This is a genomic window from Sphaerisporangium sp. NPDC049002, from assembly GCF_040649355.1.
GTDB lineage: Bacteria > Actinomycetota > Actinomycetes > Streptosporangiales > Streptosporangiaceae > Sphaerisporangium.
Genome location: NZ_JBEZFH010000004.1, coordinates 56,251 through 99,133, shown reverse-complemented (window position 1 = coordinate 99,133; position 42,883 = coordinate 56,251). Strand labels below are relative to the sequence as shown.

Genomic DNA, 42,883 nt, shown 5'->3' with positions numbered 1-42,883 from the left:
GGATCTCGACACCGTCCGGACCTTCGTCGCCGCCGCTGACGCGGGGCAGTTCCAGGAGGCCGCCGCCGACCTGTCGATCACCCAGCAGGCCGTCTTCTTGACTTGCTTCTGGCTCTTCCCGCAGAACGAGCACTTCAGCAGGTCTCCGCCGTCGCCGATGCGTGCCACCCCAGATACTCCTTTGCGTGGGACCGCCTGCTCCGCGATCCGAATCTTGCGGACTCGGTCCGAAAAGTCATCCCGCTCAGGTTTCGACGTTACCGTCTTCTGGGCCCTCAGTGCGCCCCCTAGCGGTGAGTCGCACCGGAACGTGCCCAATTGGGCACCGTTCCGGTGCGATCCGCGTCCTCAGGAAGCCACGGCTTGGGCGCGTTTCTTCCGTGAGGGGATGATGTCGTCGATCAGGCCATAGTCCTTGGCCTCGTCGGCATTGAGGATCTTGTCGCGCTCGATGTCGCGACGGACCTCCTCCTGCGACTTGCCCGAATGACGGGCGACGATCTCCTCCAGCAGCGAGCGCATCCGCAGGATCTCGCGCGCCTGGATCTCGATGTCGCTTCCCTGGCCGCCGCCCTCGGTGGACGGCTGGTGGATCAGGACACGGGCGTTCGGCAGCGCGAAGCGCTTGCCCGGGGTGCCGCCGGCCAGCAGCACGGCCGCGGCGGAAGCCGCCTGGCCGAGGCAGACCGTCTGGATCTCCGGGCGGACGAACTGCATCGTGTCGTAGATCGCCGTCATGGCGGTGAACGAGCCGCCCGGCGAGTTGATGTAGATGCTGATGTCACGGTCGGGATCGAGTGACTCCAGGGTCAGCAACTGGGCCATCACATCGTTCGCCGACGCGTCGTCGATCTGCACCCCGAGGAAGATGATGCGGTCCTCGAAGAGCTTGTTGTAAGGGTTCATCTCCTTGACGCCGTACGTGGTGCGTTCGACGAACGAAGGGATGATGTAGCGGCCGTTGATGTCTCCCGGCCGGATCAGATCACTCACGAATTGCCCCTTCAGGAGACGGCGCCCTCAGAGGGCACCTGCCGCGCGCTGCGCACGACATTGTCGATGAAGCCGTAGTCCTTGGCCTCCTCGGCCGTGAACCAGCGGTCCCGATCGGAGTCTCTCTCGATCTGGTCGAGCGGCTGGCCCGTGTGGTAGGCGATGCGCTCCGCCAAGGTCTTCTTGACGTAGAGCATCTGCTCGGCCTGGATCGCGATGTCCGCGGCCGTGCCGCCGATGCCGCCGGAAGGCTGGTGCATCATGATGCGAGCGTGCGGCAGCGCGTAACGCTTGCCAGTGGCCCCCGCGCACAGCAGGAACTGCCCCATCGAGGCGGCGAGACCCATGGCGACCGTGCACACATCGTTCGGCACATACTCCATCATGTCGTAAATCGCCATGCCGGCAGTCACCGAACCGCCAGGAGAGTTGATGTAGAGCCAGATGTCACGGTCGGAGTCGTCGGCGGCCAGGAGCAGCAGCTCGGCGCAGATGCGGTTGGCGACCTCGTCGTCCACCTGGGTGCCGAGCACCACGATGCGCTCACGCAGCAGACGGTTGTATAGCTGGTCCTCTAGCCGGAACGAGCCGTTCTCACGGCCACGCGACTCCGGCCCGAAGCTGGTGGGCTGGAAAGAGGTCGGCGGGCTGGTCACAGCGTCACCTTCCGATGCGTCGTAATCGATGGGCTTTGCTTGTGACCTTAACGCGCGGCACCGACCGGTCAGACCTCGTCTTCACACTGTTCGCTGACGGCGCAGGTGCCTAGGGGCTCAGTGGGGCCCCGACGCGCGGCCGCGATCCTCTAGGTCAAGCTCGTGGATGAGATGGCGCTGCGTCCCGGCGCTGATGGTGCCCTTCGAGTAAAGCTCGTCCAGTTTCTCACGCTGGGCGTGGGCGAGTTGTTTGCGCAGCCACCGGGTCTCCGACTGGCCCGGCTCCCCGTCGTCGTCCCCGTCGTCGTCGAGGATCGCCCGTACGCGGTCGAGCCGCAGTTCGAACAGCTGGCGGAAGACGTCGGCCATGTGGTCGTCCACCCGGCCGTCCGAGCTGAGCCGGTCGAGGCGCGCCAGGGCGGCCTCCATCGTGGCCTCGCGGGCCGTGGCCTCCTCGATGACGGACTTCTTCGACTCGCCCAGGCCGAGGCGGCGCAGCAGCGGAGCCAGCGTGGTGGCCTGACCGAGAAGGGTGACGAGGACCACCACCGCGGCCAGGAAGATCATCAACGGCCGGTTCGGCACGGTCAGGGGGATCGACAGCGCGACCGCGAGCGTGATCGCGCCGCGCATTCCCGCCCAGCCCATGACGAGGCGTTCGGCCCTGGCGACGCGGTCGAAGGACAGGTGCCTGCCCGGCAGCCACTTGGCCAGCGGGAACACCACCATGGTCCACATCACGCGGAGCAGCACGATGACGGCGAGGACGATCAGGGCCGTCCCCGCCAGCGAGGCCGCCGAGTAGTCCGACACCCCGGCGATCACCTGGGGGATCTCCAGCCCGAGCAGGACGAACAGGCTGGACTCCAGCAGGAAGACCAGGACGTCCCAGAAGGCGTTGCCGGTGAGCCTGGAGGCGGGCTGGAGCAGGCCCTGGGCGCGCATGCCGAGGTAGAAGCCCGTGGTGATGGTGGCGAGCACCCCGGAGAGTCCGAAATGTTCCGCAGGGAGGTAGGCGAGGAACGGCGTGATCAGGGAGACCACGATCTGCGCGCCACCGTCCTTGATCCAGAGGCGGAGCCGGGCCACGAGCCATCCGACGACCAGGCCGTACAGCACGGCGCCCGCGACCACGCGGATCATCATCAAGGCCCCGCCGGCCAGCGTGACCGGCTCGGCGAGCGCCGTGAGGGCGAGGCCGAACAAGGTCAGGGCCACAGCGTCGTTGACGAGGCTCTCCCCCTCAAGGATCGTCACCAGGCGGCGCGGTGCTCCGACGCGCTTCATGATCGAGGTCGCGGCGACCGGGTCCGTGGGCGACACCGCCGCGCCGAGCGCGAGGGCGACAGGCCAGCCCACCTGCGGCACGGCCAGGTGCACCGCCACCATGACGGCGAGGGCGGTCACGCAGGTGAGGCCGAAGGCCATCACCGAGATCGGGACCGCGTCCTCCTTGGTCTCGCGAGGCGCGGTCAGGAACGCGGCACGGTAGACCAGCAGCGGCAAGTAGATGTTGAGGATGACGTCGGGCGCCACAGCGGCCTTGGACATCCCCGGCAGCAGGCTCGCGCCCACTCCGAGCAGGACGAGCGGGATCGCCTGCGGGATGCCGAAGTGCCGTGCCAGCCCGCGCCCGACCAGCATGATCACGGCGATGACCACGGCGACGATGAGGTAATCCTCGATCATCCGCTCCCCCGGTTGCCTGCGCCCACAGTCGGGAGTTGCCCGGCAATCGGCAATAATCACCCTAAGCGTGCATGCATCTATCTTCGGCGTGGAGTGAGAGACGACGACGCCCCCGCCGCGAGAGCGCGGCGGGGGCGTCGTGGAAGCCGGGTCGGCATCGCCTTCCAGGACGGCCCGATCGGAGGACCGAGCCGTCAAGAAGGACTCGTCAAAGCCTCAACCAGGCGTTGACGTCACGCGGGCCGGAGGGTCACTCGGCCGGCTGGGCGGCGGCCTCGGCGGCAGCGGCCTCGTCGGCCTCGTTGAGCTCGGTGTAGATGGCCTTGAGGTCGACCTCGTTGCCCGCCTCGTCGCTCACCTTGGCGGCATCGCCGATGACGGTCTTGGCCTTGTCACGGACGATTTCGACCATCGCCAGCGTGAGCTGGTCGTTGTCGGCGAGGTGCTGGGCGAGGGTGTTCGGGGCGACGCCCATCTGCATGGCGCGGCGCACCACGAAGTTGGTCAGCTCCTGCTCGTTGACCCCGAGTTCCTCCTGCTTGACGATCTTGTCGAGCAGGAAGCCGGTCTTGATCGCCTTGCGGGAGTTCTCGTCGAACTCGGCGAACCGCTCTTCCTCGGTGGTCTGGTAGAGCCGGAAGAACGCCTCGCGGCTGAGGCCGCTCTCGCCGATCTGGTGCTCAAGGTTGTGCTTGCGGGCGTCCAGCTCGGCCTTCAGCGCGCTCTCGGGCAGCGGGATGTCGAGCTGGTCGAGCAGGGTCGCCAGGGCGTTCTCACGAGCCTGCACGACCTGGTCGACGAGCTTGTTGCGGCGCGCCTGCTCGCGGATGCTGTCGCGCAGCTCCTGCAGGGTGTCGAACTCGCTGGCGAGGCCGGCGAACTCGTCGTCGAGCTCAGGAAGGACCTTCTCCTTGACGCTCTTGACGTTGATGGTGACGTCGGCTTCCTCGCCGGCGTTCTCACCGCCCACGAGGGTCGTGGTGAAGGTCTTCTCGTCGCCGGCGCCCATGCCCACCAGGGCGTCGTCGAGGCCTTCCAGCACCGAGCCGGCGCCCACCTCGTAGGAGACGTCCGAGGCCTGCTGCTCCTCGATGTTCTTGCCGTCGATCGTGGCGGAGAGGTCCATCACGACGTAGTCGCCGTTGCCGGCGGGGCGCTCGACCCCGGTCAGCGTGGCGAACCGCTGGCGCAGCGCGTCGATCTGGGCGTCGATGTCCTCATCGGAGACCTCGGCCGAGGGAACGGTCACCTCAAGGCCTTCGTAGGCCGGGATGTCGAAGGCCGGGCGGACGTCCACCTCGGCGGTGAACTCCACCTCCTTGCCATCGTCGATCTTGGTGACCTCGATCTCGGGCTGGCTCACAGGGAAGACGTCGCTCTCGTCCACGGCCTGGCCGTACAGCTTCGGCAGGGCGTCGTTGAGGGTCTCCTCCAGAACCACCGCGCGGCCGAAGCGCTGCTCGATGATGCGGGCGGGAACCTTGCCGGGGCGGAAGCCGGGCACGCGCACCTGCTGCGCGACCTTCTTGTACGCCGCCTGCATGCTCGTCTCGAGCTCCTCGAACGGCACCTCGACGGTGAGCTTGACCCGGGTCGGGCTGAGCTCCTCGACAGCGGTCTTCACGGGGTGGTCTCCTTGATCAAGCTTCTGGTGATCGCGGGCGCGTCATGCCGTACGGCTACCGCGACATGATCGCGCGCCGCGCCCACATGGGCGGCTCAGTGCACAGGCCAACGGGCACAACTATCTGGGCGTGCTCAACTGTGGCGGGTGTCCAGCGCCGCATGCCAGTCTAGGGCAGGCGGGCACCTTCGGCGTCATCGACAGGCGTCAGAATCTATCAGAAATGATCTTCTGAAGGATGTCGACCGTCCCGTCAGGAGTGGTGCTCACGGCGCACAGCCGCTCCATCACCTCGCTGTAACGGTCCACTTCCTCGCGTTTGTCCAGGTAGAGAGCGCTAGCCAATTGCTCGACGTATACCACGTCGGGAAGCTCGCTGTCCTCGAAACGCAGAATGCTGAACGCGCCACCCTCGGCACTGTGCCCGCCGAAACTGAACGGCATCACCTGAATCGTGATGTTGGGCAGGCGCATGAGCTCAAGGAGGTGCTGCAACTGGCCGCGCATCACGTCGGCGCCGCCTATCGGCCTGCGCAGCGCGGCCTCGTCGATCACGGCCCAGAAGACCGGCCCGTCGGCGCGGTCGAGGATGCGCTGGCGTTCCACCCGCAGGTCGACGCGGCGCGCGATCTCGGCGGGGCCGACTCCGGCCGCACCCGCGGTGATGACGGCGCGGGCGTACTCCTTGGTCTGCAGCAGGCCGGGGATGAACTGCACCTCGTAGGTGCGGATGCGCGATGTGGCCTCTTCGAGACCGACGTACGCCTGGAACCAGGAGGGCAGGAGGTCGTTGAAACGGTGCCACCAGCCTGGTTCGTTCGCTCTCTCCAGGAGCTCCATGACGGCCGACCGCGCCTCTCCGTCCGCGACTCCGTAAAAGGTGAGCAGGTCCGCCACATCGCGTTCCTTGAATCCGACCCGGCCCAGCTCCATCCTACTGATCTTGGATTCGGAGCCGCGGATCAGATGACCGGCCTCCTCGCGAGAAATGTTCTTTTGCTCGCGGAGGCGACGCAGCTGGGAGCCCAGGAGGATGCGGAGGGCCGTCGGACCGGATCCAGGCTGGAACAGCGTCATTCGGCCTCCTTCTCTACTCAGGCCAGCCAACACAGTGTCACCACTTCCGGCCCCCATGACAAGGTCTCGCCCCCGCGTCGCTTTCACCGGTCGCATCGGAAGGTCTCAGAGGTCCCACCCGTACGAGTTCATGCGTCTGCACGGAGCAACTGCACGTGCATTTGGGTCTTGCACCAAGCCGCAATACTGACCCATGATGGCCTAGTGCATATTGGGCTAAAGGTGCACTAACTCGTAAAGAGACGACTGGCTGCGGAGACTGACAATGACAGCGGGAGGTATCAGCAGGATGCTGGAGCCCGTATCCGCGGCCCACTGCCTGGACGTAACCCGTGAAGTGGGATTTCAAAGGCTGTTGCGGTCGGGTGATCGCGAGGACGCCACCACCTGCCCGTTACGCCCCCAGGCCGATTCCGTGAAAACGGCCCGAGACGTGACCCGGACCACCCTCAGGGGATGGGGACTTCCGGAACTCGGCGACGACGCGGCACTCGTGGTCTCCGAACTGGTCACCAACGCCGTGCGCTACGCGAGCTACTCCGCGCGGCACTTCGACGAGCACCCGATCACGCTGATGCTCCTGCGCCTTTCGCCCCACGTGCTGCTCGCGGTGTCGGACCCCAGCGACGAGGTCCCCACGCCCAAGGAGCCTGACTTCATCTCCGAGCACGGGCGCGGCCTCTACATCGTCGAGACCTACAGCAAGTGCTGGGGCTGGGACGCGCTGGACGAGGGCGGCAAGGCCGTCTGGGCCCTCTTCCGCGCCGACCGCTGACTGCCCCGACCGCTGACAACTCCCGCGCCCTTCGCCCCCGGCACCGGACAGTGAGTGCCGGACGCCGACTGTGCCGGACGCCGGTGAACGATCTGCGGACAACGAGCGCCGAGGACCGGACACGAACCCGCTGAAACCATGAAACTCCGCCGCCGGCTCCCCCGCGTCGGCGGAGCCGGAAATCGGCGCGTCGGGGTGACCGGATTTGAACCGATGATCTCCTGCACCCAAAGCAGGCGCGCTACCAAGCTGCGCTACACCCCGGAACGTCGGGTCGCTCGCGCACTCGCAATCTCCGGTACGCTTACGTCCTGACGACCGGATGAAGTCTAGACCAGACGGAGACCGGCTCGCGCGGACGTAGCTCAATGGTAGAGCCCCAGTCTTCCAAACTGGCTACGCGGGTTCGATTCCCGTCGTCCGCTCTCGCGATAAAGGCCCAGGTAGAGGACATGATCCTCAGCCCGGGCCTTAACTCTTTCACGACTTACTTTTGGTGTCGTGCCCGTCGCGTGCCTGTCCCCTTTCGGGCCTACGCGGGATATGGCCCGGATGCCTGCGTCGGAGACGTAGGCCGCGCGGACTCTGACGGGGTCGGGGTCGGTTGCCAGTCGGAAGTAGCCGATGCGGGCGCCGAGCATGTAGTCGGATGAGATCTGGTCGGTCAGAGCGCTCCGGTCGCGTGGGCCGTCGTCTAGAACCATGTCGACCTGTTCGGACTCATCGAGCCGGAGCGCGATCTTGTCGGGGAGCAGGTTGCGGATGTTCATGAGCCCCAGCGCCGCACCGCCGCCGACCAGACTCCCGCTTGAGCTGCTGAACGGCCTTGGCCAGATCCCCCGCGCACAAGTTCCGCGTTCCAATCGACCCGCTCCAGGGTGCTCGACACGACGTACTTCTTTGCCGCGCTGATCGTCTGGGCGAAGGGTTCCATCCAATCGGGTCTCGCTCCCGTCGGCGCCGGCGGCCGCCACGCTGCCTCCAGCATTTCGTAAGTCACGCGGCGGAAGAGGAGCGCATCCGCCTGGTTGCGGTTCCCGACGTGGTGACGATGCAAGTCTTCGTCCGCGGGGATCGCACGATGATCGCAGCACCCGTCCAATGTGACGTTGATGGAGTAGCGAAGGGGCCGCATTTCGCAAGAGTACTGCCGAAGGGGTAGACCGGCGGTGTGTCACTTAAAGCATGATCTCTTGTATTTCGGGGTGGGATGGTGGCTGCGGCTGGGGCCTTGGAGATAGCGGGTGAGCAGCGGGTTGAGCTGGAGCGGCTTGCTCGTTCGCACACCGCGCCGACTCGGGATGTGCGCCAGGTCAAGGCGACCTGGGCCTCGGTTTTCCCCCAGCCTCGTTTTCTGTTTCTTTCGCCGGCGCGTCCTTGTGAAGCGGGCGCGTGAGACCTCAGATGTGCTCCATGACGATCACCGCCGTGGTGCCCGGTTCGAGAGCCCTGTAGATGTGCGCCGTGTCGCCGGGGAAGACGACATAGTCTCCCGGGCCGAGCTCGACAGGCTCCTCGGCCGGGCCCGCCAGCGCGCGGCCGGTGGCGAGCACAACGTGTTCGATCGTGCCGGGCATGTGCGGATCGGAGACCCGGGGCTCGCCCGGCTGGGCCACGATCCGGTAGAGGTCCCGCCGGGCGTTCGGCGGGCAGGAGGCGAGCAGCGTGGCCGCGTAGTTGGCCTGCTCCGAGTGGATGACCGGCCCCTCCCCCGCACGGATCACCCGCACGTCGGGCTTCGGAGGGTCGACCAGCCGGCTGAACGGCACGCCGAGCGCGGCGCCGATCGCCCACAGGGTCTCGACGCTGGGGTTGCCGGCGCCCGATTCGAGCTGGGACAGCGTGGATTTGGCTATGCCCGCCCGCCTGGCCAGCTCGGTCAGGGAGACCCCGGCGCGGTCGCGCTCGCGGCGGATCGACGCCGCGATCAGAGAGATCAGGTCGTGGTTCCCGCCATCACCGGGTGAGCCCTTACCCAAGATGTTCGCTCCATAGGTCGTTTCGTTCGCTTTGACGAACAACTGGCTATAGTGTTCATTTTACTGGACGAATGTTCGCCAGCACGAACATGGAGGAACGGCCACCATGAAGCATCTCGGCATCCTGGCCCACAGCGCGGAAGGGGCCGCGCTCTGCTTCCGCACCTTCTGCCAGGAGGGATTCCGCCGGCTGGGTCCCCACGACCACCCCGACGTGACCGTCGACCTCATCGCCATGGCCCGCAGCATGCCCGCATGGGACGCGGGAGACCACGGCTCGATCAGGGCCACACTGTCGGTGAGCGTGGAGCGGCTCGACCGTGCGGGCGCGGACTTCTTCGTCTGCCCGGACAACACCGCCCACATGGCCCTCGAACTACAGGGAGAGGACCTCGCCCTGCCAGGCCTGCACATCGCCGAGGTGGTCGCCGCTCGCGCCGCGCGCGACGGCCGTACGCGCGTCGGCGTGCTGGGGACCGGATACCTGATGGACGGCCCGGTCTATCCCAGGGCGCTCGCCGGACGAGGGATCGCCGCCGAGGTTCCGGAAGCGGGCGATCGGCGCGTCGTCAACGAGATCATCTTCGAGGAGCTGGTGAACGGCGTGTTCACCGAGGCCGCGCGCCAGGCGTACGTCCGCGTCATCGAGAAGCTGGCAGCGCGCGGCTGCGACGCGGTGGCCCTGGCGTGTACGGAGATCCCGCTGCTGGTGACGCCCGAGTCCTCCCCGCTTCCCACGTTGGACTCGACCCGCCTTCTGGCTCGCGCCGCGTTCGACGTCGCCGCCGGCCGTCAGCCGATGCCGGTCTGGCGCGGCGGCCCGATCAGAGGCTGACGGCACCCCGCCCGGGACTTCAGAGGATCTTGGCGGCGTCCGTGTCGGCGCCATATCCCCTGGGCAGGGGGAGGCCATGGATGCGGAAATGGAAGAGTTCGACGTCATCGTCGTGGGTCTCGGGCCGGGCGGCGAGGACGTCGCCGAGCGCCTGGCGGAGGCGGGTCTGGCCGTCGCCGGGGTGGAGGCCAACCTCGTGGGCGGTGAGTGCCCCTACTGGGGATGCGTCCCGTCCAAAATGATGATCCGGGCGGCCGACCTGCTCGCCGAGGGCAGGCGGATCCCCGGAATGGCGGGCGAGGCGGCCGTCTCGCCCGACTGGGCCCCCGTGGCCCGTCGCATCCGTGAGGAGGCGACCGACGGCTGGAACGACAAGGTGGCCGCCGATCGGTTCACCGGCAAGGGCGGCACCCTGGTACGGGGCCGTGGCCGGATCACCGGGCCGAAGGAGGTCACGGTCGACGGCACGCGCGTGCTGCGCGCCCGCCGCGGCACAGTGATCTCCACGGGATCCCAGGCCTCCATCCCGCCCATCGCGGGCCTCGCGGGCACGCCGTACTGGACCAACCACGAGGCGATCGAGGCCGAGCAGGTGCCCGAGTCGCTCATCGTGCTGGGCGGCGGTGCGATCGGGGCCGAACTGGCGCAGGTGTTCGCCCGTTTCGGGGCCGAGGTCACCGTGATCGAGGCCGCCGAGCGGATCCTCGGCCCGGAGGAGCCTGAGGCGTGCGAGCTGGTCGCGAGGGTCTTCGCCGGCGAGGGCGTGACGGTCCGTACGGGCACCAAGGTCACGCGGGTGGACCACCACGGGTCCGCCTTCACGGTGATGACCGAGGACGGCAGCCACCGGGCCGAGAAGCTGCTGGTCGCCACCGGGCGCCGGTCCGACCTCGCCGCGCTCGGCGTCGGCGCGATCGGCCTCGACGAGTCCGCGCACGCGATCGAGGTCGACGAGCACATGCGCGCCGCCGAAGGCGTCTGGGCGCTCGGCGACGTGACGGGCAAGGGCGCCTTCACCCACATGGCGACGTACCAGGCGAAGATCGCGCTGGCCGACATCCTGGGTGAGCCGGGTCCGGCGGCCTCCTATCACGCCGTCCCGAGGGTGACCTTCACCGATCCCGAGGTGGCGGCGGTGGGGATGACCGAGCACCAGGCGCGCGAGAAGGGCATCTCCGTACGAACGGCGTCCACGCGGCTCTCCTCGTCCGCCCGAGGCTGGATCCACGGGGCCGAGGGCTTCGTCAAGCTGGTGGCGGACGAGCGGGTGCTGGTCGGCGCGACGAGCGCGGGGCCGTACGCGGGCGAGATGCTGAGCATGCTGACGCTGGCCGTGCACGCGCGGATGCCGATCGAGCGGCTCAAGACCATGATCTACGCCTATCCGACGTTCCACCGGGCGATCGAGGACACCCTCCGGCAGCTCGACTGACCCTTCGTGTCCTCACCGGCGCGGTGCCGCGAACCCGCCCTTTCCTCCCCCTGACGGGATCTTCCGGGCGGGTTAACGTCGGGACGACGACGCGGGAGGGGCATGATGACGATGGACATACGGGAGGCCTACCGGCGGGCCCTCGACTCTGCCGGCTCGCAGGTACACCAGGTGACGGCGGGCCAGTGGCGGCTCCCCACCGCGTGCGGAGGCTGGGACGTGCACACCCTGGTCGACCACCTGGTGGGCGAGACCCTCTGGGCACCTGAGCTGCTGGCGGGCAGAACCGTCGCGGAGGTGGGCGACCTTTTCGAGGGCGACCTGCTCGGCGACGACCCGGTGAAGGCGTTCGACGTCGCGGCCACCGCCGTGGTGCGGGCGATGGAGCCGGACGACCTGCTGGCGCGGACGGTTCATCTGTCGTTCGGCGACGTCCCCGCCGGGGAGTACATCACCGAACTGTTCGCGGACACGCTGATCCACACCTGGGACATGGCCACGGCGATCGGCGGGGACGACCGCCTGGATCCCGAGCTGGTCGAGGTGTGCGCGGAGTGGTTCGCCGGGGCGGAAGAGGCCTACCGGCTGGCCGGGGTGATAGAAGAACGCCCGCCGTCACCCGAGGACGCCGACCCGCAGACACGCCTGCTCGCCGCGTGGGGGCGCGGCGGCTGAGACGGCGCACCCTCGTCCTGATCTCACCACCCCTCGACTCCGGACGACAGGAACGGTCAGCGGGAGACCGGCCGCTTGCCGTGGTTGGCCTTCTTCTTCCTGCGGGCCTTGCCCTTGCGCGCGCGTCTTCCCATCTCGCGGTCCCCTTTCCGTGCGGCTCGTCCACCCACACTGCTCCCGGTCGCGGAGCCGTACAAGGCCCAAACATCAAAGACGCGCACCGCGTCACGTCATACCCGCGGCGTCCCGGTTGTGAGCTCTCCGCCATCAATTCTCAACATTGGACCGTTAGTAACGTGCGATAATTTGTTGGAATCTGTTGAAGAGGAGAGCACGATGCTGGCCCAGCAACGGCAGCAGGCGATCCTCGAGCGCGTTCGCAGGAACGGCGCGGCACGGGTCGCCGACCTGGTCCGCGAGCTCGGGGTGTCCGATATGACCATCCGCCGCGACCTGGAGGTCCTGGCCGAGCGCGGGCTGATCGAGAAGGTGCACGGCGGCGCCACGGCCACGGGCGCCGGGTCCACCGAGGAGCCGGGGTTCGCGGCCAAGTCCGTGCGCCAGCAGGCCGAGAAGGAGGCCATCGCGCGCCGGGCCGCCGAGCTCGTACGCCCCGGCACCGCCGTGGCGCTGTCGGCGGGCACGACCACGTGGACGCTCGCCCACCATCTGGCCGACATCCCCGAGCTGACCGTCATCACCAACTCGGTGCAGGTCGCCGACGTCTTCCACCGGTCGGGTCGTCCCGACCAGACCGTGGTGCTCACCGGAGGAGTGCGCACTCCGTCGGACGCGCTGGTGGGCCCGGTCGCCGTGGCCGCCATCCGCCGGCTGAACGTCGACACGCTCATGCTCGGCGTGCACGGCATGAATTCCCGGGCGGGGTTCACGACTCCCAACCTGCTGGAGGCCGAGACGAACCGCGAGCTGGTCGCCGCCGCGCAGCAGCTCGTCGTGCTCGCCGACCACACCAAGTGGGGCACGGTGGGCATCAGCACGATCGCCAAGCTCGACGAGGCCCACGTCGTGATCAGCGACACCGGCCTGCCCGAGGAGGCCAGGTCGACGCTGTCCGACCAGGTCGGCACCCTGATCCTGACCGGCCCCGCCGGTGCCCCGCAGGTGGTGGCCCAGTGAAGCGCACGGCCACCCGCCTCGCCGACGGCCGCGAGCTGATCTACTTCGACCGCCGCGACGACGCCGACCGCGGCGCGCCCGACACCCGTGAGCTGCCCCCGCGCCCTCCGGCGTCCGAGCTGCGCCACGACCCGGTCATGGACGAGTGGGTCGCGGTCGCCGGTCACCGGCAGAGCCGTACGTTCCTGCCTCCCGCCGCCGAGTGCCCCCTGTGCCCCTCGGCGCCGGGCCGGCCGACCGAGATCCCGTCCGCCGAGTACGACGTCGCCGTCTTCGAGAACCGGTTCCCGTCCTTCAGCTTCCACGCGGGCGACTACGAGCAGGTGGGCGGACTGAGCGAGGTACGGCCCGGCCTCGGCCGCTGCGAGGTGGTGTGCTTCACCTCCGAGCACGGGTCGTCGTTCGCGACGCTCTCCCCCGACCAGGTCGACCTGGTCCTCACGGCCTGGGCCGACCGTACCGCCGAGCTCTCGGCGCTGCCCGGCGTGGAGCAGGTGTTCTGCTTCGAGAACCGGGGCGCCGAGATCGGCATCACGCTGTCCCACCCGCACGGGCAGATCTACGCCTATCCCTACGTGACTCCCCGCACCCGGCAGATGCTGGCCTCCGCCGAGCGCTACCGGGACCGCACGGGCGGCAACCTGTTCGCCGACGTGCTGGAGGCCGAGCGCAAGGACGAGACGCGCCTGGTGGCGTCGAACGACTACTGGACGGCGTTCGTCCCGGCCGCGGCCCGGTGGCCGTTCGAGGTGAACGTCTACCTGAACCGCAAGGTCCCCGACCTGTGCTCGCTGGACGCCGAGGAGCGCGCGGCGTTCGGCCCTCTCTACACCGAGGTGCTCAGGCGGCTCGACGGCCTGTTCGGCGTGCCGATGCCCTACGTCGCGGCCTGGCACCAGGCCCCGGTCCGCACAGGGCGCGACCTGGCCTACCTGCACCTCCAGCTGTTCACCATCCGGAGGGCCAAGGAGAAGCTGAAGTACCTGGCCGGTTCGGAGTCCGCGATGGGCGCCTTCGTGAACGACGTCCTCCCCGAGGAGGCGGCCCGGCTGCTCCGGTCCCAGGATGACCTCGGGTGATTTCCACCTCAAAGTCGCCATAATCAGGTCTTTACCACTACCATCCATCGCACACCGGCCGCATCGGCCGGTGCGCCTAATCCCAGGTGTCCCGCCTGGGAACCGGGGACCCAATGGTTCTTGGGGTGAATCCACTTCGTGGTAGGGCGACTCCGGCCCGAACCCGTCAGCTAACCCGGTCGGCAGATGGAGAGGAGTGGGCTCTGCCCCCGACTTCGGGCCGCTACGTCTACGTGGCCGCCAGCGTTCTGACCGCGGCCGGGCTCTTGCTCGGCCAGACGACGGCGGGAAACGCCGCCCCGAAACCCTCAGAGAAACAGCTCAAGTCGCAGCTTGCCGACCTCGGCAAGAAGGTCGACAAACTGATCGGCGAGTACAACGCCAAGCGCGTCGCCGTCGCCAAGGCCAAGGCGGCCGAGAAGTCGGCACGCGAGCGCCTGCGGAACGCCGAGACCGACCTCAAGGCGGCGCAGGAACAGGTCGGCGACATCGCCCAGCTCCGCTACCAGGCGGGCGGCCTCGGCATGGTGGGCGAGCTCATGTCACCGGGCTACGGTGACGCCGCCATGCTCCAGCAGCTCCAGGCCGAGCAGTCGGCCAAGCTGGTGGGCTTCACCTCGGCCAGGGACGCCCGCAAGAAGGCCGCCGACGACGCGGCCGATCTGACCAAGCAGCTCCGCGACGACGTCGTGGAGGTGACCGCCCAGCGCAAGGACGCCGAGAAGCTGATCGGGCAGATCAAGGACAAGCTCGACCAGCTCGTCCCGACCGCGCCGGGCAAGCGGGCGAACGGGTCATGGGCTCCCGAGCTCCCCACCGGCGGCGACAACATCACCCCGAGGACGCGGCTGATGCGCGCCGAGGTGAAGGACCACTTCTCCCTGAGCTTCCCGGTCGGCTGCTACCGCGCGGAGAACGACGGCGGTGAGCACCCGCTGGGCCGGGCGTGCGACTTCATGCTGAGCTCCGGCGGCGCGATGCCCTCGGCCGCGGAGGCCGCGCTGGGCGACCAGGTCGCCGCCTGGGTCATCAAGAACGGCCGCAAGCTGGGTGTGAAGTACGTGATCTACAAGCAGCGGATCTACAACCTGGGATTCCCCGGCTGGCGGGCCATGTCGAACCGCGGCGGCGTCACCGCGAACCACTTCGACCACGTGCACGTCTCGATGTACTAGCCACTCCCGGCCCGGCCCGGCCCGGCTCGGCTGAAGGCCGGCCGGGGCGGGGCGGGGCGGCCGGTCAGCCCGCCAGGCGGATCGGGTTGACGATGTCGGCGTAGATGAGCAGGGTGCCCATCACGAGGAGCACGGCCGCCATGGCGTAGGTCAGGGGCAGGGCCTTGGCGATGTCCACGTACCCGGGAGCCGGACGCCGGCGGACCCGGGCGTACCCCCGCTTGAGGCCCTCCCAGAGCGCGCCCGCGATCTGGCCGCCGTCAAGGGGCATCAGCGGGATGAGGTTGAACAGGCCCACTGCGAGGTTCACTCCGGCGAGAAGCTGGAGCAGCCCGGAGATCTTGTTCTCGACCGGGACGGGGGCCGCGGCGATCTCGCCGCCGATGCGGCCCGCGCCGACGACGCTCATCGGGCTGTTGAGATCGCGCTCACCCCCGCCGAAGGCGGCGTGCCAGACCCCGACGAGCTTCTCGGGGAACCTTCCGAGAGCCTGGGCACTGCGTTTGGTCACGTCCCACATGACGCCGGCGACGTAACCGGGGCCCTGCTTCTCAAGGACGACGGTGGCGCTGACGCCCAGGTAGCCGACGGCCTTGTCGATCTTCGCCGGGTCGTCGATCGACGGGCGGTCCTGCGCGATCAGGTTCGCGTTGAGCGTCATGGGCTTGCCGCCGCGCTCGATGCCGATGGCGATGGGCCCGGCGCCGTGCATCCGGATGATCTTCGTCGCCTCCTCCCACGAGGCCACCTGCTTCCCGCCGACAGCGACGATCTTGTCGTTCACCCGCAGCCCGGCGGCCGCGGCGGGGCTCCGCGGGTGCGAGGGAGTGCACTTCTGGCCCTTCGCCTGCTCGGCCTGGGTCATGACGCACTCGGGGATCCCGGCCACGATCGGCTTGGTGACCTGGACGCCGAACCCCATGATCACCACGGCGAACAGGGCGAAGGCCAGCACGAAGTTCATGGCGGGCCCGCCCGACATGATGATGGCCTTCTGCCACCAGGGCTTGCGGTAGAAGACCCGCTCGCCGTCACCTGGCCCGACCTCCTCCAGGGACGCCTGGCGGGTGGTCTCGATGAGCCCCTGCCACGGCCCCGTGGACATGCCGCGCAGCTTGGTGGGATCGGCGTCGGGCTTCGGAGGCAGCATGCCGATCATGCGGATGTAGCCGCCGAGCGGAATCCACTTCATGCCATATTCGGTCTCGCCGCGGCGCCGCGACCACATGGTGGGCCCGAAACCCACCATGTACTGCGTGACCTTGACCCCGAAGATCTTGGCCGGGACGAGGTGCCCCAGCTCGTGCAGGCCGATGGACAGGGCCATCCCCAGGAAGAAGATGAGAAACCCGGCCACGATGAGCCAGCTCATAGGTGCTACCCCCACCTGCGGAGAAGATGCCTTCTGTTTACATTGCCCCGTCTGAGAGTAACCGAACTCGGCGGCGACTCCGGCCGGGCCGTGAAATCACCTGTCAACGACCAACCGTAGGAGTGACTTGCGCGAGGTGGACCGAATCGGGAGACTGCATTGACGGTAAGCAATCATGTAGACACCGTGGGATATGAAAGGGCGAAGCGCGATTTGCCCGATCTGTTCCAAGGCCACCCAAGGGAGCACCTTGATACGCATCCTGGTTGCCGAGCATCTCCCGCTGGTTCGCCGAGGGCTGGTGGCATCACTGAACGGAGAGAAGGATCTCATGGTGATCGCCGACGTCGCCTCAGGCGAATACATCGTGCCGGCAGCTCTGGAGCTCAGCCCGGATGCGGCGGTGATCGACGTGGACCTTCCCGACGTCGACGGCCTCACCGCGGCGGCCCGCCTGCACGAGAAGGCCCCTGGCTGCAAGGTGCTCCTGTTGTCCGCGCAGCCCAATCCCGGGCAGGTGCGGCGGGCCTTCGCCGCGCACGCGCTCGGCTTCCTCAGCATCGACGTGGCGCCGGAGCATCTCGCGGACGGCATCAGGCGGGTCGCCGCCGGGCGCAAGGCCGTGGACTCCGACCTCGCCATCGCGGCGTTGACCTCGGCGGACAACCCTCTGACCCCTCGCGAGCTGGACGTGCTCCGCATCGCGGCGCAGGGTGCGGCCTCCAAGGAGATCGCCGCGAAGCTCTATCTGTCGGTGGGAACGGTCCGAAACCACCTGTCGCGCGTCATCTGCAAGACCGGTGCGCGCAACCGGGCCGACGCCGTGCGCATCGCGGCCGAGGCGGGCTGGTTGTGACGGCGGAGCCCTACGGGCGCCAGATGAGGATCAGGGCGCAGTCGTCGTTGTGCCCGGCCGACATGGAGTTGACCAGGGGCCGTGCGCCGTCGTAGAAGCCCGAGGGCACGAGCCTCTCGGCCTCGCCGAGGAGCCGGTCGAGCCCCGAGTCGATGTCGCGGCCGGGCTGCTCGATCAGGCCGTCGGTGTAGAGCATGAGCGCGTCGCCCTTGTGGAGCACTCCGCTGTCGGGCTCGCAGTGCAGGTCGGGGACGACGCCCAGCACCACGCCCTTGGCCGCCGACACCTGCCAGGTGCCGGTGCCCGCGTCGAACTTGACCACGGGCGGGTGACCGGCCGAGGTGATGTCGTAGGCCCCGGTGGACAGGTCGAGGCGCAGGTGGACGGCCGTGACGAAGCCCTCCCCCTCGGGCTGGCGGTGGAGATAGGCGTTGCAGGCCGGCAGGAACGAGTCGACCGATCCGAGCAGCCCTCCGAAGGTGCCGGAGAGCATGAGCGCGCGGGTGCCGGCATCCACCCCCTTGCCCGAGACGTCGACCAGCGCGATCTCCAGGATGTCGCCGTGACGCATGGAGACCAGGAAGTCGCCGCCGAACGAGGAGCCGCCCGCCTGCTTGAGCACGACGCGCGAGCCCCAGTCTTTGGTGGGCAGCCGCGGCAGCTCTCCCTGCCTCTTCAGCCGGTCTCTGAGCTCCAGGAGCATGACGTCGCCGCGCAGGCCCTGCACGCCGAGCTTCCCGCGGGTGCGGGCCATCAGGACCGCCAGGACCGTGGTGAACCCGATGGTCACGAGGAACCCCGCGCCCACGGACCCGACGCCGAGCACGACGGCGATGTAGCCGAGGGCGACGCCGACGGCGCCGGCGAGGACGACCAGGCTGCGCAGCCTGAGCTGAAGGCCGCCCACCAGGATGACGAGGATGAACAGGCTCGGGGAGAACCACTCGGTCGACACCCTCGCGGCGAGGCCGCCGAGCAGGAGGGTGAGCACACTCAGGGTGATGAGGAGATTCCGGTCACGCGCCAGCGGTCCCCTGCGGAGGAATCGCACGATCCGCACCAGGAACGGGATGCGTACCAGGATCGCGCGGAGCCGTGGGGGGATCAGCGGCGCCGGACGGGAAGTCATGATGCACCCGACTCTATCTGCCCGTCTGCACTTTAGGCAGCCGACTTGACCAAGACCTTGATCATTAAACGGGGATATTAGGTGGCCGATCCGGTTTGCCCGGCCATAACGTTAATCGGGTGAACACGGAACCAAGCCCGCAGCTCAACCCGGTCATCCGCCCGATCAAGAACTCAGAGTGGGACCAATGGATCGTGATCGACGAGGAGGCGTTCGCGATGGACGCCACGGAGCCCCGCGCCGGGCAGTTCAGGGCCCTCGTCGAGTGGGACAGGTCTCTCGGCGCCTACGACGGCGACCTGCTCGTCGGCAGCACCATGGGGCTGAGCTTCACCATGACCGTCCCGGGCGGCCGGCGGCCGGTGTGCGGCGTGACGGGCGTCGCGGTGCTGGCCTCCCACCGCCGCCGGGGCGTCCTGTCCTCGCTGATGCGGCGCCAGCTGGCCGATCTCCACGAGAGCGGCGAGGCGGTCGCGGTGCTGTACGCCTCCGAGGGCGCGATCTACGGCCGGTACGGCTACGGCAGGGCCTCCGACAACCTGGTCCTCCGCATCCCCAAGCGGGGTTCCGAGTTCGTGCCGTACGCGCCGGCCGACCCCTCGCTCAGGTTGCGCGTCGTACGGCCCGCCGCGGCGCGGGCCGACATCGAGAAGGTGTTCGACAGCGTCGTGACCACGCGCCCCGGCCTGTACGCCCGTTCCCCGGAGCGGTGGGACGCGATGCTGGACGACGACGAGAGCAGCCGCTACGGAGCCACCACGCTGCGCTGCGTGATCGCGGAGGACGACGCGGGACCAAGGGGATACGCCCTCTTCCGGCTCAAGGCCGACTACACCGACCACGACGTGGCCGACGGCGAGGTTCGGCTGAGAGACCTGTTCGGCCTCGACCCCGCGGCCTACGCCCTGCTGTGGAGGCACGTGCTCGACCGCGACCTGTGCTCCCGGGTGTACGCGTCCAACCGTCCGGCCGACGATCCGATCATGCACCTGCTCGCCGAGCCCCGCATGCTGAACGCGGCCTTTGTCGACGAGATGTGGGTGCGCGTGGTGGACGCCGGCAGGGCGCTGCCCGACCGGGCCTACTCCGCTCCCGTGGACGTGGTCCTCGACGTCGCGGACACCGTGTGCCCCTGGAACGCGGGACGATGGCGGCTGTCGGCCGACGCCACCGGGGCGACCTGCGCCCGTACGAACGACCCGCCGGACGTCGAACTCCCGGTCAGCGTGCTGGGCGCGGCCTACCTCGGCGGGCGGACACTCGGGGCCTACGAGGCGGCCGGCGTCATCCGCGAGACCCGTCCGGGCGCGGTACGGGCCCTTTCGGCGGCGATGTCGTGGGAGACCAAGCCGTGGGGCGGTCTCATCTTCTGATCGGATACTAGGATCCGGGCATGGCACTGCAGAGCTTGCAGATCACGGCGATCACGGCGATGCGGGCGCGAGACGTCTCGCGCCCGGCTCCCGACCACCAGGACGCCGCCGACAGGCGGCCCCTGCGTGACGAGGCCCCCCGCAAGGCGGATCCCGCACGCAGGCCCGAGCCCCAGCGAAAGCCCGAACCCCAGCGCAAGGCGGACCCCCGCCGAAGGAACGGCTAGGCCCTACACCAGGGCCTTCGCCGGCACACCTTGGCTCAAACCGGCAGGGGCGGGAGCGCGCCGGTGGTCTCGTACGCGAAGATCTGGGCGATGCGGCGCCTGTGCCTCTCGTCGCCCGAGAACTCGGTGCCGAGGAAGACCTCGACGAGGCGTGTGGCCTCCTCCAAGGAGTGCATGCGCGCGCCGAGGCTGATGACGTTGGCGTCGTTGTGCATGCGCGCGAGCGAGGCGGTCTCCTCGCTCCAGGCCAGGGCCGCGCGGATGCCGCGCACCTTGTTGGCGGCGATCTGCTCGCCGTTCCCCGAGCCGCCGATCACGACGCCGAAGCTGCCCGGGTCGTTGGAGACGGCCTCGGCGGCGCGGAGGACGAAGGTGGGGTAGTCGTCCTCGGCGTCGTAGACGAAGGCTCCGTCGTCGACGGCCTCGTGGCCGTGGTCCTTGAGCCAGGAGACCAGGTGGTTCTTGAGTTCGTAGCCGGCGTGATCGGCGGCGATGTAGACGCGCACGGGCTCATTGTCGCAGCCGCGCGCACCACTGGTCCATCGGGCCTCGCCGCACGCCGTTGATCTTCGGAGTCGGCGGTGTCACCGGCGCGTATTCCGTTACAGTAATGGGCGGCTAGCCAGATGACCCCTTACAGGAGAGCTTCATGCGTGAGATCCGCGTGATCGGTGACCCGGTCCTGCGCACCCCCACCGAGCCGGTCACGGAATTCGACCGGGATCTGCGCCGCCTGATCGACGAGATGATGGACGCGATGTACGCGGCCGACGGTGTCGGGCTGGCGGCTCCCCAGATCGGGGTGTCCAAGAAGCTCTTCGTGTACGACGCCAGCGGGCGCAAGGGCCACGTCGTCAACCCCGAGCTGATCGTGGACGACGCCGAGGAGGTCCTCGACGAGGAGGGCTGCCTGTCGGTTCCCGGCCGCGACACCGGCAAGCCGCTGTACGCCAGGACGCCCCGGGCGGCGGGCGTCACCGTGCGCGGGTTCGACCGGCTCGGGCGCCCGGTGAAGGTGAAGGCACGGGGGCTGCTGGCCCGCTGCTTCCAGCACGAGTACGACCACCTCGACGGCGTCCTCTACGTCGACCGCCTGGCGAAGGACGCCGCACGGAAGATCCTGCTGCAGGCTCCCTGAGCCCGCCTCACACCGCGATCGGCCCGTTGTGCGTGAATAACCCTCGCCAGACCGCGTTCGGGCGACCAGCAGGGGTTTCAGCCCCTCTGGCGTCTAGCTCACGCCTCCGGCGGTCGGTTCGAGGCCGCCCGCGGGGCGCGGCGGGGCCTGCGGCCTCACCGGCCCCCGGCGGCGCGACCGCAGCAGGGGCCGCAGCGCGAGGCCGAGGCCGACGAGCAGCAGGGCGGCGACGACGACCCACTCGTTGGACCCGCCGGGGCCGTACACGTGGCCGAGCCTGCCGGTGTCGAACGACGGGGACGTCGCCCCCGGCGTGAACGTGCCCCGCTCGCTCCCGTAGAACGCGATGCCCTCACGGACGGCCCTGCCGTCGCCTGACCGGAACGTGCCGACCCAGTTGCACTGCTCGTGACCGGGATGCTCGATGCAGTCGAGCCGCTGCGCGGTGAAGGTGCCCCGGACCCCGTCGCCGGTGAGGGCCGCGAGGGCGGGCCCGGCGTTCTGCACGGCGAGCAGGATGAGAAGCAGCCCGCCGAGCGCCAGCGCGATGTCGAACGCGCTGACCCGGCGAACCGGCGTACCAGACGGCTTCATGGGGGGCACCCGCCCTTCGGATCACATCTGCAGGGACTTGACCTCGAGATACTCCTCCAGCCCGAACTCTCCGAGCTCGCGCCCGTTCCCGGACTGCTTGTAGCCGCCGAACGGGGCCGAGGGGTTGAACCGGCCGCCGTTGATCGCGACCTGGCCGGTGCGCAGCCTGCGCGCCACGGCCACCGCGCCCTCCTCGGTGGCCGCCCACACCGCGCCCGCCAGACCGTACGGCGTGCCGTTGGCGATCTCCACGGCCTCGTCGACCGAGGTGTAGTGGATGATCGACAGGACGGGACCGAAGATCTCCTCCTGCTCGATCACCATGCCGGGGGCGACCCCGGCGAAGACGGTGGGCTCGACGTAGTAGCCGCGTTCGAGCGGCCGGTCGGCGCCGCCCGCCACCAGGCGCGCGCCCTCCTCCTGGCCGCGGTTGATGTAGTGGACCACCCGGTCGCGCTGGGCGGCCGAGACCAGGGGGCCGAGGCGCGTGGCCGCGTCGAAGGGGTCGCCGACGGTGTAGGCGGACGCTGCGGCCACCGCCTGCCTGACGGCGTCGTCGTACTGGTCACGGTGGACGAGCATGCGGGTCCAGGCCGAGCACGTCTGGCCGGAGTTGACGAAGGCGTTGGCCACGCCGGACTTCACGGCCGCGCCCAGGTCGGCGTCCGGGAGGATGACGTTGGCGGACTTGCCGCCGAGCTCCAGCGCGACGCGCTTCACCGTGCGGGCGGCGAGCTCCGAGACCCGCCGGCCGGCCCGGGTCGACCCGGTGAAGGACACCATGTCGACGTCAGGGTGGGCGGCGATCGCCTCGCCGACGACGGGCCCGTGCCCGCTGACCATGTTGAACACGCCGGCCGGCAGGCCCGCCTCGTGCAGGATCTCGGCCAGCGCGTAGGCCGCGAGCGGGGCGACCTCGCTCGGCTTGAGCACAACCGTGCAGCCGGCGGCGAGCGCGGGGGCGACCTTGCACACGACCTGGTGCAGCGGGTAGTTCCACGGGGTGACGGCGCCCACGACGCCGACCGGCTCCCGCAGGATCAGGGAGTTTCCGACGCGCCTTTCCGACCCGCCGTGCTCCTCGGCCAGCCGCGCGAAGTCGGCGAGCACCCCGGCGGGCATCAGCGTCTGCACCTTCAGGGCCAGGGGGTACGGCGCGCCCATGTCGACGGCGATGATCCGCGCGACCTCCTCTGCGCGGGCCCTCAGCAGGTCGGCGGCCGACCGGAGGATCTTGGCGCGCTCGGCGGGCGACGTGCGAGACCACTCGGGGAACGCCTCGCGCGCCGCGGAGACGGCCCTGCCGACGTCCTCCACCGAGCCGGCGGGCACCCGGTCGACGACCTCCTCCGTCGCGGGATTGACCACGTCGATGCCCTCACCCGACGACGAGGGCACCCAGGCTCCTTGCACGTATAGGTGACGCATACCCCTCAATCCCTGCGCGCGCGGTGCCCGGCGGCGGTTCGCGCCGCCGGGCGGTGTCCGTCCACCGCCCGGCGGGTGCGCGTCCAGCGGATGGGGTGCCGCGCGGTCGCCAACATCCTGTCGCCTTCCCCACCGACGGTACGGTCAAGCTAGAAGTACGGCTTGAGTTGACCATGGGTGTCCACAAGGTCGCAACCCTCTGGAAGACGGCCGGATCGCGGCTCGGCCGATCAGTCGAAGACGGGTTCGCGGGTGCGCGAGCGCTTCAGCTCGAAGAAGCCGTCGGTGCCCGCGACCAGGAGCACGCCGTCCCAGAGCTTGCCGGCGTCCTCGCCCTTGGGGGCGGGGGAGATCACCGGGCCGAAGAAGGCCACGCCGTCGACGGCGATGACCGGAGTGCCGACCTCCTGGCCGACCAGCTCGATGCCCTTGTTGTGCGACCGGCGCACGGCCTCGTCGAACTCGGTGGAGTCGACGGCGTCCACCAGCTGGGGGTCGAGCCCGGCGGCCTCGAGGCCCTCCGCGAGCACCTCGCGGATAGCGAGCGCCGTGTCGAACTCCTCGCCGGGCTCGCTCGGCCTGAGACGGCCCTGGATGTGGATGCGAAGGCCCAGCTCGGTGTAGAGGGGGCCGAGGACGTCGGTGCCGTACTTGTCGGCGGCCGCCTGGAGCACGCGCACCGGCCCCATCGCGTTCTTGAGGATCTCGCGGTAAGAGTCCGGGATGTCCTTGTCCTCGTTGAGCACGGCGAGGCTCATGATGTGCCAGCGCGGTTCGACGGGCCGTACGCCCCGCACCTCCAGCAGCCAGCGCGAGGTCATCCACGCCCATGGGCAGAACGGGTCGAACCAGAAGTCCACCGGGGTTCGTTCAGTCATGGCCAGCTTCCCTGATCGTGGTTTCGAAGTGGTTCCAATGCCACGGCAGCCACAACCGGCGTCGCGGCGATTTCTATTCCTTTGTATTCCGGTAGGAATCAAGGAATAGATCGTCCCCTCCTGGGGTCCCCCCTCATCCGTCTCGCGGGCCGCCGCTCCCCCTGTTCCGGTGCCGCATCAGGGCGCCCGACGTGGCAGGATTCATGCATCCCTCTCGCGAAGGGGCGGGGGAGAGTCGTGATGAGGAGCGGATGTGGCAGGCAACCTGACCCGTGACGAAGCCCGGGAGCGGGCCCGACTGCTGAAGGTGGACTCCTACGCGGTCGAGCTGGACCTCACCGAAGGCGACGAGCGGTTCGAGAGCATCACTACGGTCCGCTTCTCCTGCAGTGAGCCCGGGGCGAGCACGTTCATCGACCTGGCCGAGGCGAGGGTCCGCAAGGCCGTCCTGAACGGCGCGGAGATCGACGTGACCGCCTACGACCCGGAGAAGGGCCGTCTGCCCCTTTCGGGCCTGTGGGCGAGCAACGAGCTCCAGATCGACGCCGACTGCACCTACATGCGCAGCGGCGAGGGCCTGCACCGGTTCGTCGACCCCGTCGACCAGAAGATCTACCTGCACTCGCAGTTCGAGACGGCCGACGCCCACCGCATGTACGCCTGTTTCGACCAGCCCGACCTCAAGGCCTCCTTCGAGCTGACGACGCTCGTGCCGTCCGACTGGGAGGTCGTCTCCAACGCCGCTCCCGACTCCGTCGAGGAGCTGGAGGAGCACCACGGGCGCCACGGCACGCTCCAGACGGCCAAGCGCTGGCACTTCCCCCCCACCCCGGTCATGTCGACGTACATCACGGCCCTGGTCGCCGGGCCGTACGCCGTGGTGCGCGACGAGCACGACGGCATCCCCCTCGGCGTCTTCTGCCGTGCCTCCCTGGCCGAGCACCTCGACGCCGACAACGTCATCGAGGTCACCAAGCAGGGCTTCGACTTCTTCCACCGGGTCTTCGGCGTCCGCTACCCGTTCGGCAAGTACGACCAGCTGTTCGTGCCGGAGTTCAACGCGGGCGCGATGGAGAACGCCGGAGCGGTGACCCTGCTGGAGGACTACATCTTCCGCTCGCGCGTCACCGACGCCGTGGTGGAGCGCCGCGCCGAGACGATCCTGCACGAGATGGCGCACATGTGGTTCGGCGACCTGGTCACCATGCGCTGGTGGGACGACCTGTGGCTGAACGAGTCGTTCGCGACGTACATGTCGGTCCTGTGCCAGTCCGAGGCCACCCGCTGGGGCCAGACGGCGTGGACCACGTTCGCCAACGTGGAGAAGTCCTGGGCCTACCGGCAGGACCAGCTGCCCTCCACCCACCCGATCGCCGCCGACATCCCCGACATGCAGGCCGTCGAGGTCAACTTCGACGGCATCACCTACGCCAAGGGCGCCGCCGTCCTCAAGCAGCTCGTGGCGTACGTCGGGCTCGACAACTTCCTGGCCGGCGTCCGCGACTACTTCGGTGAGCACGCCTGGGGCAACACCGAGCTGAAGGACCTGCTGACGGCCCTTGAGCGCACCTCCGGCCGCGACCTGTCGTCGTGGTCGAAGGAGTGGCTGGAGACCGCGTGGGTCAACACGCTGCGCCCGTCGTTCAGCGTCGACCCGCAGGGCCGGTTCCTCAACTTCGAGGTCCTGCAGGAGGCCCCGGCCGACTACCCGACCCTGCGGTCCCACCGCGTCGCCATCGGCCTCTACTCCCGGGTCGAGGGCGCCCTGGTCCGTGTGAAGCGCGTCGAGCTCGACGTCGTCGGCGCCCGCACCCCGGTCCAGGAGCTGGTCGGCGAGGTCCAGCCCGACCTGGTCCTGATCAACGACGACGACCTGACCTACGCCAAGATCCGCCTCGACGAGCGCTCCCTGCGCACCCTGGTCGAGGGCGGCATCGCCGGCTTCACCGAGTCGCTGCCGCGCGCCCTGTGCTGGTCGGCCGCGTGGGACATGACGCGCGACGCCGAGATGGCGACGCGCGACTACGTCCGGCTGGTCACCGCCGGGATCCACTCCGTCACCGACATGACGGTGCTGCAGACGGTGATCCGCCAGGCGCGCCACTCCGCGCAGCAGTACGCCGACCCGGCCTGGCGCGACACCGGCCTCGCCGAGCTGTCGGCGGCCCTGCGCGGCCTGATCGCCTCCGCGGAGCCCGGCTCCGACCACCAGCTGGCCTACGTCAACGCCTTCACCGCGGGCGCCACCTCCCCCGGCGACCTGGCGTTCGTCCAGGGCATCCTCGACGGCGCCTCCGTTCCCGAGGGCCTGACCGTGGACGCCGACCTGCGCTGGACGCTGATCCACGCGCTGGTGTCGGGCGGGGTGTTCTCCGCCGACGACATCGCGGCCGAGCTGCGGCGCGACCCGACGGCCACCGGCGAGCGGTCGGCGGCCCTGTGCCAGGCGGCGATCCCCACCGCCGAGAGCAAGGCCCAGGCGTGGGCCTCGATCACCGGGGGCACGCTGAGCGGCGCGGTCCTGCGCTCGACCGTCGTCGGGTTCATGGACCCGAACCACGTCGAGCTGCTCCAGCCGTACGGCGAGCGCTTCTTCGAGGAGGTCGGCCGCATCTACAAGAGCTGGACCTCCGACAGCGCCCAGCGCTTCGCGACCGGGTGCTACCCCGCGCTGCTGATCGACACGAGCACCGTGGCGAGGACGCAGGACTACATCTCCTCCTCCGAGCCTCCGCACGCGCTGCGCCGCCTCCTGCTGGAGGGCGCCGACAGCATCAGCCGGGCCCTGCGCGCCAGGGCCAAGGACGCCTCGGCCGCCTGAGGTCCGCTTCCGCCACACCCCGCAGGCCGGCCCGTGCCCCACGGGCCCGGGCCCGGCCTGCCCGCCCGAGGAACACCCTCCTTGAGGCCCGGCCCGCCCGATGTCCAAGTCCGGTTGGACGTCAGGCGGGCCGGTCGGCTTCAACGGCGTTGTAAGCGCGTTGCAACCAGCACGCGGTGCTATTGGGCCAGAACCCGGCAGCATCCGTTTACAGCAGGCCACGGCAGGTCTACTGTGCGCGCTGTCACCGTACGTCAGGGAGGCCCCCCTTGATCACCCTCGTCGTCGTCGGCATCCTCGCCCTCGTCCTCATCTTCGTCGTCGTCACGACCTACAACGGGCTGATCCGCAGGCGCGGGGCGGTGGACAACGCCTGGGCGCAGATCGACGTGCAGCTCAAGCGCCGCCACGATCTGATCCCGAACCTCGTCGAGACCGTGAAGGGGTACGCCTCCCACGAGCGCCAGACCCTCGAAGCGGTGGTCGCCGCCCGGCGGCAGGCGGTGTCGGCCCAGGGCCCGCACGACCAGGCCGCCGCGGAGAACATGCTCTCGGGCGCCCTGAAGAACCTGTTCGCCCTCTCGGAGGCCTACCCCGACCTGAAGGCCAACCAGAACTTCGCCGCGCTGCAGGAGGAGCTCGCGAGCAGCGAGAACCGCATCGCCTACTCCCGGCAGTACTACAACGACGCCGTGCTCGCCTACAACAACGGCATCCAGACGGTCCCCGCCAACATCGTGGCCGGCATGACCGGATTCCAGCAGCGCGAGTACTTCCAGGCGCCGGGCGAGGAGCGCGGCCCGGTCCAGGTCCGCTTCTAACCCCGCCCCTGCGATGATCTACGTACTCGTCGTGGTGGCCGCCCTCGGCCTCTGGCTGCTCCTGCTGACGACGCTGGCCTTCTCCACGCGCAGCCCCGACATCGAGCCGGGGCCGCCCACCAGCGAGCTACGCGACGAGTCGCCCGCGCTGGTCGACCTGATCACCGGCAACTGGCGTCTGTGCGACGAGGCCGCCTCGGCGACCCTGCTCGACCTGGCCGCGAAGGGCGCGGTCCAGATCGAGGAGATCGGCCCCGAGCTGTCCCTCGTGCGGCTCCGCGAGCCCCGCACGGCGCTCACGGCGTACGAGAAGCTGGTCCACGACCATGTGCGGTCCCTCGCCACCGACGGGGTCGTGGCCACCGGCGCCCTGGCCGAGGGCGCGAGGAACCTCGGCCGCTGGTGGAAGAGCTTCCGCAGGAAAGTGATCGTGGAGGCGCGCGAGAAGGGCCTGTCGCGGCCCCGCTGGAGCAGGTCCCAGGCGGCGCTGCTCACGGTCGCCGCGGCGGTGCCGGCCCTCGCCCTCGGCGTCGCGGTGGCCGCGACGGCGGACACCGGCCACAAGGACGGGGGGTTCGGGGCGGCCATCGTCGGCTTCGCGCTGCTGACCTCGCTGCTGGGAAGGCTGAACGGCGAGCGCGGCACGGCAGAGGGGGCCAGGGTCGCGGGCTACTGGATGGGGGTGCGCGCCCACCTGGCCGCCAACCAGGGGTTCGCCGAGCAGCCCGCCGCGGCCGTCACCATCTGGGGGCGGCACCTCGCCTACGCCGCCGCTCTCGGCCTGGCGAGACGGGCGGTGACCAGCCTGCCGATCAGCGTCCCCGCCGACGACAAACGGGCCTGGTCCGACTACGGCGGCATGTGGCACGTCGTCAACGTCCGCTATCCACGGCGCATCATGTGGGGCCGTCCACCCTGGCCCACGATCGGGCGCGGCCTGGTCGCCGGGCTCGCGAGCGGGTTCTGGCTCTGGTTGCTCGGCATCATCGCCCACGCCGTTCTCGGCTGGCCGGAGCCGCTGGTCATGCCCGTGGCCTACCTGGGCGCCGCCGTCGCGGCCGCGGTGCCGATCGCCTCCGCCATCGCCGACCTGACCACCAAGACGGAGGTGGAGGGTCAGATCGTACGGCTGCGGGCGATCCAGGTCGGCACCAGCGGCAACGACCAGCCCAAGTACGCCTACTGGGTGGCGCTGGACGACGGTCACCTGCGTGACGTCAAGGCCTTCGGCATCGAGGAGGCCAAGTGGAGCCCGCTGGCCGAGGGCGACCGGGTCAGGGCGCGCGTCGGGCGGAGGCTCGGCTGGATCCACGAGATCGAGATCCTCGACCGCTCGCGGCACCGCGACGCGTCCTCCTACGACGACACCGGCGAGTTGCTCCTCAACGTCCCCGAGAACCTCGGCGAGGTGCCGGTCCTCCGCCGCTCCCCCCTGGCTCCGGCCGCGGGGGCGGGCGGCGGCGCGCTCGCGGTGTCCGGCGAGGGCACCGACCACGGCGGCCCGGCGGGTGCGGCCTCCGGCGGCGGGGGCGCGGACGGCCGTACGGCCGCTCTGGTCACGCCCGGCGACCTGCGACGGGCGCTCGGCATCACGGTCGGCCCCGCCGGGCCGTACCGGGAGACGCTGCCCACGCCCCCCTGGCTGGCCGTGCGGTCGTGCCGCTACGAGACGACCGGCGGGACCCCGGTGACCGTGGACGTGCACGCGGCGTCCGGCGCGCGGGGCGGCTACCTGATGGTCCTCGGGCACCTGCTGACCCGTGTGGAGGGGCGCCAGCTCTCCGGGGTGGGCACCGGCGCCATGCTGTACCCGGGGGTGGTCTCGGCGCGGACGAGCGAGGGCACGTTCGCGATCCACGTGCACTCCCCCGCCGGCCCGCCGCCCGAGGACGCGCTCGTCGACCTGGCCCTCACCGCGGCGGCACGCATGGAAGGCGGATCACCGGTCGCGTGAGAGGGTTACCAGGTGAAATCGCCCCTCGATCTTCTCACCGAGCTCGCCCGGCGGTACGCCTTCGGCGATCTTGGAGCCCTGGCTCCCAAGGTCGTGCCGGAGGCCGTGCTGATCCCGGCGCTCTGCGAGTTCGGCCAGCGGCTGCTCACGCTCGACGCCGAGGACTTCGCCGCCGAGGTCGACGCGAAGACCGTCCCCAGCGCCCTGAGACGCCGCGCGCGTGACTGCCACATGCCCCAGACGCCCCGCGAGCAGCCGCGAGGCGCCCTCGCCTCCCTCAGGCCCGCCTACGGGCTGCTGCTGGAGGTCATCCAGGTCCGCTGGGAGCGGCGCGAGCTCAGCTCGGTGATGGCGGCCCTGCACATCGCGGGCGAGTATCTTCCGCTGCTGGCCTTCGAGCCGGTGCTCGGGCACGCCGGCGACCCGGCGCGCTGGCCCGAGGGATTGCGCGCCGAGGGCAGCCGGTTCGGCGTGATCGGCGACCGCGAGTGCGACCACACCAAGAGCGAGAGGTCGGCGGCCGAGCGAACGCTGCGGGTCGCCCACGAGCCGCCCGAGGGCTGGCGGGCCTACTTCGACCGCCAGCACAGCCAGCTCGCCGGGGCGATGGCGACGTGCGTCGCCAAGTGCCGCAGGCCGTGCACGGCCATGGACTGGATCGCCGCCGAGGCCCGCGAGAGCCTCGCCCTGCGGTGCAAGGTCGCGCTCGCGTTCGCCGACACCCCGCTGGTACGGCTGCGTCACGCCGCGCCGGTGGGTCACGGTTTCGGCGTGCCCTCGCCGGAGGAGGTGCTCGAGGCCTGGGCCCGGAGCCGGGCGCACCTCGACAAGAACGGCATCGGTCACCATGCCACGCGCGACGACGGTTTCCCCCTGCCGGGTCTGCCCAGTCTGTTCTCGGCGGTCGCGGGCGCGACGATCGAGCCCTCGACGCTGCTGGCGGACGTCGCCGCCCGGCTGGTCAAGCTGATCGAGGGCCCGGTGGCGCGCGGCGTCGCGTCGTAAACCGCCGGTCACCAGACGGCGGGCCGCCGATCGCCCCAGAACCCGCCGACCGCCGCCTCGACCTGGGCCGAGACCGAGATGAGCGTGGCCTCGTCGCCGAACCGCCCGGCGAGCATCACGCCGATCGGCAGGCCCTCATCGGTCCAGTGCAGGGGAAGGTTGACGGCGGGCTGGCCGCTGACGTTGTAGATCGCGGCGAACGGCGCGAACCGCTCCATGCGGTGGAAGGTCTCCTCGGGGTCCTCGACGTCCTCGAACCAGCCGACGGGCACCGGCGGCAGGGTCACGGTGGGGCTGAGGACCGCGTCGTACTCGTTCATCACCAGGAAGCCGAATCGCGTCGCCGTCTGCAGCGTCGCCTGGGCCTGGAGGAACTCCGGAGCCGTGGTCGCGAAGCCCCGCGCACGCAGCCACCTGGTCAGGGGGCGCAGCTTCGGCTCCAGCGAGGGGTCCACCGGGTGCATGCAGGAGAAGCAGAACCACAGCTTCTCGAACTCGCTCACGATGGAGGGGTCGAACGGCGGCGGCATGTCGACTACCTCGTGACCGAGCGACTCCAGCAGCGCCGAGGCCTTCTCGTAGGCCTCAAGGACGTCCGGATGCACCTCCGAGCCCGGCACCACGGGCGTGGCGTTCCTGCCGATCCTGAGGCGGCCCGGCTCGCGCGTGACCGCCTCGGTGAAGCCGACCGGCGACGGCGGCGCGACGTACAGGTCGCCGGGCTGGTTGTGGGCCATGACCTCAAGGAGCGCGGCGGCGTCCGCCACCGTGCGCGCGATGGGCCCGTTGGTCGACAGCCCCGCAAGGTCGGGGACGATCGGCGCGAAGGAGATGCGCCCCCGGGTCGGCTTGATGCCGTACAGGCCGCAGACGGAGGCGGGGATGCGGATGGAGCCCGCACCGTCGCTGCCGTGCGCGGCGGGGGCCAGGCCGGCCGCGACCGCGGCCGCCGCTCCCCCGCTCGAACCTCCCGCCGACCGGGTGAGGTCCCAGGGCGTGCGGGAGGGGGGCGACACGTAGGTCTCGGTGTAGCAGGGAAGGCCGAACTCGGGGGTCGCGGTCTTGCCGATCATGATCGTGCCGGCGTCCCGCAGCCGCTCGACCACGCTGTCGTCGACGGGCGCGACGAAGCCCTCGTAGGTGGAGGAGCCGAAGTGGATGGGAACGTCCTTGACGAGGTTCAGGTCCTTGATCGGGATGGGCACTCCGAGCAGCGGGGGAAGATCGGCTCCGCCCTCCAGGGCGAGGGCCTCGGCCCTGCGCGCCTCGTCGAGCGCCCGGTCGGCGGTCAGCGTGACGAACGCTCCGACCTCGGGATCGATCCGCTCGACGCGCTCCAGATAGTGCTTGGTGATCTCCACCGGAGACAGCTCCAGGGATCGCACGGCCGCCGCCTGCTCCAGGGCTGTAAGATCGTGTATGTGCGCCACGCTTCCGCACAGTAGGGCCTTTGAGCAACGGTTATCTAGAGAGAAAAGAGTTAGATACCCGGCTTTTCGCCTTACAATGCGGGAAGAGACGGCCACAAAAATGTGAACTAGCCAACACTAGGCATGCCCTTGGGCGTCAACTACCGTGAGTTACGTGGATTCCGGTCTAGAACCTGATGACGGTCACAATACGTCACCCATATGGGTGAGTGAGCGTCCCTCGGAGCCGAAATCTCGGCCCCCAGCTCCTGAGGCGACATACGCGCCGATTCAGCGCGCGTCGCTGCTCGGACTGCTTCAGCAGCCCAGATATCAGCATCTGCGGGTGCGTGCCCTGATCGCCGCCGGTGCGGGTCTGGTCGTCGGCATCCCGATGTGGAGCTGGCGGCTCGGCCTGGTCGCGGCGATCATCGCCGCGATCGCCGACACCGTCTACCGTGCGCGTACGGCCTCAACGGTCGCGCCCTGGCGCCGCGCCTCGGCCGCCGAGCGGCGCACCGAAGCCCAGCTGAGGAAGCTAGAAAGAAACGGCTACCTCACGCTGCACGCGCGCGCCATCCCCGATAGCGACGCCCAGATCGACCACCTGGTCGTCGGCCCGACGGGGGTGTACGCCGTCGACTCCGAGAAATGGGACAAGCGGCTCCCGGTGCGCGTTCAGTCGCACCGCAAGCTGTTCCACGGGCCGTTCAACCAGAAGCCGCGCCTCGACGAGGCGCGCTGGGAGGCGTCCCAGGCGAGCGAGCTGATCACCAGGGAGCTCGGCCGTGAGGTCAGCGTGGTGCCGTCCCTCGCGATCTACGGCCCGGCGATCCCGTGGAAGATCCTCAACATCCGCGAGGTCGACGTCTTCGACGGCAGCCGCGTGAGCAAGTGGATCACCAACCGGGAACGCTCCTTGACCAGCGACGAGGTCGAGGAGATCTACGCCGCCGCTGAGCAGGTCCTCCCGGCCCGCTACCCCGAGAGCTGACCACCAGAGGGTCCTTCGGGGTTCCCGTCACCGTCCACCACTGCCCCCGGGAATCCCGAAGGATCTTGTACGTCCCGCCGGCGCGCTCCGGTTCCCGTCCGCCGGCCTGTCCAGCCTGTGGACCGCTGGTCTCGCCAGACGGGCGGTGGCCGTACCATTTGAAGACTCAGCGTCGTCGGATGGGAGAACGGTCATGCCGGCCCTCAGGTCTCGTACGGTCACTCATGGCAGGAACATGGTCGGGGCTCGCGCCCTCCTCCGCGCCACGGGGGTAGCCGGCGAGGACTTCGGCAAGCCGATCATCGCGGTGGCCAACAGCTTCACCCAGTTCGTCCCCGGTCACGTCCACCTTCGCGAGGTGGCCGAGGTGGTGGCGGGCGGCGTCCGCGAGGCGGGGGGCATCCCGCGCGAGTTCAACACCATCGCCGTCGACGACGGCATCGCCATGGGCCACGGCGGCATGCTCTACTCGCTGCCCTCCCGCGAGCTGATCGCCGACGCGGTCGAGTACATGGTCAACGCCCACTGCGCCGACGCGTTGATCTGTGTCTCCAACTGCGACAAGATCACGCCCGGCATGCTGCTGGCCGCGTTCCGGCTCAACATCCCCACCCTCTTCGTCTCCGGCGGTCCCATGGAGGCCGGCAAGACCACGTCGGGCCGCAAGCTCGACCTGATCGACCCCATGGTCGCGGCGGCCGACGAGAGCGTCTCCGACGCCGAGCTGCTCGAAATGGAGGAGGCGGCCTGCCCGACGTGCGGCTCCTGCAGCGGCATGTTCACCGCCAACTCGATGAACTGCCTCGCCGAGGCGATCGGCCTCGGGCTTCCTGGCAACGGCACCACGCTGGCCACCCACAGTGCCCGTAAGGCGCTGTTCGAGAAGGCCGGGCGCAAGATCGTCGAGATCACCAAGCGCTACTACGAGCACGACGACGAGTCGGTGCTGCCGCGCAGCATCGCCACCCGCGACGCCTTCGAGAACGCCATGGCGCTCGACGTGGCCATGGGCGGCTCGACGAACACCATCCTCCACCTGCTGGCGGCGGCCCGTGAGGCCGGTGTCGACTTCGGGCTCAAGGAGATCAACGAGGTCTCCCTGCGCGTGCCGTGCCTGTGCAAGGTGGCGCCCGCCACGTCGAAGTACCACGTGGAGGACGTCCACCGGGCGGGCGGCATCCCCGCGATCCTCGGCGAGCTCGACCGGGCGGGGCTGCTCAACCGCGACACCCACAGCGTCCACGCGGCCTCGCTCACCGAGTTCGTCAACGCGTGGGACCCCAAGTCTCCCGGCGTGACCGAGGAGGCGCTGGAGCTCTGGCACGCCGCGCCCGGCAACGTCCGTACGGTCAAGGCCTACTCCCAGAACGCGCAGTGGGAGTCGCTCGACCTCGACCGCGCCGAGGGCTGCGTCCGTGACATCGCGCACGCCTACACCCGTGACGGCGGCCTGGCCGTGCTCTACGGCAACATCGCGCCCGAGGGTTGCATCGTCAAGACGGCGGGCGTCGACGAGTCGGTGTGGAGGTTCAGCGGCCCGGCCGTGGTGTTCGAGTCGCAGGAGGACGCGGTCGAGGGCATCCTCGGCAACAGGGTCTCGGCCGGCGACGTCGTGGTCATCCGCTACGAGGGCCCCAAGGGCGGTCCGGGCATGCAGGAGATGCTCTACCCCACGAGCTTCCTCAAGGGCAAGGGTCTCGGCAAGGCGTGCGCTCTGGTCACCGACGGCCGGTTCTCCGGCGGCACCTCGGGCCTCTCGATCGGGCACGCCTCCCCCGAGGCGGCCGAGGGCGGCGTCATCGCCCTGGTCGAGGACGGCGACCTGATCGAGATCGACATCCCCGGTCGCGGCATCGAGCTCAAGGTCTCCGAGGCCGACCTCGCCGCCCGCCGCGAGCGACTGCTGGCCGACCTCGGCCGCTATCGTCCCCGTGACCGCGACCGGCAGGTCAGCGCCGCCCTGCAGGCCTACGCCGCGCTGACGACCTCCGCCTCCACCGGCGCCTCTCGCGACCTGTCCCAGCTCTCCCGCTGATCACCAGGTGGTACGGCTCCGCACGCGCCGAACTCGTCGCCGATGGCCTGGTCCAGGCCGGCCGGCAGCGTGAAGCCCAGCGAGCTCAGGATGCGCGAGCGGTTGTCCTCCGGTCCGTACACGAAGATGCCCTCGTACGGGGTGGCCATCACGGCGGTGGCGCCGGCGAACTCCGGGTGCTCGGCCTTCGTGGCCGTGAACTTGGCCTCGACGTCCTCGACCAGCTTCTTCGCCTCGGCCTCCTTGCCGAGCGCCCTGCCGATGATCTCGGTCTGCCGCTGCCACGGGACGCCGTAGTCGGGGTACTCCTTGGGCTGGGCCACCACCGGGGCGATCTTCGACAGGGTCTCGTACTGGTCCTTCGTCAGCCCCGAGTACAGGGAGAGGATCAGGTCGGGGGCGAGGGACGCGATCTTCTCCACCTGCGGGCCCGTGCCGGTGTCCTTGAGCACGGCCGGCACGGCGCCGGCGCCCAGCTTGGCGGTGGCCCAGGGGCCGATGGCGCCCTTGTAGCCGCCGAGCCACTCGGTGGTGCCGACGGGCACCGCGCCGAGGGCGAGCACGGAGTCCTGGTCGGTGAGGCCGACCGTGACGATCCGCTTGGGCTCGGCGGGGATGGTGACGCTGCCGTACTTGTGCTCGATGGTCACGGGGAAGGCGCCGCTGTCCGGCGCGGCGGCGCCGGGGCCGGCGGTGCTCGTGCCGGTGGCGGAATCGGAGCCGGAACCGCAGGCGGCGACGGCGCCGCAGAGCAGCAGGACGGAGGCGAGTACCGCGGCGAGCCGGGTGCCTCTCATGGAGCGGGGCATCAGGGGGTCCTTCGTCTTCTCGTCAGATGGTCGGTGCGTTGTGCGTGGGGGGTCGTCGCGGAGCACTGGAGCGGGTGTCGGACCAGGCCTCCCAGAGGGCGGCGTAGGTTCCTCCCGCCGTGCGCAGTTCGTCGTGGCCGCCGCTCTCCACGATCCGGCCGCCGTCCATGACGACGACGCGGTCGGCGGTCGCGGCCTGGGTGAGGCGGTGGGCCACGACCAGGGCGGTACGGCCCTCGATCGCCCGCAGGGTGGCCCGCTCCAGGGTGCGCGCCCCGGTGCTGCCCGCCTCGGCCGTGGCCTCGTCGAGCACGGCGATCGGCGGGTCGGCGAGGATCAGGCGCGCGAGGGCGAGTTGCTGCGTCTGCGTGGCGGTGAGGCGGTGGCCGCCTTCGCCGACGACCGTCAGTAGGCCGTCCGGCAGCGCTTCCACCCAGGTCAGGGCGTCCACACGGGTCAGTGCCCCGCGCAGGTCCTCGTCGGTGGCGTCCGGCCGGGCGAGCCGCAGGTCGTCGGCGAGCGGCCCGGCGAAGACATGCACCTCCTGGGTGACCAGCGCGACCGCCGGGCCCCTCCCCTCCCGCTCGGGGACGGCCAGCCGTACGGAACCGGTGGTGGGGTGGTGGATGCCGGCGATGAGCTTGGCGAGCGTGGTCTTGCCCGCCCCGCTGGCGCCGACCAGCGCGACGCGCTCACCGGGACCGAGCACGAGGTCCACCTCGCGCAGCACGGGCCGCCCGGTTTCGTACGCGTGCCCGACCCCGCTCACCGTCACGAGCGGCTCACCCCGATCCGCCAGGGCGGCGGTAGCCGGTGACCGGTCGTCCGGCTCATCCGCCCTCGCCTCAAGCGCCCGCTCCGGGCTCTCAGGGTGCTCCGCCTGCTCTGGGCTCTCAGGGTGCTCTGGCCGCTCCGTCGAGGGGGCTTCGGCGACGCCGACCAGGCGGGCGAGGCCCGCGGCGGCCGACTGGGCGTCGTCCAGCAGGACGAGCGCGGAGTTGATCGGCGTGAACAGGCTGTGGAAGTACAGTGCCGCGGCGGTCGCGGTGCCGATGGACGTGGACCCGCTGCGAACCAGCAGGAATCCGACGATCAGCACCGCCGCCAGACCGGTGTACTCCGCCAGGTGCAGGCGGCTGTAGAACCGCAGCACCAGCCGCACCCCGCGCATCGTCAGCTCGACCGCCGACCAGGACCGCCGGGTCACCCGCTCGGTGTGGTCGGCTTCCAGCCGGAACGCGCGCACGGTGGAGGCGCCGCCGATGCTGTCCAGCAGTTGCTGCTGCTGGGCGCCACTGGCGACGCGCTGCCTGGCGTACAGCGGCACGGCGTTGCGCACGTACCAGCGCGCGGTGTGCGCCTGGATCGGCACCGCCAGCAGGGCCGCGAGCAGGAAGCGCCAGTCGAGCACGGCCAGCGCGCCGAGCGTGAGCACGATGGCCAGCACTGAGCGGGCCAGCTCGGGAAGGGCCGTCCGCACCGCCTCGGCCACCTGCGAGACATCCCCGGTCACCCGGGAGGTGAGGTCGCCCGAGCCGGCTCTCTCCACCTGCTCCAGGGGCAGCTTCAGGGCGCGTTCGATGAACCGCTCGCGCAGCCGGGCGAGCACGGTCTCCCCGAGCCGGGATATCAGCGAGAGCCCGAGCGTGGTGCTGACTCCCTGCGCCACCGCGACGAGCACCAGCAGCGTCGCGGGCAGGGTGAGGGTCTCGGCCGGGCGCCGGTCCGCGACGAGGTCGACGATGTGTCCCAGCAGCGGCTGCGTGAGCAGGCCGACGGCGGTCGCGGCGACCATCACCGCGAACCCGCCGAGCGCCAGGCCCCGGTGCGGTCGCACCAGGTCCCGTACGGCGGCCCAGGTGCGGCCCGCACCGGCCGTGGGCAGCAGCACCCGCACCCCCTCCTCCGGGGTGCCGGGCGCGGGCGGAACCGGTGTCCGGCGATCCTGCGCGGTGCTCACGCCGGTACCGCCGTCCGGGAGGTCCTGTGCGGTGCTCATGCCAGCACCGCCGTCCGGTAGGCGGCGTGGCGTCGGACCAGGTCGGCGTGCGGGGCCGTGTCGGTGGCCCGGCCGTCGTGCAGCAGGACCACACGGTCGGCCACCGCGAGCAGCGCGGGGCTGGTGGTGACGAGGATCGTCGTGCGGCCCCGGCGGAACTCGCGGATGCCGGTCGCGATGCGCGCCTCGGTGACCGCGTCGACCGCGGTGGTCGGGTCATGGACCACCAGCACGGGCCGGTCGGCGGCCAGGGCGCGGGCGAGGGCCACACGCTGCCGCTGCCCGCCGGAGAGCGAGCGCCCGCGTTCACTCACCGCCGTGTCGCCACCGCGCGGCAGCGCGCGGACGATCTCGTCCACACCGGCCGCCGCCATGGCACGGGCGATCTCGTCCGCACCGGCAGCCGCCATGGTGCGGGGGATATGGTCCGCGCCCGCCGCCGTCGGGTGGGCGGTCTCGGCAGTGCCGGCCGCATCGGGGGCGGCGTCGTCCGGGGTCGTGGCGGTGACGTTGTCGTGGAGGGTGCCTTCGAACAGGTCCGCGTCGTGCTCGGCGACCAGGATCGCCATGCGGATGTCGGCCGGGTCCAGGTCGCGCAGCGGCACGCCGTCCAGCTCGACCACTCCTTCGTCGGGATCGGCCTGACGGCTGAGGCAGCGCAGCAGCGCCGTCGCGTCCGCCGGATCGGTCGCGGCCACGCCGAGCACCTCGCCGGGCGCGACGTCCATGTCCACCTGGCGCAGCCCCCCGTGGCTGACCCCGCGCAGCCGTACCGCACCCCGTACGGGCCGGGCCGGCCGCGCGCCGCCGGAGGGCACGGCAGGCGGCGCGGCCAGGACCTCGGCGATGCGCCCCGCCGACGCCCGGCCCTGGGCGAGGTCGGCGTTGACCCAGGAGAACACCTCCAGCGGGCCCAGCAGGAACAGCGCGAGGCCGACCGCCGAGACGAGCTGGCCGAGGCTGATGTCGCCCTGGGCGGCGAGCCGCCCGCCTACCAGCGCGACGACGGCGATGAAGCCCCCGGTCAGGGCGAGCACCATGCCGCTCTGCCACGCCTCCGCCCGGGCGGCTCGCAGCGTGGCCACCAGCGAGTCGCGGCTGGTCCGCCGGTAGCGGGCCACGGCCGCCGGCTCCGCGCCGATGCCCTTGAGCACGCGCAGCCCGGCGACCAGGTCGGTGGCGACACCGGAGGCGTGGGCGGCGCGCTCCTGCTCGGCCTCGCTGCGACGCTCCAGGGGCTTGCTGAGCAGGTGCCCGAGCAGGAGCAGCACGGGAGTCCCGAGCAGGACCATCAGGCCGAGCGGCACCGAGGTCCGCAACAGCACCACGGCGCCGACGAGGACTCCCACCAGCGCCGATATCCCGGTCATCAGCGCCATGTTGACGACGCCGACACGCTTGGCGTCCTCGGTGGCGATGGTGGCCAGGGTGCCGGGCAGCCTGCCGTTCTCCGCTCCGCCGCCGGGGTCCAGGACGCGCCGTACGAGCTCGACGCGCAGCACATGGGCGGCCCGCTCGGCGGCCCGTTCCCCGGCTCGGGCGCCGAAACGGAAGCTGAACGACAGCCCCACGTAGACGACGGCGAGGACCGCGAGCCAGCGCAGCAGCGCCCCCGCGTCGCCCTCGGAGACGGCCTGGTCGATCACGACGCCGATCAGGACGGGGACCAGCGCCTCACCGGCCTGGTGCCCGGCTCCGAGAACGGAACCGAGCGTGACATCCCGCCGCTGGCCTCGGATGGCACGTCGCAGAACTTCTCGCCCCGACGCACCCATCCGCACTCCTTCGGAACATCCGGCCAAGAACTTAGGTAAGGCTAGCCTACATTCATGGCCGTGAACCACCCCTGATGTCCCGGCTAGTGCGGAGAAGGCCTAGAGTGCTCACCCCCTTGTGGCTTGGTGACGGCTCTGGTGATGGCTTTGGTGGCGCGCCGCTGCCGACCCGGCGGCGGAGCCGCCGTCGAGGGCCCCCGCGAGATCGGACGCCCGGCCGCTAGGCGAAGGAGGAGGGGTCGAAGTCTTCGGGGCCGAAGACCTGGCGGATCTCGGACTCGCCCTCCCAGCCGGGCCAGTTGTCCCGGTGGATCTCCATGAAGCGCGTCGCCGCCTCGACCGCCTCCTGCTTCGAGGCCACCTCCACCATCGCGTAGCTGGCGATCAGTTCCTTGGACTCGGTGAAGGGGCCGTCGGTCACGGTCAGCTTCCCTCCGGTCAGCCGGACCCGCGTGCCCATCGCGCTCGGGGCGAGGCCCCCGGTGTCGAGCAGCGTTCCCGCCTTGGCCGACTCCTCGCCGTACGCGGCGATGGCGTCCATGAGTTCCTTGGGGGGCGCGCCCAGCGGCGGGTTCTCTTCGGTCTTGAGGAGCAGCATGAATCGCATCGTCGTTCTCCCTGTCGGCCGGGGTCCGGCATGGTGCCTTCTGACCCGTTCAACCTGCTTTCTACCTGTGCGTCGACCGGGGGAGCGCCGGATCGACAGGCCGGGAGAAATTCTTTGCCTCGGATTCACCGGCTCCGGCGGACGAGCGTGACGATGCCCGTCAGGCCGAGCAGCGCGGCGGCCGGAGGGCCGATGACCCACATGGGCCAGAAGTACACCAAGGTGCCGTCGGACACGCTGACCAGGACCCAGACCGTCAGGTTGATCATCACCTTGATGAACCAGATCGTCCAGAGCACCCTGAGCCAACGCGGCACGGTGGCCTCGGCCGCGGACGCGCCGGGCACGGCCTGTGGCGCCGGATGAGGAGCCTGGGGCGCCGCGGGCGCCACGCCGGGCGCCGAGGCCGGCAGGTCGGCGAACAGGTCGGCGAGGTCGCCGTAGGTCACCGACTGGTAGGCACGCCCCAGCCGGTCGTCGTACTCCTGCAGGTTGAGGCGGCCCTCGGTCACCGCCGTGCCGAGCCGCTCGGCGGCGGCCTCGCGATCACTGTCCGAAACCCGCACGTCGCGCCGCTCGTCCATCCTCTGCCTTCTCCCGGTTCCAGGGGGTCACGACCCGCGCCTCGCCGACGCGGGCCCAGGTCGACGTACTCGGTTCACGACACCGGCTCGCGCCGTTCGTCGGTCTCCTGCGCGACGAGGCGGTCGATGCCGGCCTTCTCGTCTGGCTGGGTGTTGCGGTCGGCGAGACGACGCTCGGCCAGCACGCCCAGGTACGGCCGGGCGGCCTCGCGGTCGGTGCTTTCGAGGAACGCCGCGAGCATCTGGTCGCGCCCGGCCTGCTCCGCCGGACCGGTCACCGGCGCGGTCGCCATGGCGAGCCACGTGCAGGCCACGTCGGCGCCGGGCGCGCCCCTGCCGGCGTTCGCCCAGTCGATGACCTTCGGGCCGTCGTCGGTGACGAGCACGTTGAGCGGGTGGAGGTCCAGGTGGAGCAGGCTGTTCCCCGGGCATCCCCCCGCCGCCGGGAGCCAGCCCGGCGCTCGTACGGCCGCGAGCCGGCGAAGGAGGCCGGCCAGGAGCCGGCCGTGGTCCTCCATGCGGCACGGGTTCGCCAGCCCGTCTCGCATCAGGTTCGCCCCCTCGACCCGCTCCATGAGGATGTCGGGGCCCTCGGCGTCGAAGACCTCGGGCGCGGGGAATCCGTGCCTCCGGGCGTGGCGCATGACCGACGCCTCCCGCTCCAGGTTGCGACCGTCGCGGGCACGCCGGACCACCTTGCCTGGTCCGGCCTCGAAGATGTGACAGTCGCGTCCGGACGCGATGAGCGATCCCACCTGCATATCGTCAGATTAGGATGGAAAGGTAGGTAATACCAGGTATCTGACCGCCGCCCCGATGGCAACAAGTTACGGGGATCAGGTGCCACCGCATGCCCAGCCTCCATCCATCCAAATTTCCGCCAATCTCGCAACAAACCGCATAAACCATAGTCAATACGGTATTAACTGTCGCATTTCACGTGACTGCCCGAAGAATCAGTTGAATGCGTGGTTCGTCGCTTCGGGCGCCTGAGCCGGGTGGGTGTCCGCGAGCCGCGCCGGAAGCTCGGTTCTGCGGGTGACATTGAGCTTGCGATAGATCCGTGTGAGGTGCTGTTCCACGGTGCTCATCGTGATGAACAGCTTCCGCGAAATCTCCCGGTTGGTGTATCCCTCCGCCGCCAGCGCCGCCACGCGCCGCTCGGCGTCGCTCATGATCGCCGTCACTCCCGTGGAGCCGGTGGCGGACCGTTCGTCCTCGTCGTCGCGCGACAGGGCCCGGATGAGGGGCTCGGCACGGCACTCCTGGGCGAGCACCCGGGTGCGCCGTCCGAACATCTCCGCCTGCCGGTGCTCCCCGCTCGCCTGGTAGGCCTCGGTGAGGTCGAAGAGCGTACGGGCCAGCTGGTACCGGTCACCGCCGGACTGGAGGAGGTCGGCGGACCTGCGGAGCAGCGCGGCGCGGTGCCGCACCTCGCTCACCGAGGCCAGCAGGCGCATCGCCATGCCGTGCGCCCGCTTGGACCGCGCGTCGCACCGTGCGAGCTGGTCGTTGATCAGGTCGAGCGCCTCGCCGGGCTCCCCGAGGCGGATCAGGGCCTCGGCGGCGTCCGTGCGCCAGGCGATGAACCCCGGCACGTCCAGCTTCCACCTGCCCATGAGCTCGCCGCAGAGCCGGAAGTCCCGCAGCGCCTGGCTGGGCTGGTCAGCCAGGAGGTTGAACCGGCCCTTCGCGTGCAGGTACTGCAGGCCGTACCTGGTCTCCAGCATCGACTCGGGCACCGGCTGGTTGAAGTGCTGGAGGTACTCGTCCAGCTTGCCCATGGCGGCCCCGGCGAGCAGCAGGCTGCCCAGCGGCCCGCCGACGGTCGCCCCCCAGCCGGCGGCCGGGATGATCTCCAGAGCCCTCTGGGCGTCCTGTGCCGCGCCCGCCAGGTCGCCCCTGCGCAGGCCGATCTCCGCCCGGATGGCGGACAGCCGGGCCTGGCG

Annotated in this window: 37 protein-coding genes, 2 tRNA genes and 1 riboswitch (1 of these 40 cut by a window edge); of the genes, 18 read left to right on the top strand and 21 right to left on the bottom strand. The window is 70.2% G+C overall.

The window, feature by feature from the left end; all coding sequences use genetic code 11:
* Positions 1-348: 348 nt before the first annotated feature.
* From AB0B89_RS02030 to AB0B89_RS02010, 5 genes are all read right to left on the bottom strand, one after another.
* Entirely contained in the window at positions 349-993 is a 645-nt protein-coding gene (locus AB0B89_RS02030; RefSeq protein WP_358546757.1) for an ATP-dependent Clp protease proteolytic subunit, read from the bottom strand.
* 11 nt (positions 994-1,004) lie between these two features.
* Positions 1,005-1,649 (bottom strand): ATP-dependent Clp protease proteolytic subunit, encoded by a 645-nt coding sequence (locus tag AB0B89_RS02025; RefSeq protein ID WP_358546754.1) that lies wholly within the window; start codon positions 1,647-1,649, stop codon positions 1,005-1,007.
* Between the two features lie 117 nt (positions 1,650-1,766).
* Positions 1,767-3,338 carry a Na+/H+ antiporter gene (locus AB0B89_RS02020; RefSeq protein ID WP_358546751.1) on the bottom strand — a complete coding sequence of 524 codons (1,572 nt, stop codon included), beginning with the start codon at positions 3,336-3,338 and terminating at the stop codon, positions 1,767-1,769.
* 250 nt (positions 3,339-3,588) lie between these two features.
* A complete protein-coding gene (gene tig / locus AB0B89_RS02015) occupies positions 3,589-4,962 on the bottom strand; it encodes a trigger factor (RefSeq protein WP_358546749.1) in 1,374 nt (457 codons plus the stop codon).
* A 207-nt stretch (positions 4,963-5,169) separates the two neighbouring features.
* Positions 5,170-6,039, bottom strand: coding sequence for a helix-turn-helix transcriptional regulator (locus AB0B89_RS02010; protein WP_358546746.1), 870 nt, complete (start codon positions 6,037-6,039; stop codon positions 5,170-5,172).
* A 355-nt stretch (positions 6,040-6,394) separates the two neighbouring features.
* Here AB0B89_RS02010 and AB0B89_RS02005 point away from each other — a divergent pair, with 355 nt between their 5' ends.
* Positions 6,395-6,814 (top strand): ATP-binding protein, encoded by a 420-nt coding sequence (locus AB0B89_RS02005; RefSeq protein ID WP_358546762.1) that lies wholly within the window; start codon positions 6,395-6,397, stop codon positions 6,812-6,814.
* A gap of 190 nt (positions 6,815-7,004) precedes the next feature.
* On the opposite strand, the gene AB0B89_RS02000 is transcribed toward AB0B89_RS02005, so the two are convergent.
* Positions 7,005-7,078, bottom strand: a tRNA-Pro gene (locus AB0B89_RS02000).
* A 90-nt stretch (positions 7,079-7,168) separates the two neighbouring features.
* Between AB0B89_RS02000 and AB0B89_RS01995 the strand changes: the two genes are divergently transcribed.
* Positions 7,169-7,239, top strand: a tRNA-Gly gene (locus AB0B89_RS01995).
* A gap of 975 nt (positions 7,240-8,214) precedes the next feature.
* Here the strand turns inward: AB0B89_RS01995 and AB0B89_RS01990 are convergent.
* Positions 8,215-8,793, bottom strand: coding sequence for an XRE family transcriptional regulator (locus AB0B89_RS01990; RefSeq protein WP_358546743.1), 579 nt, complete (start codon positions 8,791-8,793; stop codon positions 8,215-8,217).
* A 106-nt stretch (positions 8,794-8,899) separates the two neighbouring features.
* On the opposite strand from AB0B89_RS01990, the gene AB0B89_RS01985 reads away from it, so the two are divergent.
* From AB0B89_RS01985 to AB0B89_RS01960, 6 genes are all read left to right on the top strand, one after another.
* The gene (locus AB0B89_RS01985; protein WP_358546741.1) at positions 8,900-9,628 is read left to right on the top strand and encodes an amino acid racemase; all 729 of its coding nucleotides are present in this window, start codon (positions 8,900-8,902) and stop codon (positions 9,626-9,628) included.
* 88 nt (positions 9,629-9,716) lie between these two features.
* Positions 9,717-11,060, top strand: a complete 1,344-nt coding sequence (locus tag AB0B89_RS01980) for an NAD(P)/FAD-dependent oxidoreductase (RefSeq protein WP_358546739.1) — start codon at positions 9,717-9,719, stop codon at positions 11,058-11,060.
* A gap of 105 nt (positions 11,061-11,165) precedes the next feature.
* Positions 11,166-11,735, top strand: a complete 570-nt coding sequence (locus AB0B89_RS01975) for a TIGR03086 family metal-binding protein (protein ID WP_358546736.1) — start codon at positions 11,166-11,168, stop codon at positions 11,733-11,735.
* A 336-nt stretch (positions 11,736-12,071) separates the two neighbouring features.
* Positions 12,072-12,872 (top strand): DeoR/GlpR family DNA-binding transcription regulator, encoded by an 801-nt coding sequence (locus tag AB0B89_RS01970; protein WP_358546759.1) that lies wholly within the window; start codon positions 12,072-12,074, stop codon positions 12,870-12,872.
* Positions 12,869-13,951 (top strand): galactose-1-phosphate uridylyltransferase, encoded by a 1,083-nt coding sequence (gene galT, locus AB0B89_RS01965; RefSeq protein WP_358546733.1) that lies wholly within the window; start codon positions 12,869-12,871, stop codon positions 13,949-13,951. Before AB0B89_RS01970 ends, galT begins: the two co-directional genes overlap by 4 nt.
* Positions 13,952-14,014: 63 nt before the next feature.
* Positions 14,015-14,150, top strand: a riboswitch (cyclic di-AMP (ydaO/yuaA leader).
* A gap of 34 nt (positions 14,151-14,184) precedes the next feature.
* On the top strand, positions 14,185-15,126 hold the full coding sequence (locus AB0B89_RS01960; protein WP_358546731.1) for a hypothetical protein: 942 nt from the start codon (positions 14,185-14,187) through the stop codon (positions 15,124-15,126).
* A 64-nt stretch (positions 15,127-15,190) separates the two neighbouring features.
* Here AB0B89_RS01960 and AB0B89_RS01955 read toward each other — a convergent pair whose 3' ends face one another.
* Entirely contained in the window at positions 15,191-16,498 is a 1,308-nt protein-coding gene (locus AB0B89_RS01955; RefSeq protein WP_358546728.1) for a site-2 protease family protein, read from the bottom strand.
* 193 nt (positions 16,499-16,691) lie between these two features.
* On the opposite strand from AB0B89_RS01955, the gene AB0B89_RS01950 reads away from it, so the two are divergent.
* Positions 16,692-17,354 carry a response regulator transcription factor gene (locus AB0B89_RS01950; protein WP_358546725.1) on the top strand — a complete coding sequence of 221 codons (663 nt, stop codon included), beginning with the start codon at positions 16,692-16,694 and terminating at the stop codon, positions 17,352-17,354.
* A gap of 10 nt (positions 17,355-17,364) precedes the next feature.
* Here the strand turns inward: AB0B89_RS01950 and AB0B89_RS01945 are convergent, their stop codons facing one another.
* Positions 17,365-18,483: a PP2C family protein-serine/threonine phosphatase gene (locus AB0B89_RS01945; protein WP_358546722.1), complete on the bottom strand. Its 1,119-nt coding sequence runs from the start codon at positions 18,481-18,483 to the stop codon at positions 17,365-17,367.
* Between the two features lie 119 nt (positions 18,484-18,602).
* Here AB0B89_RS01945 and AB0B89_RS01940 point away from each other — a divergent pair, with 119 nt between their 5' ends.
* Together AB0B89_RS01940 and AB0B89_RS01935 are read left to right on the top strand one after the other, a co-directional pair.
* A complete protein-coding gene (locus AB0B89_RS01940) occupies positions 18,603-19,856 on the top strand; it encodes a GNAT family N-acetyltransferase (protein ID WP_358546719.1) in 1,254 nt (417 codons plus the stop codon).
* 20 nt (positions 19,857-19,876) lie between these two features.
* Entirely contained in the window at positions 19,877-20,083 is a 207-nt protein-coding gene (locus AB0B89_RS01935) for a hypothetical protein (RefSeq protein WP_358546716.1), read from the top strand.
* A gap of 35 nt (positions 20,084-20,118) precedes the next feature.
* On the opposite strand, the gene AB0B89_RS01930 is transcribed toward AB0B89_RS01935, so the two are convergent.
* Entirely contained in the window at positions 20,119-20,589 is a 471-nt protein-coding gene (locus AB0B89_RS01930) for a ribose-5-phosphate isomerase (protein ID WP_358546713.1), read from the bottom strand.
* 143 nt (positions 20,590-20,732) lie between these two features.
* Between AB0B89_RS01930 and def the strand changes: the two genes are divergently transcribed.
* A complete protein-coding gene (gene def, locus AB0B89_RS01925; protein WP_358546710.1) occupies positions 20,733-21,221 on the top strand; it encodes a peptide deformylase in 489 nt (162 codons plus the stop codon).
* A 93-nt stretch (positions 21,222-21,314) separates the two neighbouring features.
* Here def and AB0B89_RS01920 read toward each other — a convergent pair whose 3' ends face one another.
* From AB0B89_RS01920 to AB0B89_RS01910, 3 genes are all read right to left on the bottom strand, one after another.
* Positions 21,315-21,815: a hypothetical protein gene (locus AB0B89_RS01920; RefSeq protein WP_358546707.1), complete on the bottom strand. Its 501-nt coding sequence runs from the start codon at positions 21,813-21,815 to the stop codon at positions 21,315-21,317.
* A 21-nt stretch (positions 21,816-21,836) separates the two neighbouring features.
* Positions 21,837-23,243 (bottom strand): aldehyde dehydrogenase family protein, encoded by a 1,407-nt coding sequence (locus AB0B89_RS01915; protein WP_358546705.1) that lies wholly within the window; start codon positions 23,241-23,243, stop codon positions 21,837-21,839.
* A 230-nt stretch (positions 23,244-23,473) separates the two neighbouring features.
* Positions 23,474-24,121 (bottom strand): disulfide bond formation protein DsbA, encoded by a 648-nt coding sequence (locus AB0B89_RS01910; protein WP_358546702.1) that lies wholly within the window; start codon positions 24,119-24,121, stop codon positions 23,474-23,476.
* 253 nt (positions 24,122-24,374) lie between these two features.
* Here AB0B89_RS01910 and pepN point away from each other — a divergent pair, with 253 nt between their 5' ends.
* From pepN to AB0B89_RS01890, 4 genes are all read left to right on the top strand, one after another.
* Complete coding sequence (gene pepN, locus AB0B89_RS01905; protein ID WP_358546699.1) at positions 24,375-26,942, top strand: aminopeptidase N; 2,568 nt, start codon at positions 24,375-24,377, stop codon at positions 26,940-26,942.
* A gap of 269 nt (positions 26,943-27,211) precedes the next feature.
* A complete protein-coding gene (locus AB0B89_RS01900; RefSeq protein WP_358546696.1) occupies positions 27,212-27,763 on the top strand; it encodes a LemA family protein in 552 nt (183 codons plus the stop codon).
* Positions 27,764-27,776: 13 nt separating this feature from the next.
* Entirely contained in the window at positions 27,777-29,717 is a 1,941-nt protein-coding gene (locus tag AB0B89_RS01895) for a hypothetical protein (RefSeq protein WP_358546693.1), read from the top strand.
* Between the two features lie 12 nt (positions 29,718-29,729).
* Positions 29,730-30,722, top strand: coding sequence for a hypothetical protein (locus AB0B89_RS01890; protein ID WP_358546690.1), 993 nt, complete (start codon positions 29,730-29,732; stop codon positions 30,720-30,722).
* 8 nt (positions 30,723-30,730) lie between these two features.
* Here the strand turns inward: AB0B89_RS01890 and AB0B89_RS01885 are convergent, their stop codons facing one another.
* Positions 30,731-32,152 (bottom strand): amidase, encoded by a 1,422-nt coding sequence (locus AB0B89_RS01885; RefSeq protein WP_358546687.1) that lies wholly within the window; start codon positions 32,150-32,152, stop codon positions 30,731-30,733.
* A gap of 325 nt (positions 32,153-32,477) precedes the next feature.
* Here AB0B89_RS01885 and AB0B89_RS01880 point away from each other — a divergent pair, with 325 nt between their 5' ends.
* Positions 32,478-33,125 carry a nuclease-related domain-containing protein gene (locus tag AB0B89_RS01880; RefSeq protein WP_358546684.1) on the top strand — a complete coding sequence of 216 codons (648 nt, stop codon included), beginning with the start codon at positions 32,478-32,480 and terminating at the stop codon, positions 33,123-33,125.
* Positions 33,126-33,318: 193 nt separating this feature from the next.
* A complete protein-coding gene (gene ilvD, locus AB0B89_RS01875) occupies positions 33,319-35,160 on the top strand; it encodes a dihydroxy-acid dehydratase (protein WP_358546681.1) in 1,842 nt (613 codons plus the stop codon).
* Here ilvD and AB0B89_RS01870 read toward each other — a convergent pair.
* The 7 genes from AB0B89_RS01870 to AB0B89_RS01840 form a co-directional block, all read right to left on the bottom strand.
* On the bottom strand, positions 35,094-35,969 hold the full coding sequence (locus AB0B89_RS01870; protein WP_358546679.1) for an ABC transporter substrate-binding protein: 876 nt from the start codon (positions 35,967-35,969) through the stop codon (positions 35,094-35,096). The two genes, ilvD and AB0B89_RS01870, sit on opposite strands and share 67 nt — an antisense overlap.
* A gap of 22 nt (positions 35,970-35,991) precedes the next feature.
* Complete coding sequence (locus tag AB0B89_RS01865) at positions 35,992-37,968, bottom strand: ABC transporter ATP-binding protein (RefSeq protein WP_358546677.1); 1,977 nt, start codon at positions 37,966-37,968, stop codon at positions 35,992-35,994.
* Positions 37,965-39,743 carry an ABC transporter ATP-binding protein gene (locus AB0B89_RS01860; RefSeq protein ID WP_358546674.1) on the bottom strand — a complete coding sequence of 593 codons (1,779 nt, stop codon included), beginning with the start codon at positions 39,741-39,743 and terminating at the stop codon, positions 37,965-37,967. Before AB0B89_RS01860 ends, AB0B89_RS01865 begins: the two co-directional genes overlap by 4 nt.
* A 220-nt stretch (positions 39,744-39,963) precedes the next feature.
* Positions 39,964-40,350, bottom strand: coding sequence for a YciI family protein (locus AB0B89_RS01855; protein ID WP_358546671.1), 387 nt, complete (start codon positions 40,348-40,350; stop codon positions 39,964-39,966).
* Positions 40,351-40,475: 125 nt separating this feature from the next.
* Positions 40,476-40,934: a DUF1707 domain-containing protein gene (locus AB0B89_RS01850; RefSeq protein WP_358546668.1), complete on the bottom strand. Its 459-nt coding sequence runs from the start codon at positions 40,932-40,934 to the stop codon at positions 40,476-40,478.
* A gap of 74 nt (positions 40,935-41,008) precedes the next feature.
* Complete coding sequence (locus AB0B89_RS01845) at positions 41,009-41,689, bottom strand: phosphotransferase (RefSeq protein WP_358546665.1); 681 nt, start codon at positions 41,687-41,689, stop codon at positions 41,009-41,011.
* 201 nt (positions 41,690-41,890) lie between these two features.
* On the bottom strand, positions 41,891-42,883 hold the end of the coding sequence (locus AB0B89_RS01840) for a LuxR C-terminal-related transcriptional regulator (RefSeq protein ID WP_358546662.1). Its footprint extends 1,752 nt past the window's final position; only the last 993 of its 2,745 coding nucleotides appear in the window; its start codon lies beyond the right edge, outside the window; it ends in the stop codon at positions 41,891-41,893.

Coding starts and splice junctions, on each gene's coding strand:
- AB0B89_RS02010 (WP_358546746.1), bottom strand. CDS start 6,039: ATGACGCTGTTCCAGCCTGGATCCGGTCCGACGGCCCTCCGCATCCTC.
- AB0B89_RS01870 (WP_358546679.1), bottom strand. CDS start 35,969: ATGCCCCGCTCCATGAGAGGCACCCGGCTCGCCGCGGTACTCGCCTCC.
- AB0B89_RS01860 (WP_358546674.1), bottom strand. CDS start 39,743: ATGGGTGCGTCGGGGCGAGAAGTTCTGCGACGTGCCATCCGAGGCCAG.
- AB0B89_RS01935 (WP_358546716.1), top strand. CDS start 19,877: ATGGCACTGCAGAGCTTGCAGATCACGGCGATCACGGCGATGCGGGCG.
- AB0B89_RS01950 (WP_358546725.1), top strand. CDS start 16,692: ATGAAAGGGCGAAGCGCGATTTGCCCGATCTGTTCCAAGGCCACCCAA.
- AB0B89_RS01865 (WP_358546677.1), bottom strand. CDS start 37,968: ATGAGCACCGCACAGGACCTCCCGGACGGCGGTACCGGCGTGAGCACC.
- ilvD (WP_358546681.1), top strand. CDS start 33,319: ATGCCGGCCCTCAGGTCTCGTACGGTCACTCATGGCAGGAACATGGTC.
- AB0B89_RS01920 (WP_358546707.1), bottom strand. CDS start 21,815: ATGAAGCCGTCTGGTACGCCGGTTCGCCGGGTCAGCGCGTTCGACATC.
- AB0B89_RS01955 (WP_358546728.1), bottom strand. CDS start 16,498: ATGAGCTGGCTCATCGTGGCCGGGTTTCTCATCTTCTTCCTGGGGATG.
- AB0B89_RS01975 (WP_358546736.1), top strand. CDS start 11,166: ATGACGATGGACATACGGGAGGCCTACCGGCGGGCCCTCGACTCTGCC.
- AB0B89_RS01970 (WP_358546759.1), top strand. CDS start 12,072: ATGCTGGCCCAGCAACGGCAGCAGGCGATCCTCGAGCGCGTTCGCAGG.
- AB0B89_RS01915 (WP_358546705.1), bottom strand. CDS start 23,243: ATGCGTCACCTATACGTGCAAGGAGCCTGGGTGCCCTCGTCGTCGGGT.
- AB0B89_RS01895 (WP_358546693.1), top strand. CDS start 27,777: ATGATCTACGTACTCGTCGTGGTGGCCGCCCTCGGCCTCTGGCTGCTC.
- def (WP_358546710.1), top strand. CDS start 20,733: ATGCGTGAGATCCGCGTGATCGGTGACCCGGTCCTGCGCACCCCCACC.
- AB0B89_RS01980 (WP_358546739.1), top strand. CDS start 9,717: ATGGAAGAGTTCGACGTCATCGTCGTGGGTCTCGGGCCGGGCGGCGAG.
- AB0B89_RS02020 (WP_358546751.1), bottom strand. CDS start 3,338: ATGATCGAGGATTACCTCATCGTCGCCGTGGTCATCGCCGTGATCATG.
- AB0B89_RS01850 (WP_358546668.1), bottom strand. CDS start 40,934: ATGGACGAGCGGCGCGACGTGCGGGTTTCGGACAGTGATCGCGAGGCC.
- AB0B89_RS01855 (WP_358546671.1), bottom strand. CDS start 40,350: ATGCGATTCATGCTGCTCCTCAAGACCGAAGAGAACCCGCCGCTGGGC.
- AB0B89_RS01945 (WP_358546722.1), bottom strand. CDS start 18,483: ATGACTTCCCGTCCGGCGCCGCTGATCCCCCCACGGCTCCGCGCGATC.
- AB0B89_RS01985 (WP_358546741.1), top strand. CDS start 8,900: ATGAAGCATCTCGGCATCCTGGCCCACAGCGCGGAAGGGGCCGCGCTC.
- AB0B89_RS01910 (WP_358546702.1), bottom strand. CDS start 24,121: ATGACTGAACGAACCCCGGTGGACTTCTGGTTCGACCCGTTCTGCCCA.